The 55,023-nt window shown below is 64.6% G+C and carries 57 protein-coding genes (1 of these 57 only partly in view); 27 read left to right on the forward strand and 30 right to left on the reverse strand.

The window, feature by feature from the left end; all coding sequences use genetic code 11:
- On the forward strand, positions 1-395 hold a 395-nt coding region (locus tag KBZ22_RS11830), incomplete at its 5' end, for a sigma-70 domain-containing protein (RefSeq protein ID WP_315858614.1).
- Between the two features lie 6 nt (positions 396-401).
- Here the strand turns inward: KBZ22_RS11830 and KBZ22_RS11835 are convergent.
- The 3 genes from KBZ22_RS11835 to KBZ22_RS11845 all read right to left on the reverse strand — a co-directional run bounded on the left by KBZ22_RS11835 (position 402) and on the right by KBZ22_RS11845 (position 2,825).
- Entirely contained in the window at positions 402-968 is a 567-nt protein-coding gene (locus KBZ22_RS11835; protein ID WP_255022118.1) for a hypothetical protein, read from the reverse strand.
- Positions 969-1,230: 262 nt separating this feature from the next.
- Positions 1,231-1,698, reverse strand: coding sequence for a hypothetical protein (locus KBZ22_RS11840; RefSeq protein WP_106632733.1), 468 nt, complete (start codon positions 1,696-1,698; stop codon positions 1,231-1,233).
- 38 nt (positions 1,699-1,736) lie between these two features.
- Positions 1,737-2,825 (reverse strand): ABC transporter substrate-binding protein, encoded by a 1,089-nt coding sequence (locus KBZ22_RS11845; protein ID WP_255022119.1) that lies wholly within the window; start codon positions 2,823-2,825, stop codon positions 1,737-1,739.
- Between the two features lie 10 nt (positions 2,826-2,835).
- Here KBZ22_RS11845 and KBZ22_RS11850 point away from each other — a divergent pair, with 10 nt between their 5' ends.
- On the forward strand, positions 2,836-4,131 hold the full coding sequence (locus KBZ22_RS11850) for a hypothetical protein (protein WP_255022120.1): 1,296 nt from the start codon (positions 2,836-2,838) through the stop codon (positions 4,129-4,131).
- A 55-nt stretch (positions 4,132-4,186) separates the two neighbouring features.
- Here the strand turns inward: KBZ22_RS11850 and KBZ22_RS11855 are convergent, their stop codons facing one another.
- Positions 4,187-5,827 (reverse strand): AarF/ABC1/UbiB kinase family protein, encoded by a 1,641-nt coding sequence (locus KBZ22_RS11855; protein ID WP_255022150.1) that lies wholly within the window; start codon positions 5,825-5,827, stop codon positions 4,187-4,189.
- 78 nt (positions 5,828-5,905) lie between these two features.
- Here KBZ22_RS11855 and KBZ22_RS11860 point away from each other — a divergent pair, with 78 nt between their 5' ends.
- The 3 genes from KBZ22_RS11860 to KBZ22_RS11870 are packed head-to-tail and all read left to right on the forward strand — an operon-like array spanning position 5,906 to position 8,835.
- Positions 5,906-7,237, forward strand: coding sequence for a lysine decarboxylase (locus KBZ22_RS11860; protein ID WP_254941192.1), 1,332 nt, complete (start codon positions 5,906-5,908; stop codon positions 7,235-7,237).
- Positions 7,238-7,244: 7 nt separating this feature from the next.
- Positions 7,245-7,904 carry a precorrin-6Y C5,15-methyltransferase subunit CbiT gene (gene cbiT / locus KBZ22_RS11865; RefSeq protein ID WP_254941191.1) on the forward strand — a complete coding sequence of 220 codons (660 nt, stop codon included), beginning with the start codon at positions 7,245-7,247 and terminating at the stop codon, positions 7,902-7,904.
- Positions 7,905-7,914: 10 nt separating this feature from the next.
- Complete coding sequence (locus tag KBZ22_RS11870; protein WP_261347168.1) at positions 7,915-8,835, forward strand: phosphatidate cytidylyltransferase; 921 nt, start codon at positions 7,915-7,917, stop codon at positions 8,833-8,835.
- A 7-nt stretch (positions 8,836-8,842) separates the two neighbouring features.
- On the opposite strand, the gene KBZ22_RS11875 is transcribed toward KBZ22_RS11870, so the two are convergent.
- The 5 genes from KBZ22_RS11875 to rimI all read right to left on the reverse strand — a co-directional run bounded on the left by KBZ22_RS11875 (position 8,843) and on the right by rimI (position 14,735).
- Complete coding sequence (locus tag KBZ22_RS11875; protein ID WP_255022121.1) at positions 8,843-9,481, reverse strand: DUF2993 domain-containing protein; 639 nt, start codon at positions 9,479-9,481, stop codon at positions 8,843-8,845.
- On the reverse strand, positions 9,478-10,371 hold the full coding sequence (locus KBZ22_RS11880) for an alpha/beta fold hydrolase (protein ID WP_255022122.1): 894 nt from the start codon (positions 10,369-10,371) through the stop codon (positions 9,478-9,480). Before KBZ22_RS11880 ends, KBZ22_RS11875 begins: the two co-directional genes overlap by 4 nt.
- Positions 10,368-11,474 (reverse strand): iron-containing alcohol dehydrogenase family protein, encoded by a 1,107-nt coding sequence (locus KBZ22_RS11885; RefSeq protein ID WP_254941187.1) that lies wholly within the window; start codon positions 11,472-11,474, stop codon positions 10,368-10,370. The genes KBZ22_RS11880 and KBZ22_RS11885 overlap by 4 nt, the downstream gene beginning before the upstream one ends.
- Positions 11,475-11,526: 52 nt before the next feature.
- Positions 11,527-14,079, reverse strand: a complete 2,553-nt coding sequence (locus tag KBZ22_RS11890) for an ATP-dependent Clp protease ATP-binding subunit (protein ID WP_255022123.1) — start codon at positions 14,077-14,079, stop codon at positions 11,527-11,529.
- 179 nt (positions 14,080-14,258) lie between these two features.
- Positions 14,259-14,735, reverse strand: coding sequence for a ribosomal protein S18-alanine N-acetyltransferase (rimI, locus tag KBZ22_RS11895; RefSeq protein WP_254941185.1), 477 nt, complete (start codon positions 14,733-14,735; stop codon positions 14,259-14,261).
- A gap of 27 nt (positions 14,736-14,762) precedes the next feature.
- Here rimI and lysA point away from each other — a divergent pair, with 27 nt between their 5' ends.
- The 7 genes from lysA (at position 14,763) to KBZ22_RS11930 (ending at position 21,162) form a co-directional block, all read left to right on the forward strand.
- Positions 14,763-16,151: a diaminopimelate decarboxylase gene (lysA, locus tag KBZ22_RS11900; protein WP_255022124.1), complete on the forward strand. Its 1,389-nt coding sequence runs from the start codon at positions 14,763-14,765 to the stop codon at positions 16,149-16,151.
- A gap of 20 nt (positions 16,152-16,171) precedes the next feature.
- Positions 16,172-17,002 (forward strand): diadenylate cyclase CdaA, encoded by an 831-nt coding sequence (gene cdaA / locus KBZ22_RS11905; protein WP_106632743.1) that lies wholly within the window; start codon positions 16,172-16,174, stop codon positions 17,000-17,002.
- Positions 16,999-17,772, forward strand: a complete 774-nt coding sequence (locus KBZ22_RS11910) for an isoprenyl transferase (protein WP_254941183.1) — start codon at positions 16,999-17,001, stop codon at positions 17,770-17,772. Before cdaA ends, KBZ22_RS11910 begins: the two co-directional genes overlap by 4 nt.
- Before the next feature lie 67 nt (positions 17,773-17,839).
- Positions 17,840-18,727, forward strand: a complete 888-nt coding sequence (bioB, locus tag KBZ22_RS11915) for a biotin synthase BioB (RefSeq protein WP_396112063.1) — start codon at positions 17,840-17,842, stop codon at positions 18,725-18,727.
- Complete coding sequence (locus KBZ22_RS11920; RefSeq protein WP_255022125.1) at positions 18,724-19,659, forward strand: rhodanese-related sulfurtransferase; 936 nt, start codon at positions 18,724-18,726, stop codon at positions 19,657-19,659. Before bioB ends, KBZ22_RS11920 begins: the two co-directional genes overlap by 4 nt.
- A complete protein-coding gene (locus tag KBZ22_RS11925) occupies positions 19,625-20,650 on the forward strand; it encodes a DUF952 domain-containing protein (RefSeq protein ID WP_255022126.1) in 1,026 nt (341 codons plus the stop codon). Before KBZ22_RS11920 ends, KBZ22_RS11925 begins: the two co-directional genes overlap by 35 nt.
- Positions 20,647-21,162, forward strand: a complete 516-nt coding sequence (locus KBZ22_RS11930; protein ID WP_254941179.1) for a hypothetical protein — start codon at positions 20,647-20,649, stop codon at positions 21,160-21,162. Before KBZ22_RS11925 ends, KBZ22_RS11930 begins: the two co-directional genes overlap by 4 nt.
- A gap of 34 nt (positions 21,163-21,196) precedes the next feature.
- Here the strand turns inward: KBZ22_RS11930 and KBZ22_RS11935 are convergent, their stop codons facing one another.
- Positions 21,197-22,441 (reverse strand): carbohydrate porin, encoded by a 1,245-nt coding sequence (locus KBZ22_RS11935; RefSeq protein WP_255022127.1) that lies wholly within the window; start codon positions 22,439-22,441, stop codon positions 21,197-21,199.
- Positions 22,442-22,507: 66 nt separating this feature from the next.
- Between KBZ22_RS11935 and KBZ22_RS11940 the strand changes: the two genes are divergently transcribed.
- Entirely contained in the window at positions 22,508-23,257 is a 750-nt protein-coding gene (locus KBZ22_RS11940; RefSeq protein ID WP_255022128.1) for a J domain-containing protein, read from the forward strand.
- On the opposite strand, the gene lipA is transcribed toward KBZ22_RS11940, so the two are convergent.
- From lipA to KBZ22_RS11955, 3 genes are all read right to left on the reverse strand, one after another.
- Positions 23,236-24,162 (reverse strand): lipoyl synthase, encoded by a 927-nt coding sequence (lipA, locus tag KBZ22_RS11945; RefSeq protein ID WP_255022129.1) that lies wholly within the window; start codon positions 24,160-24,162, stop codon positions 23,236-23,238. The two genes, KBZ22_RS11940 and lipA, sit on opposite strands and share 22 nt — an antisense overlap.
- Before the next feature lie 19 nt (positions 24,163-24,181).
- Positions 24,182-24,760, reverse strand: a complete 579-nt coding sequence (recR, locus tag KBZ22_RS11950; RefSeq protein ID WP_106632752.1) for a recombination mediator RecR — start codon at positions 24,758-24,760, stop codon at positions 24,182-24,184.
- 62 nt (positions 24,761-24,822) lie between these two features.
- Positions 24,823-25,605 carry a pentapeptide repeat-containing protein gene (locus tag KBZ22_RS11955; RefSeq protein WP_255022130.1) on the reverse strand — a complete coding sequence of 261 codons (783 nt, stop codon included), beginning with the start codon at positions 25,603-25,605 and terminating at the stop codon, positions 24,823-24,825.
- A gap of 55 nt (positions 25,606-25,660) precedes the next feature.
- Here KBZ22_RS11955 and psbP point away from each other — a divergent pair, with 55 nt between their 5' ends.
- From psbP to KBZ22_RS11975, 4 genes are read left to right on the forward strand one after another with little or no spacing between them, the layout of a single operon-like run.
- Positions 25,661-26,191, forward strand: a complete 531-nt coding sequence (gene psbP, locus KBZ22_RS11960) for a photosystem II reaction center PsbP (RefSeq protein ID WP_254941218.1) — start codon at positions 25,661-25,663, stop codon at positions 26,189-26,191.
- Positions 26,188-27,273: an FAD-dependent oxidoreductase gene (locus KBZ22_RS11965; RefSeq protein WP_255022131.1), complete on the forward strand. Its 1,086-nt coding sequence runs from the start codon at positions 26,188-26,190 to the stop codon at positions 27,271-27,273. Before psbP ends, KBZ22_RS11965 begins: the two co-directional genes overlap by 4 nt.
- Positions 27,274-27,291: 18 nt before the next feature.
- Entirely contained in the window at positions 27,292-28,605 is a 1,314-nt protein-coding gene (locus KBZ22_RS11970) for an NHLP bacteriocin system secretion protein (protein ID WP_255022132.1), read from the forward strand.
- Complete coding sequence (locus KBZ22_RS11975) at positions 28,602-28,808, forward strand: hypothetical protein (RefSeq protein ID WP_254999447.1); 207 nt, start codon at positions 28,602-28,604, stop codon at positions 28,806-28,808. Before KBZ22_RS11970 ends, KBZ22_RS11975 begins: the two co-directional genes overlap by 4 nt.
- 31 nt (positions 28,809-28,839) lie before the next feature.
- Here the strand turns inward: KBZ22_RS11975 and KBZ22_RS11980 are convergent, their stop codons facing one another.
- From KBZ22_RS11980 to KBZ22_RS11990, 3 genes are all read right to left on the reverse strand, one after another.
- A complete protein-coding gene (locus KBZ22_RS11980; protein WP_255022133.1) occupies positions 28,840-30,618 on the reverse strand; it encodes a TolC family protein in 1,779 nt (592 codons plus the stop codon).
- A 106-nt stretch (positions 30,619-30,724) separates the two neighbouring features.
- Positions 30,725-31,777: an aromatic acid exporter family protein gene (locus KBZ22_RS11985; protein ID WP_255022134.1), complete on the reverse strand. Its 1,053-nt coding sequence runs from the start codon at positions 31,775-31,777 to the stop codon at positions 30,725-30,727.
- Positions 31,774-32,751: an aromatic acid exporter family protein gene (locus tag KBZ22_RS11990; protein WP_255022135.1), complete on the reverse strand. Its 978-nt coding sequence runs from the start codon at positions 32,749-32,751 to the stop codon at positions 31,774-31,776. Before KBZ22_RS11990 ends, KBZ22_RS11985 begins: the two co-directional genes overlap by 4 nt.
- A gap of 82 nt (positions 32,752-32,833) precedes the next feature.
- Here KBZ22_RS11990 and KBZ22_RS11995 point away from each other — a divergent pair, with 82 nt between their 5' ends.
- Positions 32,834-33,304 carry an MgtC/SapB family protein gene (locus KBZ22_RS11995; RefSeq protein WP_254999384.1) on the forward strand — a complete coding sequence of 157 codons (471 nt, stop codon included), beginning with the start codon at positions 32,834-32,836 and terminating at the stop codon, positions 33,302-33,304.
- On the opposite strand, the gene KBZ22_RS12000 is transcribed toward KBZ22_RS11995, so the two are convergent.
- Both KBZ22_RS12000 and KBZ22_RS14305 read right to left on the reverse strand, forming a co-directional pair.
- On the reverse strand, positions 33,286-34,209 hold the full coding sequence (locus KBZ22_RS12000) for an LCP family protein (protein WP_255022136.1): 924 nt from the start codon (positions 34,207-34,209) through the stop codon (positions 33,286-33,288). The genes KBZ22_RS11995 and KBZ22_RS12000 overlap by 19 nt on opposite strands.
- Before the next feature lie 257 nt (positions 34,210-34,466).
- Positions 34,467-34,883 carry an RNA-binding protein gene (locus KBZ22_RS14305; RefSeq protein ID WP_261354057.1) on the reverse strand — a complete coding sequence of 139 codons (417 nt, stop codon included), beginning with the start codon at positions 34,881-34,883 and terminating at the stop codon, positions 34,467-34,469.
- A 250-nt stretch (positions 34,884-35,133) separates the two neighbouring features.
- On the opposite strand from KBZ22_RS14305, the gene KBZ22_RS12010 reads away from it, so the two are divergent.
- Positions 35,134-35,337: a hypothetical protein gene (locus KBZ22_RS12010; protein WP_254941943.1), complete on the forward strand. Its 204-nt coding sequence runs from the start codon at positions 35,134-35,136 to the stop codon at positions 35,335-35,337.
- Positions 35,338-35,369: 32 nt separating this feature from the next.
- Here the strand turns inward: KBZ22_RS12010 and KBZ22_RS12015 are convergent, their stop codons facing one another.
- The 7 genes from KBZ22_RS12015 to KBZ22_RS12045 all read right to left on the reverse strand — a co-directional run bounded on the left by KBZ22_RS12015 (position 35,370) and on the right by KBZ22_RS12045 (position 47,426).
- Complete coding sequence (locus tag KBZ22_RS12015; protein WP_254960304.1) at positions 35,370-35,660, reverse strand: hypothetical protein; 291 nt, start codon at positions 35,658-35,660, stop codon at positions 35,370-35,372.
- Positions 35,661-35,688: 28 nt separating this feature from the next.
- Entirely contained in the window at positions 35,689-37,542 is a 1,854-nt protein-coding gene (locus KBZ22_RS12020) for a DEAD/DEAH box helicase (protein ID WP_255022137.1), read from the reverse strand.
- A 219-nt stretch (positions 37,543-37,761) separates the two neighbouring features.
- Entirely contained in the window at positions 37,762-38,127 is a 366-nt protein-coding gene (locus KBZ22_RS12025) for a phosphomannose isomerase type II C-terminal cupin domain (RefSeq protein ID WP_255022138.1), read from the reverse strand.
- Positions 38,124-39,701: an ATP-dependent RecD-like DNA helicase gene (locus KBZ22_RS12030; protein ID WP_255022139.1), complete on the reverse strand. Its 1,578-nt coding sequence runs from the start codon at positions 39,699-39,701 to the stop codon at positions 38,124-38,126. Before KBZ22_RS12030 ends, KBZ22_RS12025 begins: the two co-directional genes overlap by 4 nt.
- Positions 39,698-43,489: a UvrD-helicase domain-containing protein gene (locus tag KBZ22_RS12035; RefSeq protein WP_255022140.1), complete on the reverse strand. Its 3,792-nt coding sequence runs from the start codon at positions 43,487-43,489 to the stop codon at positions 39,698-39,700. The genes KBZ22_RS12030 and KBZ22_RS12035 overlap by 4 nt, the downstream gene beginning before the upstream one ends.
- Positions 43,486-46,743, reverse strand: coding sequence for an exodeoxyribonuclease V subunit gamma (locus KBZ22_RS12040; protein ID WP_255022141.1), 3,258 nt, complete (start codon positions 46,741-46,743; stop codon positions 43,486-43,488). The genes KBZ22_RS12035 and KBZ22_RS12040 overlap by 4 nt, the downstream gene beginning before the upstream one ends.
- A gap of 23 nt (positions 46,744-46,766) precedes the next feature.
- Entirely contained in the window at positions 46,767-47,426 is a 660-nt protein-coding gene (locus KBZ22_RS12045; protein ID WP_255022142.1) for a metallophosphoesterase, read from the reverse strand.
- A 113-nt stretch (positions 47,427-47,539) separates the two neighbouring features.
- Between KBZ22_RS12045 and KBZ22_RS12050 the strand changes: the two genes are divergently transcribed.
- Positions 47,540-47,863, forward strand: a complete 324-nt coding sequence (locus KBZ22_RS12050) for a hypothetical protein (protein ID WP_254960311.1) — start codon at positions 47,540-47,542, stop codon at positions 47,861-47,863.
- Here KBZ22_RS12050 and KBZ22_RS12055 read toward each other — a convergent pair.
- Entirely contained in the window at positions 47,860-48,180 is a 321-nt protein-coding gene (locus KBZ22_RS12055; RefSeq protein WP_254960312.1) for an MgPME-cyclase complex family protein, read from the reverse strand. The two genes, KBZ22_RS12050 and KBZ22_RS12055, sit on opposite strands and share 4 nt — an antisense overlap.
- Positions 48,177-48,926, reverse strand: coding sequence for a pyridoxine 5'-phosphate synthase (locus KBZ22_RS12060; RefSeq protein ID WP_106632777.1), 750 nt, complete (start codon positions 48,924-48,926; stop codon positions 48,177-48,179). Before KBZ22_RS12060 ends, KBZ22_RS12055 begins: the two co-directional genes overlap by 4 nt.
- A gap of 179 nt (positions 48,927-49,105) precedes the next feature.
- Between KBZ22_RS12060 and KBZ22_RS12065 the strand changes: the two genes are divergently transcribed.
- The 4 genes from KBZ22_RS12065 to grxD are packed head-to-tail and all read left to right on the forward strand — an operon-like array spanning position 49,106 to position 50,966.
- Positions 49,106-49,798 carry a 1-acyl-sn-glycerol-3-phosphate acyltransferase gene (locus tag KBZ22_RS12065; protein WP_255022143.1) on the forward strand — a complete coding sequence of 231 codons (693 nt, stop codon included), beginning with the start codon at positions 49,106-49,108 and terminating at the stop codon, positions 49,796-49,798.
- A 5-nt stretch (positions 49,799-49,803) separates the two neighbouring features.
- The gene (locus tag KBZ22_RS12070; protein WP_255022144.1) at positions 49,804-50,367 is read left to right on the forward strand and encodes a hypothetical protein; all 564 of its coding nucleotides are present in this window, start codon (positions 49,804-49,806) and stop codon (positions 50,365-50,367) included.
- 37 nt (positions 50,368-50,404) lie between these two features.
- Positions 50,405-50,638, forward strand: coding sequence for a BolA family protein (locus tag KBZ22_RS12075; protein WP_254999396.1), 234 nt, complete (start codon positions 50,405-50,407; stop codon positions 50,636-50,638).
- Between the two features lie 4 nt (positions 50,639-50,642).
- Complete coding sequence (gene grxD / locus KBZ22_RS12080; protein ID WP_106632779.1) at positions 50,643-50,966, forward strand: Grx4 family monothiol glutaredoxin; 324 nt, start codon at positions 50,643-50,645, stop codon at positions 50,964-50,966.
- Positions 50,967-50,991: 25 nt separating this feature from the next.
- Here the strand turns inward: grxD and KBZ22_RS12085 are convergent, their stop codons facing one another.
- Positions 50,992-51,258, reverse strand: coding sequence for a DUF6761 family protein (locus KBZ22_RS12085; RefSeq protein ID WP_254936090.1), 267 nt, complete (start codon positions 51,256-51,258; stop codon positions 50,992-50,994).
- Positions 51,259-51,435: 177 nt separating this feature from the next.
- On the opposite strand from KBZ22_RS12085, the gene KBZ22_RS12090 reads away from it, so the two are divergent.
- The gene (locus tag KBZ22_RS12090) at positions 51,436-52,197 is read left to right on the forward strand and encodes a response regulator transcription factor (protein WP_254999443.1); all 762 of its coding nucleotides are present in this window, start codon (positions 51,436-51,438) and stop codon (positions 52,195-52,197) included.
- Here the strand turns inward: KBZ22_RS12090 and KBZ22_RS12095 are convergent.
- Positions 52,186-52,716: a hypothetical protein gene (locus KBZ22_RS12095; protein ID WP_255022145.1), complete on the reverse strand. Its 531-nt coding sequence runs from the start codon at positions 52,714-52,716 to the stop codon at positions 52,186-52,188. The genes KBZ22_RS12090 and KBZ22_RS12095 overlap by 12 nt on opposite strands.
- On the reverse strand, positions 52,713-52,997 hold the full coding sequence (locus KBZ22_RS12100) for a hypothetical protein (RefSeq protein ID WP_255022146.1): 285 nt from the start codon (positions 52,995-52,997) through the stop codon (positions 52,713-52,715). The genes KBZ22_RS12095 and KBZ22_RS12100 overlap by 4 nt, the downstream gene beginning before the upstream one ends.
- Before the next feature lie 168 nt (positions 52,998-53,165).
- On the opposite strand from KBZ22_RS12100, the gene KBZ22_RS12105 reads away from it, so the two are divergent.
- Both KBZ22_RS12105 and KBZ22_RS12110 read left to right on the forward strand, forming a co-directional pair.
- Positions 53,166-54,500, forward strand: a complete 1,335-nt coding sequence (locus KBZ22_RS12105; RefSeq protein ID WP_255022147.1) for a glutamate decarboxylase — start codon at positions 53,166-53,168, stop codon at positions 54,498-54,500.
- On the forward strand, positions 54,500-55,023 hold the 5' portion of the coding sequence (locus KBZ22_RS12110; protein ID WP_255022148.1) for a MarC family protein. It continues 166 nt past the right edge of the window; only the first 524 of its 690 coding nucleotides appear in the window; it begins with the start codon at positions 54,500-54,502; the stop codon falls past the right edge of the window. Before KBZ22_RS12105 ends, KBZ22_RS12110 begins: the two co-directional genes overlap by 1 nt.

Genomic DNA, 55,023 nt, shown 5'->3' on the forward strand with positions numbered 1-55,023 from the left:
CGGTGGAACTGCCAGAAGAAGAGGTGAAGGATCTGCTGTGCCGTGCGCGCCAACCGGTGAGCTTGGAGACGAAGGTGGGCGACGGTGATGACACCGAACTGCTGGACCTGCTGGCAGGAGATGCGGAGCTGCCGGAGGAGCGGGTGGATGGCGAGTGCCTAAAGGGCGACCTGCGAGCGCTGCTGGAGCAACTGCCGGAGCTGCAGGGGCGGGTGCTGAAGATGCGTTATGGGATTGAGGCTGGGGAGCCGCAAGAGAGCTCGGAGCCGATGAGCCTCAGTGCCATTGCTAAGCAATTGGGCATGAGCCGCGACAAAACTCGCAACCTGGAGCGCAAAGCCCTCGAAGGCGTACGGGCCCAGTCACGCATGCTTGAGGGTTATTTGGTGGCTTGAGCTGACTCAGCCGGTGGAGCTGACGCTGCGAGCAATCAGTACGGTCAACATCACGATGGCAAGAAGAACCTGGAGAGCCATAACGAGCTTGGCTCTCCGTGACATAACGGCTTCAGATGTGGGTCCGTAGGTGGAATTGACGTTCATCGAGATAAACAGGTAGTCGATGATGTGGGGTTCTGGTGGTTCTTCTCCCTGTCGGCTGGGCCAAATAAATGCACCGCCTGGAGTGCTGACATCAAGAAAGATATAGACAAACATAAATACGAGTACGCTTTCCATATAGACGGCTGCCACATCCCACAATCCTGCCAGTCCACCGCCTTGATGGCTGCCAGCAGTTGCAACCATGGACAGCACGTTGGCTATCACCTGAAGCATTGAAAACAGCAGATAGGCCAGGGCCCAGCGGAACAGGTGGCGGTTTTTGCCGCGAAATAGGCTGACCGTTAGCCCGATTGTTACGGCGATGAAGGCAATTGTGGCAACGATGTCGATGCTGTGTACCAAATCGCTGAGATTTGGAGCAATCAAGCTGCGATGCCGCAGATGATTAACCAGCAGAAGATCCATTCCCCAGACGCCTGTCGTAGCAGCAATTACCGCTAGTCGCCCCCTGCCGCTAGTTAGGCGCTCGCGCAGCATGTCGGCGGGTCCAGCGCTTGTCTGGTTTGAAGGCTCACTTGCCATAATTTTGCTCCGGCTGATGGTGGGATGAAATATTTAGGTTTAATTGGGGAATTTTTGAACCAATTCAAGCGATGATATGGCGGCTATGAATATATCTTTTGCTGCTTATTTTATGGGCAAGCTGATGTCTTTTTAAGTAGTAAAATTAGAAAAACTGATCGAAGTTGTCGAAGTCGACTGCGCTGAAGGTGCCTGCTTCAACCTGAGCCATAAGCCGTTCCAGCTGCACCCACAGGGCGCCAGCTGTGGCAATCGACAACACAAAAGAAACCAGCAGGGCAACCCCCGCCGAGAAACCGAATACCTGCAGGCTGCCGCCAATAAACAGGGTGATGCCGATCACCACGCCGAAGTAAGGCAGGGTGACCGCAAAACTGCCAAGCGGAAGCAGGGGCAGGCGATCCTGTTTCCAGCCCTCCAGCTTGTTTTCTACCAATTTGGCGAAGGTGAGCCCGCAGAGCACGCCGATGGCCAGGCCCACACCAGCTACTAGGTAGGGGGGCTGGATGATCTGTGCATATTCCAGCAGGATGTCGCTTGCATCGAGGTCGGCGTACATCCAGCCGTCCGGCAGGGCGCTGCTGTCCATGGCGTCGAGGGGCAGGCTGGCCATCTGCTGAGACTGGTCTGGGTGGCCGAGACCCTAGGCCCTCAGGGTTCCCAGCGCTGGGAACCCAGGAAGGTGAGTTCGACGAAGCTGCTGCCGTTGTGGTCCTGGGGACCCAGTTGCACCCGGTAGCCGCCAAGGTCTAAATCGCGCATCGTTTCAAGCGCGGTCACAAAGCGTTGGCGGGTTGGCGCCGGCCCGGCCCGACGCAGGCCTTCCACCGTCATCTTGGCGGCAAGGAAGCCCTCGAGGCTGATGAAGCCGAATTGGGGTTTGGCCTGCTGGCGGCGCATTAATTTCTGGTATTCCTTCACCACTGGCACCCTTTCGTTCCAAGGGAAAGGCACCACCTGGGCCACGCCTATGCCACTGGCCTCATGGCTTTGCAGCGAGGCCCGCAGGGCGCTGGTACCTACAAACGACACGTTCATCAGCTGGGCTGTGTTGCCGCGCCGCCGCATCTCGCGGCTTAAGGAGGCCGAGCTCGGGTAGGCCGCTATCACCAAAACCGCGTTGGCATTGGCGTTTTGCACCATGCTGGCTGCCCCGCCGGTTTGGTTTGAGTTGCGCTCAACGCTGGCAGTGGCCACTGGCTTGAGGCCATGGCGTCTCAAGGCCTTGAGAGATCCCTTGAGGCCGTCTTTACCAAAGGCATCGTTTTGATAGACAACCGCAACGCGATGGCGGCCGCTGCGCACCAGGTAGTCGACCATCCGGTCAATTTCCATGTGGTAGCTGGTACGTAGGTTGAACACCATGGGGCGATGGGGCTGGCGTAGCAGCTGGGCGCCGGTGAGTGGAGCTATTAGTGGAATTTTCTGTGTCTCAACCAAGGGCAACACCGCCTTGACGGTGGGGGTGCCCACATAACCAAATAAAGCAAACACTTTGTCGCGTTCAACCAGCTGCTTGGTGTTGCGCAGGGTGAGAGGTGGGTCATAGCGGTCGTCGAGGCTCAGCAGCTTCAGTCGCTTGCCATGGACGCCACCTTGGCGATTCACTTCGGCGAAATAGGCCAGAGCCCCTTCCCGGTATTCGCTGCCGAGCATGCCGGAGGGGCCGCTGAGTGCCGCCGACTGCCCCAGCACCATTTCTGTTGATGCCAGGGCAGGCAGGCTCAGCGTCAAGGCCAAAGCTGCTGCGGTGCCCACTCGCCCCCAAACGGCTTTCGGACTTAACTTCAGCAAACTGCAGCGGTTGGGCATGGGTAAGCGCAGGCAAAGGCCTTGGAACGTGCTGGCGATGGTTGCCGTTGTTCTGGCGGCCATCCTGGCAATTTTGGGGATCGGGCGCATTGATGTGAGCCCAGTGCTAAGCCGCGACTCTTTGCGTCTCTCTTCCGCGTCCCGTGCTCTCACCACCTTGCCCTTCGGCGAAAAGCCTGCCCTTGGTGTGTGGAGCGCCATGCGGGGAGACCAGCTCAGCGCCGGGGAGGAACGGGTGGATCGGGCTGAGTTTGAGCGAGCCCAATACAAGGTAGAAGTAGGAGTGTATTCAACTAGCAATTATGAGCTTGATCTAACGGTGCCAACCTATTCGAGTAATGGCTATGTTTGGCTGCGCTGGGAGGAGCCTATGCAGCGCTATGTGGAGGCTCGCGGTGGAGATATTTCGAGTATGTTTATTGTTCTGAATACCCTGCTTTCCGACAAAGACTCAAGCCTTAGGCCGGTGGGCAATGTTCCCGCGCGGCTTGCAGATGGTAGTTACTATCAATTGTTTACCTATGTGGGTCGCTATTATGTAGACAAGGCTAGTTTTCGGCACTATCCTTTCATGAGCATAAGCCTGCCACTTGTGATTGAGGCTAACGATATAGACGGCCAGCTTAGCTATCAAAATCTCCGTTTAATTCCAGAGATACGCAACAGCGGCATGGGTCTCTATGCACGAATTATTGGCTGGCTAAATACCGGCTGGTCGATTGCGGAATACAGGCACCACTACGCTACGAATTTTGGGCTTGGTGGCGAAGAAAACGACTACAGCCAAATCCTCTTTGAGATCTCCTATGGCACCTCTTCGTGGTCGTCTTTCTGGAGATTGTTGTTGCCCCTCTCCGTGTTGATGGCCATGGTGTTGTTGGTATTTAAGGTGCGCCCTGATGAGCAGGATGCTCGTGCCAGTATCCCGGTCACTGTGCTCCTTACCCTGGTTTTCCTACAGCAAACCTATCGTGACAAGTTGCCTGATTTGCCCTTTCTTACCTTCCTTGATCAAGTGTACGTCGTTGCTTACGTAGTTACTCTGACGGCATTTGTGTTGGTTCTATGGATTGGACGACGCTATGCCGTGATGGAATCGATTGAAGATCCCGCCGAGAAGCAAGCGTTATTGCTGCATCTAAATCGCCTTGATGATACCTGGCCCCTAGTGGTGGTTCTGTTGGGTGGTACTGCAATTACCTTCTGCTGGATGACGATCCCCCAGGTTGGCTGAAATATCTATTGTTTAAGCCTATTATTTAAGACCATTGTTTAAGTATGTCTATAGTTTAGGCGGGTTGCAGTGTGAGTTTCGCTAGCATGCCACTCACCAACTTGCGAGGTGAAAAAGTACGTCCCATCAGGCCCATCAGGGCTCGCAAATCGTCTGTGTGCAGGCGATCGCCCTGAACCAGAGTAAGAAGGAGCCGTTGCCTCAGGCTGCCGCCTTCTGGACCCAGCAGCAGCTTCAGGCCAGCTCCCGCAACTGGAAGCAAATCGGGGCTAGTGGAATCGTTCTCCACAACCGCCAATAGATTTTCTAGTCGTTCAAGCTGCAGGCGTCCTTGTCGATCAAAGAGCACCTCAAGTAGTTTTTCGCGCATCTCACTGGTGTCGCCTGCCAGCAGGCGCCGGGCCACGTATGGATAGGCAACCCTGATGATCTTGAAGCTGGGATCAAGCCGCAGGGCCAGGCCCTCCTGGCTCACCACCGCCCTAATGATCAGGGCGAAGCGAGCCGGCACACGAAAGGGATAGGCATACATCAGCTCCGAAAAGCGATCGGTGATGGCTTTGAAGTTGAAGGAGCCCACGTTGTCGCCTAGGGCGCCACCAAGCACCTCCTCTAGGGCAGGAATGATTGGCTCGAGATCGGCCCGGGGATTGAGGAAACCCAGGCTGACGAAATCAGCCGCGAGGGCGGTGAAATCCCGATTGATCAGGTGAACAACGGCGCCGGTGAGGGTGAGGCGATCGCTGTCACTGATCGAATCCATCATGCCGAAATCCACATAGGCCACATGGCCCAGGGGGCCGGTTTTGCCGGAGAGCGCAAACAGGTTGCCCGGGTGGGGATCAGCGTGGAAATAGCCAAATTCGAGCAGTTGCTGCAGCCCGGCGATCACGCCAGTGCGGATCAGGGCCGAGGGGTCCAGGTTGCGAGCCTCCAGCGCCTGGCGTTCCTGCAACTTGGTGCCATTAATCCACTGGGTGGTGAGCACCCGCTGGCTGGATAGCAGTCGCTCCACCCGCGGCACGGTCACCTCTGGTTGGCGGGCGAACAGATCGGCAAATCGTTCAGCGTTATTGGCCTCGAGCCGGTAATCAATCTCCTCGAACAAAGTTGAGCCGAATTCATCGATGATGTCGCCGAGGCCAAAGCCCAGGTTGAGTGGCAGCAGCGGCGCACTCAGCACAGCCAACAGGCGGATGATCACTAGATCCCGCCGCAGAATGGTGGGCAGATTGGGGCGTTGCACCTTGACGGCCACCCAGTGGCCATCAGCGAGCTGCGCTTTGTAGACTTGGCCCAGGCTGGCTGCTGCTACGGGGTAGTCGGGGAATACCTCAAATAGCTGGTCGGCCGGGGCGCCCAATTCCTGCTCAATGGTTGCTAGCGCAATCCCATGGGGATAGGCGGGCAGGTTGTCCTGCAGCTGGGTGAGCTGTTCGAGCCAGTCGCGCCGCACCAGATCGGGCCGGGTGGAAAGGGCTTGGCCCACCTTGATGAAGCAGGGGCCCAGGTCCGTGAGCGTTGTGAGAATGCGCCTTCCCAGTCGTTGCTGCACTTGGGCATTGCTGCTGTTCCCCTGCACCACCAACACCAGGGCCAGGCTGGACAGCTGCCAGATCACCACGAGCAGCCGTGCTATCAGCACCCAGGGACGCAACAGCAACCAGCGCAGGTCTCTGCCTGGGTCGTAACCCAGCTCGCTGGCAGCTTCGGCGTTGGTCAAGTCACGGCAGCGGCTAGTTGAGCAGACTCTATTAACGCCATCCCTCTTTCCATGGGCCTGCCGCTGCATCTGCCGGCCCACGGCCGTGGTCGGGGTCTGTCTCCTGCCCTGCGGCGCCTGCTGCGCCAGCGGCCGGGCAGCTGGGATCTGCCGGAGCTGCCGGAGCAGGGTGGTCCCCTGATCGATACCGGCGCCGTCGCTGAGGCTCAGCGGCGTTGTGCATCCCAGCTTGGAGCGGAGGCGCTCTGGTTTGGTGTTAATGGTGCCAGTGGCCTGCTGCAGGCAGCCCTGCTAGCCCTCGCTCCCCCTGGCAGCCGGGTGCTGCTTCCCCGCAACCTGCACCGCTCCCTGCTGCACGGCTGCGTGCTGGGCCAGCTGCGGCCCGTGCTGTTTGACCTGCCCTTCGATCCGGCCAGTGGCCTGTGGCTGCCTCCGGGTCCAGCCCATCTCGAGGTGGTGCTTGCAGCAGCAGAGCAGGACGGTCCCCTGGCGGCCCTTGTGCTGGTGTCGCCGAGCTACCAGGGCCAGCGCGCCGAGCTGCCGGCCCTGGTGGCATTGGCCCACGGCCGTGGGCTACCCGTCCTGGTTGATCAAGCCCATGGCCGCGGCGAGGCCTTGGCGGCCGGGGCCGACCTGGTGGTGCTCTCGGGCCAGAAGGCTGGCGGCGGTTTGGCCCAGAGCGCCGCCCTGCTGCTGCAGGGCGGCAGGGCTGATCGCGATGCCGTGGTCCGGGCCCTGCTGTGGCTGCAGACCTCCAGCCCCAGCGCCCTGCTGCTGGCCTCCGCAGCAGCTGCCCTCGATGACCTCACCAGCTCGGCAGGCCGGCGCCGCTGGCAAGCGGCATGGCGCTGCGGCGAGCGCCTGCAGCGCCGCTGTCGTGCACTGGGCTTGCCCCTGGTTGCAAATGACGACCCGCTGCGGTTGGTGCTGCACACCGCTGCCATGGGAATCAATGGGCTGGAGGCCGATGCCTGGTTGCTGCAGCGGGGTGTGATCGCGGAGTTGCCGGAACCGGGGGCGCTCACTTTTTGCTTGGGTATGGCGCCGCCCCCTGGGCTGCTTTGGCGCCTGCCCCACCAGCTGCTGCGCCTGCGGCGTGCCCTGGGGGGACCACCCCTGCCACCCTTCAGCGCGCCACCGCTGCCGCTGGTAGCTGAGCCGGAGCTGCCCCTGGCCGAGGCCTGGCGCGCTCCGGCGGAAGTAGTGGCTTTGGCGGCGGCAGCTGGACGGATCGCCGCCGAACCCCTTTGTCCCTATCCGCCGGGTATACCCCTGCTGGTGCCCGGCGAGCGGATCGATCTGGCTAGGGCTACCTGGCTGCGGCAGCAGCAGCACCTTTGGCCAGGCCAGATCGCTGATACGGTGAGGGTTGTGGCCGGATAGGAGGCCGATGGATCCCAACGCCGCGGCCGATCTAGGCCAAGCTTCCCAGCAGCCGACCTACCAGTGGGATTTCGTCACCCCTGGGCTGCCGGATAGTGCCTTTGAAGACGCTCCGGGCTTCAGCCCCACCCCCATGGAGCTGAGGGTGATGCTGCTGGCCCATCTGCGCCCCCGCGCCGATTCCCTGGTGTGGGATGTGGGCGGCGGCACCGGTGCCCTGGCCCTGGAAATCGCCCGGCTGATGCCCAGGGGTGCGGTGCATACCCTTGAGCGCGACCCCGATGCCATCGAGTTGTTGGAGCAAAACCGACGCCGCTTTGGCATCACCAACCTGCACATTCACGCTGGCGCTGCGCCAGATGATCTGGACCAGCTGCCCGCCCACCCAGATCGGGTGCTGCTGGAGGTGGGACGGCCCTTGGGTGATGTGCTGCTGGCGGTATGGGAAGCGCTGGTGCCCCGCGGGCGCTTGGTGATTAGCACCGCCAGCCTGGAGGGCTTGGTGGATGCCACCGATACCCTGGGCCAGCTGGCGGCCCGCGATGTGCAGGTGGTGCAGGCCACCGTGCATCGCATGCAACGGCGCGGCAGCCAGGCCAAATTGGCTGCGGCCGAACCACTGTTTTTGATTGCTGCCGAGCGCCCAGCTAGCTCTGAGCCCTCCTGATCGCCGCGTGTTGATACCCCCTACCCAGCCAGCTAAACCCCGCACCGCCACCTCCCTGCCCCGGCTGCTGAGCGGCTGGCTGGCTGGGGGCTTTGGCTTCGTGGTGGTGATGCTTGGGGGCTGGTGGTTCACGGTGGCCGTAGGGGTGATCGTGCACTTGGGGCTGCTGGAGTTCTTCCGGATGGCCCAGTTCAAGGGGATCCGGCCCGCCACCAAAACCACCCTGGTGGCGGTGCAGCTGCTGCTGGTCACCACCCAGCTGGCCAGTGGCAGTGGCTTACTGGGTGGCGGTTGGTTTGCCGGCGATGTGGCCGCAGCGGTGCTGCCGGCCTCTGGGGCGGTGATCTGCGGCTGGCTGCTGTTGCAGCCGGTCACCGGCACCATCGCCGACATCGCCGCTTCAATTTTCGGGCTGTTTTACCTGGGTTTTCTGCCCAGCTACTGGATACGTCTGCGCGACCTGGCCGGCGACGCTCTGGCGCCCAACCTGGCCGGCCAGCCCTGGCCCGCCAGCGCCGGGCTCGCCCTCACCCTGCTGGCCTGCTTCCTGATCGTTGCTACCGACATCGGCTCCTACGTGATCGGCCGCCGACTGGGGCGCCATCCGCTTTCGCCAATCTCCCCTGGCAAAACGGTGGAGGGTGCCCTGGGCGGGGTGGCCTGTGCTGTGGCGGTGGGTGCTTTCGGCGGCACCTTGATCGGCTGGAGCTGGGGCTGGCTGATCGGTGCGGTGCTCGGTGCGGTGGTGGCCCTGTTTGCCCTGGTGGGTGATCTCACCGAATCGATGATGAAGCGCGATGCAGGCCTAAAGGATTCCGGTGATGCCATCCCTGGCCATGGCGGGATCCTGGATCGAATCGACAGCTATCTGTTTGTGCCGGCTGTGGTTTACTCGCTGGTAACCCTGGTATTACCGCTTTTGCAGGGCTAGTGCAGGGCTAAGGGCTCACCTGGGCTGTGCCAATCAGCTGCACCATGCCTGCTTCTATGCGGGCATCACTGATGTGGATGCTGGGATCCATCGGCAGCCTGCTGCTGACGTTGCCGACTACGGAGTTGATTTCGATGCTGCCCCTGGCTGCCACAACGGTGGTGGCCAGCTCGACCAGGTCTGGAGTGCCGAGGGCCCGGGCTGCAAACACCAGGCTGTCGCGGCACATGCGCAGTTCCACCAGGGGCACGATGCCAAGCAGGGCTTCGCCTAGGCCATCGCCTAAAGCGCGCCACTGGGGGGCGCTGAGGGAGCGGGTGAGGCCGTCGGCGGTGAGGCTTACCTGGCCGTGGATCTCGAAGGCCCGCTCCAGCTGCAGCGGTTGGCCCTTGAGCAGGTTGCCGCTGTGCACATGGATGGGGCCGCTGTTTAGCTCCACCAGCTCGAAGTGGAGGTCTTTGTAGATCACCCGGCGGGCCAGCAGTTGCACGCCGGCCAGGCGACCGCGCAGTAGTTGCAGGCCAGTTCCTTGAAGCTGGATATCGAGACTGCCGATGGACTGGCACTGCTGGCGCACCCAGAGCTGCAGGCCGCTGGCCAGCAGCTGCATCACCGGCCCGCCTGGTTTGTCGTCGCTGCTGCTCATTGCTGGGAAGGGGCGCCGAGCCAGGTGGAGGCGACGGTGGCGGTCTGGTCGAGGTGCGGTAAATGGCCGCAGGCATCCAGCTCACGCACCCGTTCTCCTAACAGGGCCAGGGCCGCCCGCTTCTGGGGTGCCCGCAGGATGCGGTCATTGGCTCCCCACAGCACCGTGATTGGTTGGTTGGGCAGGGGGGCGCCGCCGCCGGCGAAGCCACCGGAGCGGGCAAAGCGCCGCAGGGCATCAGCCCAGCCAGGGCTTTGCAGGTGCAGCGATGCGATCTCCAGTTCGGCAGCTCCCACGGCGGCGTCCGGATCGGCGAAGGCGGTGCGGCAAAGGCCCCGGCGCACCCCTGGCAGGGCCAGAAAGCGCACCCCTAGGCCATCGAGCAGGGGCGGCAGGGGCATGGGACGGCCAGTTAGGCCGGCGGGAGCCAGCAGCAGTAGCCGATTCACCTGCTCGGGCAGGCGTCGGGCCAGCTCCACCGCCACCGAGCCACCCATCGAGGCGCCGATCAGGCCGAGGGGGGCGGGATTGCGGCTGCCAATTTCCCTCGCCAAAACCTCCAGGTGGCGCAGCACGCCACTGGGGCTGTAATCGCCGCCGGTGGGCCTTGGGCAGAAGCCAAAGCCGTAAAGGTCGGGAATGAATAGCTGCACGCCGCTGGCCAGCAGGGGGGCCACACGCCGGAATTCCAGGAAGGAACTATCAAAGCCATGCAGCAGCAACACCGGTGGCCCTTCGCCCAGCACGGCCACAGGCCAGGGCCCCTCCTCGCCGAGTTCAGGCAGGGGCCACCACTGCACCTGCGCTGCCAGGGCCCTGCCCTGGGGATCCAGCAGGCTGCTGGCCGCTGCCGCCACCAGGGCTTGCTGGGCTGTGGGCTCCCTGTTCACGCGGGCTGGCGCTCGCTGCTGCAGGTGCTCACCAGGGCGGCCAGTAGGTCGTTGGGCCCTACGGGAAAGGGCAGGTGGTGCAGATCGGAATCATCGCGGCAGGCAAAGGCGCAGGCCTGCTGCAGCTGGTGCAGGCCTGCCTCAGCCAGACCAAGTTCCTCCAGGCTCACCGGCAGGCCGAGCTTGCGGAACAGGGGCAGCAGCTGGCGCCGGGATTGGCCGGCGAGCTGGTTGCCGCCGAGCACCTCCTCCAGCCGCAGCTGCACCAGGATCCCGAAGCCCACCTTCTCGCCATGTAGGCGGCCATGGCTTGCCTCCAGTTGGGTGAGGCCGTTGTGAACGGCATGGGCAGCCACGGTGCGGCAGCGGGCTCCCCCAATACCGCCGATCAAGCCAGCGCTGAGCCCGCAGGCTTCAGCCACCCGCTCCCAGGCGGCGCCGTGGGGATCCTGGAGGGCAAATTCAGCTTCCAGCATGAGTTGGTCACGCAGCACCCGGGCCATCTGAACCGCTTGCTGCACCAGGCCATCGCCGCTGGCGCCACTACTCACGGACGACTCGTACCACTTGGCCATGGCGTCGGCGATGCCGCTTGCCAAGGTGCGGGCTGGGGCTTGGCGGACCAGGTCGTGGTCAAAGATCAACAGATCTGGGCAGCGGGCCAGGGCCACATCGCCCAGAAAGGCACCTTCAACTGAATAGATGTTTGCCAGGGCAGTCCAGCCCGCGCAGGTGGCCGCACTGGTGGGCACGGTGATGCAGGCCAGACTCAGCCGGTGGGCCAGCAACTTGCCGGCATCGAGCACCTTGCCGCCACCAATGGCAACAACTGCATCGCAGCTTTGCTTTTGACAAATCGCAGAGACCTTTTTCAGGTCTTCTTCGCAGCAGTCGAACTGCAACTCGGCGCAGTGGGGCTGGAGCCCAGCCTTGTGTAGGTCGGCAACCAGTTGCTGCCTCAGCTGGGCTGTTACGGCGCTGCGACCAAGCACCAGTGGGCGCTGGCCCAGGGCTGCAAGCCGCGAGATGCCCTGGAGCCACGCTCCAGGGCCCCGCAACACCTCTGCAGGTGCGATGGCGTGTTGGCTCAGGGAGTTGCTCATCCCGCTGCTGCTTTCATCCCCAAGTGATGGTACGGGCTAGACCCGAATCTCCTCAAACTGCAGCCGCTGCCAATTCCGGCTCGGCCGGCAGGGCTGCCTGCTTGCGGATAAATACCTGCTTGTCCTCATTGACATCCACCAGGGCGGAGTCACCATCGCCAATCCGTCCGGTGAGGAATTCCTCAGCCAGCGAATCTTCAAGCAGCCGCATCACTGCTCGACGTAGGGGACGGGCGCCGTAGGAGGGGTTGTAGCCCTCCTCGACCAGCCGTTCCTTAAAGGCTTCAGTAACGGATAGGGCAATACCCTTCTCCAACATCCGGCCGAACACTTCTTTGAGCATGATCTCGGCAATGTCTTTAACTTCCTCGCGGTTGAGCTGACGGAAGACAATGATTTCGTCGAGGCGGTTGAGGAATTCGGGGCGGAAGTATTGCTTCAGCTCCTCATTGACTAGCGAGCGAATGCGGTTGTAGTTGGTTTCATCCGCGTCACCACCGCCGAACTCAAAGCCAAGGCCACCGCCGCCCTTTTCAATCACCTTCGAACCAATGTTCGAGGTCATGATTATGAGGGTGTTCTTAAAGTCCACCGTGCGGCCCTTGGAATCGGTCAGGCGACCGTCTTCGAGCAACTGCAGCAGCAGGTTGAACACATCGGGGTGAGCTTTTTCGATCTCGTCGAATAGCACCACGGTGTAGGGACGGCGGCGCACAGCCTCGGTGAGCTGGCCACCTTCATTGAAGCCCACATATCCGGGAGGGGAGCCGATCAGCTTGCTGACCGTGTGGCGCTCCATGAATTCCGACATGTCAAGCCGGATCATGGCTTCTTCGCTGCCGAAGAAGTAAGCCGCCAACGACTTGGTGAGCTCGGTTTTGCCAACGCCGGTGGGGCCGGAGAAGATGAAGCTGGCAATCGGGCGGTTGGGATTTTTCAGCCCCACCCGGGCCCGGCGGATGGCACGGGACACGGCCTTAACGGCTTCGTCTTGGCCAATCAAACGCTGGTGGAGGGTCTCCTCCATGTTCAGCAGCTTGGCTGTCTCGCTTTCAGTGAGCTTCTGAACAGGCACCCCAGTCCAAGAGGCAACGATGTGGGCGATGTCCTCCTCCGTAACCATGGGCGTGCGATCGCCTTCGGCGGCGCCTTCAAAAACCGCTACGGGTGCACTACTACCGACCTCAGCGGCCACGGGCTCGGATGCGGGCTCTTCATCTTTGCGGGTCTGCAGGATCGAGCGAATCTGCTCGCGCAGCTCTACTTCCTTGTCGCGCAACTCACCAGCCTTGGTGAAGTCTTGCTCGCGCACGGCCTGTTCCTTGTCTTTCTGGACAGCGCGCAGCTGCTTGTCGACTTCCTTGGCTGCCGGCGGCAACTTGGAATTCATCAGCCGCACTCGGCTGCCGGCTTCATCTACCAGGTCGATTGCCTTGTCTGGGAGGAAGCGATCAGAGATGTAGCGGTCGCCCAGGGTGGCTGCCGCAATCAGGGCCTCATCGGCGATTTTGAGGCGGTGGTGAGCTTCGTAGCGATCCTTGAGACCGCGCAGAATTTCAATCGTGTCGATAACGGAAGGCTCGCCCACCATGACCGGTTGGAAGCGACGCTCCAAGGCCGCATCGCGCTCGATGTGTTTCCGGTATTCATCAAGGGTGGTGGCACCGATGCACTGAAGTTCGCCCCGGGCTAGGGCAGGCTTGAGGATGTTTGCGGCATCGATTGCACCTTCTGCTGCACCTGCGCCAATCAAGGTATGCACCTCATCGATCACGAGGATCACGTTGCCGGCGCTGCGAATTTCCTCCATGATTTTTTTGAGGCGTTCCTCAAATTCACCCCGATATTTGGTGCCTGCCACCAGCAGGCCGATGTCCAGGGTGAGGACTCGCTTGTCTTCGAGGATGTCTGGAATATCACCAGAATTGATCCGCTGAGCCAAGCCCTCGGCGATGGCTGTTTTGCCAACGCCAGGCTCGCCAATTAGGACCGGATTATTCTTAGTGCGACGACCCAATATTTGTATTACCCGCTCGATTTCGTTCTGACGACCCACCACCGGATCGAGCTTGCCATCAGCGGCCTGCTGGGTGAGGTTGCTGCCGAACTCGTCGAGGGTTGGTGTTTTTGTGGAGCCCTTGCCGCTGCCGCCACCGGCGGCGACTTCGGCTGTTTCTCCCAGCATGCGGATCACCTGGGTGCGCACCTTGGCTAGGTCAACGCCAAGGTTTTCCAGGACCCGAGCAGCTACACCCTCACCCTCACGGATCAAGCCAAGCAGTAGGTGCTCCGTGCCGATGTAGTTGTGACCAAGCTGGCGAGCTTCTTCAAGGGAGAGTTCCAGAACTCGCTTGGCGCGAGGAGTGAAAGGGATCTCCACGGCGACGAAGCCGGAGCCTCTGCCGATGATTTTTTCAACCTCAACGCGGGCATCCTTGAGGTTCACCCCCATCGACTTCAGCACCTTGGCGGCAACGCCAGTGCCTTCACCGATCAGGCCAAGCAAAATCTGTTCGGTGCCCACAAAGTTGTGGCCAAGGCGGCGGGCCTCCTCTTGGGCCAGCATGATCACCTTGATGGCTTTCTCGGTAAACCGCTCGAACATGGGCCTAGGCCTGGTGCAAGTCCTTCCAAGCTACCAGGGTTAACAGGTGAGGTGTGGTTTACGCCGCATCAAAGGCAGATCCCCTGCGGTGGCTGGCTCTAAGGCGTTCGAAGGCAACAATGCAAATTGCTGAATTGCCGGTCATTAGCAATAAGAAAAGCCGGTTATCCACACCATGGCTACGCATCATTCATGTCAGATAACCGCAGCCATTGGATCAGGGCGTCTTCGCCATTGCGGTAGTAACCGCGACGCACTCCTGCATCACGGAAGCCCAGTCGTCGGTATAGGGCTACTGCCGCAGTGTTTGCCGGGCTTACTTCCAGGGTGGCGTGCAGGGCTCCCTGCTGCCCGGCCTCCAGCAGCAGGGCCTTCAGCACCTGCTGGCCTAAGCCCCGGCGCCGCTGCTCGGGATCCACCGCCACCACGGTGATGTGCAGTTCATCAACCACCAGCCAACCGCTAGCCAAGGCCAGTAGCTGCTGCCCTTGCCAAAGACCCACCCCGGGGCGTCGCTGCTCCGCCAGCTCGCTCTGCCACTGGGCGCGGTTCCACAGGCCGCCGAGGCTGGCTTGGTCGAGGATTAAGCAGGCCTCCAGGTGCTCAGGACACAGGGCTGTCAGGTGCAGCGCCGCCAAGTAGTTCCTTACATTCATGCTCACTTGACCCGCGCGGCCACAGTCATGCTGACCTCCCATGAGCCCGTTGCGCTGCTGAATCCCTTTGAACGCGATAGGGATCCCCATAGTCCTAATCGCAATCTCACCCCACTCACCACTGCCCTCGACAGTGAGGGGCGCCTAGTGGTGGGTGGCTGCCTGCTGAGCGACCTGGCCCGCGATTACGGCACTCCTTTATATGTGCTCGATGAAGCCACCCTGCGGGGCACCTGCCGGGCCTACCGGGAAGCCCTCGCCGAGCACTACCCAGGGCATGCCCTAGCTATCTACGCCTCCAAAGCTAATAGCTCCTTGGCCATAACTGCCCTAGTGGCATCCGAAGGCCTGGGGCTTGATGCGGTTTCTGCTGGCGAGTTGCTCACCGCCCTGCAGGGGGGCATGCCGGCGGAGCGCATCGTGCTGCACGGCAACAACAAGAGCCGCGAAGAGCTGGCCCTCGCCGCTGAGCAGGGCGTCACGGTGGTGGCTGACAACTGGCGCGATCTTGAGCTGCTGGCTGCTCTGGCCCCTGACTTGCAGCGAACCGTGCAGCTGATGCTGCGTTTTACGCCGGGTATTGAGTGCCACACCCATGAGTACATCCGCACCGGCCACCTCGATAGCAAGTTTGGTTTCGATCCCGACCAGCTCGAAGCGGTGCTGCAGCACCTGGCGACCTGTTCCTGGGCCCAGCTCACCGGGCTGCACGCCCATATTGGCTCCCAGATTTTCGAGCTCCAGCCCCATCGCGACCTAGCTGGCGTGATGGCCGATGCCCTGGCCTTGGCCCGCTCCCTGGGTCACCCGGTGGTTGATCTCAACGTGGGCGGTGGCCTGGGTATTCGCTACACCACCAGCGACGATCCGCCGAGCATCAGTGAGTGGGTGCGCACCGTGGCCGAGGCGGTGGCGGCGGCCTGTCAGGAGCGGGGGCTGGAGTTGCCCCGCCTGCTCTGTGAACCGGGGCGTTCCCTGGTGGCCAGCGGTGGGGTCACCCTCTACGAGGTGGGCAGCCGCAAGGACATCCCTGGCATCCGCACCTACCTCTCGGTGGACGGCGGCATGAGCGACAACCCTCGGCCGATCACCTACCAGTCTCAATACACGGCGTTGTTGGCCGATCGCCCCACGGCCGAGGCCACCGAAACCGTCACCGTTGCTGGTAAGCACTGCGAATCCGGCGACGTGCTGCTCAAGGATCTGGCCCTGCCGCCAGCTGGCAGTGGCGATGTGTTGGCTGTGTTTGCCACCGGCGCATACAACGCCTCGATGAGCTCCAACTACAACCGCATCCCTCGGCCAGCGGCGGTGCTGGTCCACGACGGGGTCGCTGATTTGGTGCAGCGCCGCGAGCAGCCGGAAGACCTACTGCGCTACGACGTTTTGCCAACTCGGTTGCGATCGGTAAGGTGAATTAATCGACTGGAGTGCGCGTGATCGGGCCGCAACTGGGTGAGTTGCTAAGGCTGATTGATTTGCGCTTGCTCCTTGATCTGCTATTTGCCTTCGGCCTGGGCGTGCTTGTGCTCGGCCGGGTCACCGAAGCCCGCACCCTCTGGCTGCTACGGGGTTATTTGTTGCTGGTGGCCCTGGCCTGGGTGGTTCAGCGCTACGCCAACCTGCCGCTCACCAGCAAGCTTGTTGATGCCCTGGTGCTGGCCTGCAGCCTCGCCCTGGCGATTCTCTGGCAGGGGGAGCTGCGCAGGCTGATGGAGCTGCTTGGCACCGGCCGCATCGGAGTTTTGTTTGGCAGCCGCAGCCAAGATCAACTGGGGTCGGGATCGGTGGCGGTTCTGAGTGAGGCTGCCGGCCGTCTTTCCCAGGCCCGCCGGGGCGGCTTGATCGTTGTGGATCTGGGCAGCGACCTGCGCCCCGAAGACTTCTTGAATCCAGGCATTGGCCTCGACGCCAAGCTGTCGGTGGATTTGCTGCTCAACCTGTTCGCCGCTGACACGCCACTACACGACGGTGCCGTGCTGGTGAAGGCCAACCGCATCGTCGCTGCAGGTGTGATCCTGCCCCTATCCCGTCAGGGCATAAACCGCTATGGCACCCGCCATCTGGCGGCTCTAGGGCTGACCGAGCGCTTCGATCAGTGCCTCGCGATCGTTGTGTCGGAGGAAACCGGCACCCTGTCGCTGGCGAGTCAGGGCCGCCTGGAGCGGCCAATTACCAGTAGCCGTCTGCACGACCTGCTCAGCCAGGCCCTGGCCTTGCCTGTTGGGCGTAGCGTGGCGAAGGACACGCCGGAATCACGCGGATGAGTCGCGCCCTGGCGACCACCACTGCGAAAGCCTCCCAGCCCGTTCCGGTTGGCCTCGATCCCGCGCGCCTGCCGGTCCATGTGGCCGTGATCATGGACGGCAATGGCCGCTGGGCAAAGCAGCGCAACCTGCCCCGGGTGATGGGCCACCGGGAGGGGGTTGAGGCCCTTAAGCGCACCTTGCGGCTCTGCAGCGACTGGGGCATCGGCGCCCTCACCGCCTACGCCTTTTCCACCGAAAACTGGAGCCGCCCTGGCGAGGAGGTGAGCTTTCTGATGGCCCTGTTTGAGCGGGTGCTGGCCCGCGAGCTTCAGTCCCTGGAGCAGGAGCAGGTGCGGATTCGCTTTCTTGGCGATCTTGAGCCACTGCCAGAGGGTCTGCGGCGCCTGATTGCCGATGCCACCGAGCGCACGGCAGCTAATACGGGAATTCACTTCAACGTTTGCACCAACTACGGCGGCCGAGCCGAGCTGGTGCGGGCTGCCCAGCGACTGGCCCAGCGCTGCGTGGCTGGGGAACTAGATCCTGCCGCAATAGATGAGCAGCAGCTTGCCGCCGAGCTGCACACCGCTGGTGAGTGCGATCCGGATCTGTTGATCCGCACCAGTGGCGAGAGGCGCATCAGCAATTTCCTGCTTTGGCAGCTCGCCTACGCCGAAATCCACATCACCGATGTGCTCTGGCCCGATTTCAATCAGGCGGCCCTGCTGGATGCCCTGCTCGACTACCAGGGCCGCCAGCGCCGCTTTGGTGGTGTCGAACCCTGCTGAACTCGCCTTGATCACGCGTCACGACTGGTCCCGTTCTGAAATCCAGGCGCTGTTGGAGCAGCCGCTGATGGAGTTGCTTTGGCAGGCCCAGCAGGTGCACCGCGCCGCCAACCCCGGCTACCACGTGCAGCTGGCCTCCCTACTCAGCGTCAAGACCGGCGGCTGCGAAGAGGACTGCGCCTACTGCCCCCAGTCGCTGCACAACAGCAGCGATGTGGCGGGCCGGCCGGAGCTGGAGGTGGAGCCGGTGCTGGAGCGGGCCCGGGCCGCCAAGCAAGCCGGGGCCCATCGCTTCTGCATGGGCTGGGCCTGGCGTGAAATCCGCGACGGCGCTCCCTTTGAGGCAATGCTGCAGATGGTGCGCGGCGTGCGCGAGCTGGGCCTGGAGGCCTGTGTGACCGCCGGCATGCTGAGCGATTCCCAGGCCGAGCGCCTAGCTGAGGCCGGTCTCACCGCCTACAACCACAACCTCGACACCAGCCCCGAGCACTACGACCGGATCATCACCACCCGCACTTACCAGGAGCGGCTGGAGACCCTGGCCCGGGTGCGGCGCTCCGGCATCACCCTCTGTTGTGGCGGCATCATCGGCATGGGCGAAACCGACGCCGACCGGGCCGGGCTGCTGCAGGTGCTTGCCAACCTGGATCCCCACCCGGAGAGTGTGCCGATCAATGCCCTGGTGGCGGTGGAGGGCACCCCCTTAGAAGATCTGCCGCCGGTCGACCCCCTAGAGCTGGTGCGGATGGTGGCCACGGCCAGGATCTTGATGCCCCAGGCGCGGGTGCGGCTCAGTGCAGGCCGCGAGCAGCTGGGTCGGGAAGCCCAGATTCTTTGCCTGCTCGCTGGGGCCGATTCAATTTTTTATGGCGACACCCTGCTCACCACCTCCAATCCAGCCGTCGATGCCGATCGGGAGCTCCTGGCCGCCGCCGGCGTGCAGGTGGGCGGATGAGTGTGCTGGTGGCGGCGTTTTATCGCTTCGCCGCCCTTGAGGGCCTGCCAGACCTGCAGCGTGAGCTGGGCGACCTGGCGGCAGCCGAGGGGGTACGCGGCACGATCCTGCTGGCGGCTGAGGGGGTAAACGGCACGATTGCCGGAGCAGATGCTGGCGTGCAGGCGCTGCTGGCTCGGCTGCGGCAGGTGGCTGGCCTGGAGCGGTTGGAAGCCAAGTTCAGCCGCTCGGAAATTCAGGCTTTCCACCGGCTCAAAGTGCGGCTCAAGCGCGAGATCGTGACCATGGGTGAGCCCCAGGTGAGTCCCTATCTGGCCTCGGAGGTGGGCACCCACGTGCCCCCTGGGCAGTGGGATGCCTTGATCGCCGACCCCGACACCCTGGTGATTGACACCCGCAACGCCTACGAGGTGGCGATCGGCAGCTTTGAGGGTGCGATTGATCCAGGCACCGCAACTTTTCGCGATTTTCCCCAGTGGGTGGAGCGGGAGCTCAGGCCGCTGGTTGAGCAGCGCCAGCCTCGGGCGATTGCGATGTTCTGCACCGGTGGCATCCGCTGTGAGAAGGCCACGGCCTACCTGCAGCAGCAGGGTTTTGCCGGGGTGCACCACCTTGAGGGGGGCATCCTGCGCTACCTCGAGGAGATCCCAGAGCCGCTAAGTAGCTGGCGTGGCGAGTGCTTTGTGTTTGATAAGCGAGTAGCCGTCAACCACCAGCTCGAGCCCGGTGAGCACAGCGTTTGCCATGCCTGCGGCCTGCCGCTTTCACCTGCCGATCGTGCGCTGGCCAGCTACGTGGCCGGGGTGAGCTGCCGCCACTGCATCGAGCGCTTCAGCGACGCTGATCGGCAGCGCTTCGCCGAGCGTCAGCGCCAGATGGAGCGAGCCCGCCAGCGGGGTGAGTACCACCTTGGTGGGCGCCCCGTTGGCTGACTACCAGCCAATTTTGTACAGCTTTCGCCGCTGTCCCTACGCGATCCGGGCGCGGCTGGCTTTAGCTGCCGCGGGCCTGCAGCCTGGCCAGGACTTGGAGTTGCGCGAGGTGAGCCTCAAGGCCAAGCCCCCCGAGCTGCTGGAGGCCTCCGCCAAGGGCACGGTGCCAGTGCTGGTGCTGGGGGCTCAGGTGCTGGATGAAAGCCTGGCAATCATCCGCTGGGCCCTGGAGCGCCGCGACCCCCTCGGCTGGTTGGCGGGCTGGAGCCCTGCCCAGCTGGCCGATATGGATTCACTGATCGCCGCCAACGACGGCCCCTTCAAGCAGTATCTCGATCGCTTCAAATACCCAGATCGCTATCCAGGGGAGCCAGCCAGCACCAACCGGCTTGCTGGCCTCACGATCCTGCGCCGCTGGAACGAGCAACTGGGGGCAGGAGGCTGGTTGCTCGGCGATCGCCCTTCCCTGGCCGACTGGGCCCTGCTGCCCTTCGTGCGCCAGTTCCGCCTGGTGGATCCGGCGGGTTTTGATGCCGAGCCGCAGTTGGCGGCGCTCCAGGCCTGGCTGGGTCGGTTTTTGGCTTCTCCGGAGCTGGCGGCCGTGCAGGAGTTTCCCTGGGCGGCGCGGACCCCTTGGCGCTCACCTGGCTTGCTTTATCACCTGGCGCTGCGGCAGGAGTGGCAGACGGCCCGGGCCGATGGCGTGTATCGCCGCTCTACTCGTGGCTTGGCTTTGGAATCGGTGGGCTTCATCCACCTCAGCTCAGCGCACCAGGTGCCGGCCACCGCTAGCCGCTTCTACGCCGATCTGCCCGCCGCTGAGGTGTTGTTGCTCACGATTGATCCCCAGCGCCTTGCCGCTGCCGGTTTGGAGGTGCGCTTTGAGCCGGCTGCCCCGAACGCCGGCAGTACGGGCGGGGAGCTGTTCCCCCATCTCTACGGCGCCCTGCCCCCAGAGGCGGTGCGGCTGGCTGAGCCGTGGCGGCCATGATCAGCCCTCTGCCAGCACCGAGTCTGGTCGAGCTGGAGGCCGAGGCCAGTCGGCGCGGTCTGTTGCTGCGCCTGCAGGTGGGCCGGCCAGCTGGGGTGGCCTGGAGCCTGCGGCTGGGGGTGGCGCGCAGGGATGGGGAGAGGTTGGTGCTGCTGGGTGAGATGAAGGGCTGGGCCCTGCCTGCGGCCGCTGGCCTGCGGCTCGACACGATGCGGGTGCAGGGGGAGGACACGGCCGCCGTAGGACCCTTGATCTGGGCGGCCACCTTTGCCTGGGCCCTGGAGGCAACCCCCTGCCGCCAGGCCACGATCCTGGCCATCCGCGACAGCGAGGCCCAGCACCGCCGCCTGGTGCGCTACTTCCGCCAGCTGGGCTTCAGCCCCCTGCGCGAGCTCGGTGCCGGCGTTGCCGATTTGGCCCCCCGGCTGATCTGGGGAGGCGCTGGCCTGTTGATGCGGGCCGATTGCACAGAGGTGTTGCGCCGCAGTGGACGGCGGCTGGGGCTGGGTTGATCAACTTAGAAGCCGGCATCAGCTTGCAGCTGCTTCAAAACTGCAGCTGCAAGCCGATGCCGGCCGCCAGGATCGGTTCGACGTTGCTGCCATCGGGGTTGAGGATCAGCTGCAGCACCGGCTGAAGGCTGAGGTTGGCGTTCACCAGCCAGCTGTAGTTGAGCTCGAGCACGGTTTCACTGCTTTGGCCAGGCGAGAGGCTGGGGCTGAAGCGGCTGCTGCCGATCCCTAGGGCCAGCACGTCGAGGGGGCGGCCTGGCACTAGCCCCTGACTGAGCCAGCCCCCACCGATAAACAGGGGTATGGGGTTGGTGTCCCACTCAAAGCCGGCGTTTACGCCCAGCCAGAAGCGGTTGTCGAGCCCCAGCGGTAGCGGCGCCGCCATGGTGAGGGTGGCCATGGCGGCGCCATCCAGGTTGCCTGTGCTGCGGTTGTCCACGTAGCCGCTGGCGATCTGTAGCAGGGGTGGTGGCAGCTGGCGAGTGATTTGCTGGTCGCCGGCGCGGATTGGCTTTTGCATCGCCGCCGCTCCTGGTAAACGCTCATAACGCCATTGCACTATCTGCAGGTGGCCGTTTAGGCGCTGCTGGTCGGGGTTGACGCCGAATAGGGAAGCCAGGCTGTATTCGGGATCCAGCAGAAAGGCGCCGTAGTGCCATTCGCCCCAGCGGCCGGCGGGCTCCGGTCGCCAACTCAGCTGCAGGCCAGGGGCGGTGTAGGGGTTGATTGGCAGCCCGTCAACACTGAGGTTGAGGGTGTCGTTGAGGGCTGAGTGCACGTAGGCATCAAGCACCGGTGCACTGACGAAACCCGGATTGAGCGAGAACACCCCGGCCTTGATGCCGATACCGCCTTGGCCTGGCTGGCGCTCCACGCTGGCTTCGGTGAGCCAGAGGCCGGTGGGGTGGGCTGTGCTCTGCAGGGGGAAAGCGGCGCCGATGCTCTCTGCGTAGTTGGCATCACCGCTGAACAGCATCAGCTGCAGGTTGGTGCGCCAGTGGTCGGCCTCCTGCCACTGCTGCGGCTCCTTGGCCAGCCCGCTGCTGAATGTTGCACCAAAGGTGAGTTGCTGCATCCAACTGGCGCCTTGACGCTCGCCACCGCTGGGGTTGGCCAGGGGCTGGGCCTGCAGGTTGAAGTCGAGGTCGAGCCAGCTGGCTGTTGGCGCCGGCTCGGCCAAAACTGAATGCGGCAGCAGCCCATGACTTGCCAGCAGCAGTAGGGGTGCCAGCAGGCGTTTGGGGGATCTTGCCACTGGCTTGGAGCGGCGTTGGGGCAAGTATGCCGCTGCTGGCATCTCCGCGCTCCGCAACAATGGCGGCCTGGGTTGAGGTAGGGGGGTTGGATGGGTTTTGATCCCCGCCACTGGCGTCCCTCTGCCACCTCACCTCCGGTTACGGCCAATCTGGAGGAGCTGCTGGCCGAAAACGAGAGCCTGCGCCGGGAGGTGCGGGCTCTGAGGCAGCAGTTGGACCAGCACGCCTGGTCGCACCAGCACTCCTGGTCACCCCAGCAAGCCTGGTCACCCAATCGGGCCCGCAGCCGCGTCACCTCCGCCGCTTCCCACGGGATCACCGCGGCGCGGTTGGAGCGCTGGGGAGCTGCCATGGCATCCCATCCCCGCTGGCAGGAGCTGCGCCTGGGGCCGCCCGCTGGCTTGCGGGGTTTGGTGGAGGAGTTGCGCAGCCAGTGGTGGGATCCGCGACTCGAGCTGGAACAGGAGCTAAACCGCCGCTGCCCCGGCCTGGGCTCCGAGCTGGTCGAGGCTTTGCGGGGACCCCACTGCCGCTGGCGCTGGGCTGTGCGGGCAGCCTTTGCGCTCTATGGTCCGCGCGCTCCGGAGTGGCTGGAGGAGGCCCCAATGCGGGTCGTGGAGGAGTTGCTGCGGCGCAGCCCAGGCAGCTCTGGCACAACCTCCAGCGCAGCTGATCCTCGCCAGCAAGCCCTAGCGCTGTTGGGCTTGGCGCCCGGTGCCAGCCCTGCCGAGATCCGGCGGGCCTACCGGCGACTGGCTAAAAATCACCACCCCGATCTAGGTGGAGAGGTGACGGCCTTCCATCGCCTTGATGCGGCCTATCGATTGCTGGTCGGTTGAGGGGCTGCGTGATAGCTGCTACGCACCAGCGGCCCGCTGCGCACCTGCTCAAACCCCAGCTGCCTGGCGATGACGCCCAGCTGCTCGAATTCCGCCGGAGTCCAATAGCGAGCCACCGGAATGTGGGCAAGGGATGGGCGCAGGTATTGGCCCAGGGTTAGGCGCTGGCAATCGACTGATCGCAGGTCGCCCATCGTCTGCAGCACCTCGGCTTCGGTTTCGCCCAGCCCCAGCATCAGCCCACTCTTGGTGGGGATGGCGGGCGCCAGTTCGCGGGCAGCGGCCAACAAGGCCAGGGAGCGGCGGTAGGTGGCGCCCCGTCGTACCTCCCCCTGAAGGCGCTCCACGGTTTCGAGGTTGTGGTTAAAGCAGGCGGGCTGCGCCGCTAGCACTGCGGCCAGCCGTTGCCGTTGGGCCGCCAAACCCTCCTGTTCGTCGCGATGGCCGCCCCAGAAGTCGGGGGTGAGCACTTCAATGCCCACTCCGGGTGTTCGCTGGCGGATCGCAGCCATGGCGGTGGTGAATAGGTGGGCGCCGTGGTCGGCCAGGTCGTCGCGGGCCACGGCCGTGAGCACCACATAGGAGAGCTGGAGTGCGGCAATTGCCTCGGCCACCCGCTCGGCCTCGCCTGCATCTAGGGGCTGGGGTGCCTGGCCCTTCTCCACCTGGCAGAAGGCGCAGCTGCGGGTGCAGATCGGGCCTCCCAGCAAAAAGGTGGCGGTGCCAGCGGCATAGCACTCGGCTCGGTTGGGGCAGCGGCCCTCCTCGCAGATGGTGTGAAGCCGTTGCTGCTTCACCAATCCCTGCACGTTTTCCAGGGCTGAGGCATTGCCCACCGGACGTCGCAGCCACTCGGGCAGCCGTTCGGCTGGGGCGATGCTGCTGTAGCGGGTCGTGCTGGTCATGGCAGGGCCACCCTTGTGCTTACTCCACCTGGCGCCGACCTTCAAAGGCCCGGGCCAGGGTGACTTCGTCGGCGTATTCCAGCTCGCTGCCGACGGGCAAGCCGTAGGCAATGCGACTCACGGTGGTGAAGGGTTTGAGCAGCCGGGCTAAATAGAGGCTGGTGGTATCTCCTTCGACGCTTGGTGTCAGGGCAAGGATCACCTCAGTGATGGATTCCTTATCGACCCGGTTCACCAGGGGCTGGATCTGCAGCAGCTCGGGACCGATGCCATCCATTGGTGAGATCAGTCCACAGAGCACGTGGTAATGCCCCTTGAACTCCCTGGTGCGCTCCATCGCCAGCAGGTCGCGGGAATCGGCCACAACACAAAGCTGGCCGTTGCCGCGCTCTTCGTTGCGGCAGATCTCACAGATCGGCTCGGCCGAGAGGTGGAAGCAGCACTTGCACTGGCCCACCTGGCTGCGGGCCGCCAGCAGGGCGTCGGCGAAGTTGCGAACCTGCTCCTCAGGCTGGCGCAAAAGGTGCAGAGCCAGCCGCTGGGCCGTGCGCGGGCCAATGCCAGGTAAGCGCTCGAACTGGTCGATCAGCCTGGCCAGGGGGCGGGTAAAGCCGCTCAGCAGTCCGCCGCAATTGCTCAGAACTTAGGCAGCCAGCTCGATCAGCTGGGATTGGGGGCACCGCTATCGAGGCTGGCCCTATCAAGTTGTGCTCCATCAAGTTCTGCTCCATCAAGTTGAGCCCCTTCCAGCAGGGCACCCTCAAGATCCGCCCCAACTAAAATGGCTCTGCGCAGGTCGGCATCGCGCAGATCAGCGCCGCGCAGGTTGGATCCGCTCAGATCGGTGCCGGCCAGGTTGGCTCGGCGCAGCACGCTCCCTTCCAGGTTGACGTTGTGCCAGTGGCCGTTGGCAGCCTGCAGATTGCGTAGGTCAAAGCCCGCTAGCTCCTGGCCGTCGATTGGTAGCCCGGCGCTGTTAAGGATTTCCAGAGCAGAAATACGCCCCACCAGCCATTTGACGCCTGAGGCATTGCAGTTCATCAGCAGCTCGTAGGCCTCGATGTTGTCGCGCTGGCGCCGTTTTTGAGCCTCCAGCACGTAGAGGAAGGCGGCCGTCACGATGCTCAGCGATTCCACATTGCCGACGCTGATCAGGGCCTCCGCATCCCGCCAAAGGCACCCCGGGGCCCAGCGGTTGTTGCGGCAGGTGGCGTAGCTGTTCACCACCAGCAGCAGCGCCATGGCCGCTGCACCAGATAGGGCCAGGCGGAACAGAAAGGAGCCGTCCAGCAGGCGGAAGAAGCGGGAGTCGTGACGACGCTGCTGCCGGTCCACCCAGGTGGATTGGCGTGGCATGGGGAGACTGGAGATCAGGAACCCATGCTGACCCCTGGGGGCTCGGCTGCCCAGCAGAATGGCGCCACGCAACGCGCCTTGAGCCATGGCTGTTTTTTGCAATCAGGCTGGTTTTTGCAATCGGGCTGGCCTACGCGCCTTTATGCCGCGTCTGGTTGCCTTGGTGCTGGCGGGGCTGCTGGTTGCTTGCAGTGCTGCGGCAGCCGGGCTCAATGGTTTCCAGAGCCCCGATGGCCGCTATGCGTTCCTTTATCCCACCGGTTGGACGCGGGTGCAGGTGAGTGGCGGCCCCCAGGTGGTGTTCCACGACCTGATCAACAGCGATGAAACCCTCAGCCTGGTGATCTCGGAGGTGAACCCCACTAACGACTTGGAAAAGCTCGGCAGCGCCGTGGCGGTCGGCGAGCAGCTGCGCCGCACGGTGATTGCCCCTGAGGGCAGTGGCCGCCAGGCTGAGCTGGTGGAAGCGTCGGAGCGGCAGGAAGGTCCCCGCACCTTCTACGACCTTGAATATGCCGTGCACCTCGAAGACCGCGACCGCCACGAGTTGGCCACCGTGGTGCTCGATCGCGGCCGGCTATACACATTTGCGGCCAGCACCAACGAGATTCGTTGGGCCAAGGTGAAGGACATGTTCCATCAGGTCGTCACCTCCTTCACCCTGCTGGTGTGACGGTTTCGGCCCCCGCCGATGTGGTGATCGTTGGCGCTGGGTTGGCTGGTGGTCTGTTGGCCTTGGCGTTGCGGGAGCTGGGGGCGTCGGTGACGGTCGTTGATGCCCCGGCCAGCAATGGGCTTTGCTCCGCTACCGAGCTCAGCTATGGCGCTCTGCCGGGATGGCCCCTGGCTCCAACCCCCTTAGCTCGCTTGGCGGCCGGAGCCTCTAAGCGTTGGCGGTTTCTGCAAGAACGCCATGGTGATTTGGGCTGGCGGCCCTGCCGCTTGCGTTTGCACGGGGCTGCCGCCGGTTGGCGTCCCCTTAGTGCCTGGTGGCCGCTGCCCTTCTCCCAGGTGGATTCCGCAGTGTTGGCAGCGCGCCTGCCGCTGGCGCTGGCGGCGGCGGGGGTGACGTGCAAAAGGGGCCGGGTGGAGCGCTTGGAGCCGCAGGCTGGGGCAGGCTGGGAATTGGCCCTCAGTGATGGCTCCAGCCTGCCGGCTGCCCAGCTGGTGCTGGCGGCAGGCGCTCATTGCCGCCAGCTCTGGCCGGCCCTGCCCCAGCGCTTGCGCAGCAGCTGGGCGGCGGCGCTGCAGCTGGCCTCCTTCCCGGCGCCGCTGGGCCGGGCGGCGGCCTGGCTGCCGCTCAGCTTTGGGCGGGTCGCCCTGGAGCGGCGCGCCGCTGGCCTGAGCCAGCCGGAGTGGCTGGTGGATGGCGGGTTGGTGCCCCGGGGAGAAGGGGCCCTGCTGGGCCAGCACACCCTGGTGCGACCAGGCCTGGAGCTGGGCCCAGCGCCGCCGCCTTTGGAGGTGGAAGGGCAACTGCGCCAAGAGCTGGCGGTGCAAGCCTGGGGGGAGCCGCTGGCGGCGCTGCCTGGTTGCCTGCGCCAGGCGGCCGTGGCCTTTTGTAGTGAGGGCTTGCCTTTGGTGGGTCAGCTGGCAGGGGCGCCTGGGTTGTGGCTGTTTACGGGCTTTAGTGCGGGCTTTAGCCAGGTGCCGGTGTTGGCGCCCCTGCTGGCCCAGGTCCTGGTGTCAGGGGGAGCGCAGGCGGAAGCGGCAACGCGGCGCCTGCAGCAGCTGGGCCTGACAGGTGCCTTTTAATCCTGCAAGCTGGGCGCTATGACTCAGGCCAGCCCCCCCGCAGCAGCGCCCAAGCCCCGCGGGCAAGGGCTGAGCGATCACAACCAGGTGGGCGTGAGCCTGGCGGGGGTGGGCGGTGTGCTGGTGCTGTGGGCCCTGTTCTGGCCAGTGCCCACCGAGGTGGAAGGCATGGGCGTGTTGATCTACCCCGACAACGCCGGCATCCTCAACGCCCGTGCCGGCGGCCAGGTGCGGGAGTTGTTCGTCAAGGAGGGGCAGCCGGTGGCGCGCGGCCAGGTGCTGATGCAGCTGTATCTGCCGGTGCTGGAGCGCCAGCTCGACCAGCAGCGCGGCAACCTGCGTCAGTTGGAGCGCCATAACGCCCAGCTCGACGAGCGCGATGCCCTGCGTCTGCTCACCGAAAAGCGGGCCCTGGATACGTCTATGGCCAAGTTTTCCGACGATCGCCGTCGCTACGGCGAATTGCAGTCGACCTACTCCAGCAAACTGCGCAACCTTGATTGGCTGGCCCAGCGCGAGGTGGTGGCTCCGCTGTCTTCTGAGGTGGTGTCGGCGGAGCAGGGGCTCACCAGCACCAGCGTGAATCTCGATGACGTGAAGATCAACGAGAAGAACGTGGTGACCAACTACCAGCAGGTGAAGCTCAGCATCGAAACCCAGGCCCTGCAGCGCCGTTATCAGATCGACGATCTCAAGCGCCAGATCCAGGTGACCGAGGCCAAGATCAGCTTCGACGGCAAGGTGCATGCCGACCGGGACGGCACGGTGCTGGATCTGCAGGTGATCGCCGGCCAGACCGTGGGCACTGGCCAGCGGCTTGGGACGATCGGTCGGCCTGAGCAACCCAGCGCCAAAGACCGCCCGCTGCGGGTGGTGTCCTACTTCGCGCCCGCCGATGCCCGTCGCCTGCCGCTGGGGCTGCCCGTGGAGGTGGTGCCGCAGTGGAACCAGCGCGGCCGCTTTGGCGGCATCGTGGGCAAGGTGACGCAGGTGCTCACCCTGCCCGCCACCGAGGACGACATCGCCACGACCACCGGCAACGCCCAGCTGGCCCAGGCGCTGACGAAGAACGGGCCGGTGATGCGCAGTGAAATCGAGCTGGAGCGGGATCCCTCCAGCGTGGACGGCTACCGCTGGACCCTCTCGGGGGGGAGCGGCGTCTTCCCAATCCGCGAGGGCCTCACGGTGTCGACCCATGCCTACGTGGAGTGGCGCTCGCCGATCAGCTACGTGATCCCCGGCCTGCGTTCGCTCACCGGTGGCTACCGCACTCCCTGGATCGATCAACGCTGGAACCTGCCCTTCTTGCGCCAGCCCAATACTGATTCGTGACTCGCCCCGTGGACGCCAAGCCCCGTTTCCAGATCCGCAACCCCCTGCTGCGGCAGGAGTTCCCCTGGCTGGTCAGCGAGGTGGTGCTGCTGCTGATCCTGTTCAACGCCAACCCGCCGGAGCTGTGGTTCTGGCTGGTGGTGCTGCTGGTGGTGCTGCTTTATCGCGTCGAGCGCTGGTGGTCGTCGCGGCCAAGCGCCTGAGTCCACCAGGGCCATTATTATTTCTTCTTGCTCAGGGTTGGCTGCTGATCTGCAGCTGCGGCTGGATCGGCGCGTTGGGATCCCGGGGCATCGGCAGCAGCTCCTTCAGCAACTTCGCGTAGGTGATGTTCACGTTGACCGTGGCGTTGATCCGCCGCACCAGGCTGTTGATCAGGCGGTCTTGGGTATTGGAGAGATTGAGCTCGCTGTCGAGGCCGGTTAAGTAGCGCAGCCGCACATCACGGAAGGCCTCCAGGGCGGCCGCCACGCCTCGGCGAGCTGAACTCAGCTTGGCCAGGCTGGCTTCGTGGTTGAAGAAGGCCTGTTCGAGCCGCAGGCGGATGTCATTGCGCGTGGCGGCGTACTGCTGGGCGGTGGCCGCGGCCTGTTTGGTCAGGGCACGGGCCTGGCCTGCGGTGGTGCCGGCATCAAACAGCAGCCAGGTGAAGGTCAAACCCACCGACCAGTCCCAACCGTTGGTGGTGCTCAGGGGCAGGGCGGTGGAGCCGCAGCAGCCCCCTCCACCTAGCTCGAAGTCGCCCAGGCTGGTTTGGGAGCCGCTGCCGCCGGCGTTGGCAAACAGCGACAACCGTGGCAGCAGGCCCGCAGCGGTGGCCTGGCTCTGCTGGACCAGAGTCGTTCGAGTGGCCAGGATCGCCTCCAGCTCCGGATTGCCCCGGTAGGCCGCCAGCAGGCTGGCCTCCAGATCGAGGGGCCAGCGGGGCTGCACCACGATCGGGTCGCTGGGGCTGGGAGTCACGCTGGCGGGCAGGTTGAGCAGCACCGCCAGTTGGCGGCGCGCCACCGCCCGGTCGGCTAGGGCCTGGATCAGGGTCTCTTCATCGGCGGCCTGGATGGCCCGGCGCCGCAGCACATCGAGCCTGGGCACCAGACCCGCCTGCTTGAGGTCGAGCGTGTCCTGCAGGACTACCAAGTCGTTGCGCAGGTTGGCGTCGTAGACGCGCACCAGCTGCTCCTCTTGCTGCAGGGAGTAGTAGGCCTCACTCACCTGCAGTTGCAGGGAGCGGAGCTGGTTGGCGTAGGTGTTGCGCTGCCGTTCAAGGACTGCGCGTGCCGCCCGAACCGTGGGCGTGCGCGCAAAGTCGAGCAGGGCGTAGTTGAGCTGCAGGCCTCCCTCAACGCCCCATTCCCCGGAGGTGGCCGCCACGGAACCGCCGTTGGGCACATAGAAGGGGCCGGCGGTGGGGTTTCCAGTTGAGTCGAGCAGCCCTGTGGGTGAGAACTGGGGGCCAAAGCCCAGGTTGTCGTTCGGCTTTTTCGCGGTGGTGGTGCTGCGGCTGCCCTCGTAGCCACCGTTGGCAAAGGCGCTGATGGTGGGCCAGTAGGTCCCCATGGCGGCCTGGACGCTGGCCAAGGCGGCGGCCACTTGCTCGCGTTGGGCCTGCAGGGTTGCGCTGTTGGCGAAGGCGATGGCCAGGGCTTGCTCCAGGCTGAGGCTGGCGACGCTGCCGGCCTGGAGCTGTTGGGGGTTGGGCAGATCCAGCGGCGGACCGGCCACCGTGTCGGCGGGTTGGATCGGACCGGCGGCGGGTTGGTTAGCCCGGATCAGGTTGGCGGGCAGCTCCGGGGTGCTGAGCACGTCGCCCACCGGGGGCTCGGGCTCGGTGGGGAGCAGCTGGTCGAGTGCCCGCAGCTCCGCATCCAGGCGCTGCCAGCTGCGCTCAATCAGCGCGGTGGACTGGGGTGGGGACTTGCGGGCTGGGAGCGACGCTGCCAGGCCAGCCGGGGCCCCATGGGCCGGAAGGATGCCGAGCAGCACCAGGGTCAGGGCGCGGTTGCGGATTGCCACGGTGGTTCCGTTTAGCCCCCTCAAGTAGGTCAGTCTGCTGAATGGAACGTCCTCTTGCCTAGGTGGGGTGTGCACTTTCCCGCACAGCAGCTCGGGGCACGGCAGCTCAGGGCACCGCAGCCCAAGCGGCCTCGAAGCCTCGGGTCGCTTCGACCAGTTGGTGGCATGTGATCGCCCGGCGTCCACCGCTGCTGCCCAGCAAAACCGCTGTGGCAAGCGGATCCTGGAAGGCTGACGTTTCAGCCTGCTCCAGCCGCTCCAGGTCCGGACCGGCGGCGGCATTGGCCCCCAGAGGTGGGGCGCTGGGCCAGTGCTGGGCCCAGCCATCGAGCTGGTCAGCTAGGTCTTGGAGGAGAGAGTGTTCCGCTTCCATCAGGGCTTTCAGGCCGGGACTGGTCAACGGCACCACCGGCAGGCGCAGCATGGTTCGGTAATGGCTGATCACGGCGCTGAGCCATTGCTCCTGTAGGTCCCAGAGGCGCTGCATCCTTTCTCCCATGCGGTCAGGTCCCAGCTCCTGGCTGGCCTCCTGGCGCTGGTTCTGGAGTTGGATGGTGGCATTAACCAGCTGGTTGCGCCGCTGCAGACGGGCGCTGGCCGTCAGTTCCCGCTCCTCCAGCAACAGGCTGGCTCGTTCTCGCAGCAGGGTGGCGATCTCGCCGAACAGTCGCTGGGAGTGTTCCTGGTGCTGCTCCAGGGCCCTGCTGGGCCAGATCTGGCTCACCGCCAGCCACGCGGCCAACACCCCGATCAGGGTCACCACCAGGCGGGTGGGAATCCAGCTGGCCAGATTGGTGTGGTGAACTGTCCAGCCCATGGATACGACTAGCCCGGCCACTTTGTAACCGGAACGCAGGCCGAGGGATCCTCCGAAGATCCGTGTCAGGGCAAGGGCTACCGCCACCCCAAGGGGCAGGGGCAGGGCTTGGCCCATGGTGTTGAACCCGATCGCCACGATCACTCCCCCAAGAAGGGTGCCCAGCACCCGTTGGGTGCCAAGCAAGCGGGTAGCGCCCACGGTGCCTCCCAGGGCCGCCCCCACAGCCAACGGGGCGTAGAACGCATCGGGGAGGCCCAGCACGATCACGAATCCAGCTGAGAGCCCGGCGGTGAGGGCTAGCCGCAGGTCGGTTCGCGTGATCAGGGGAGGAGCTTTCATGGCCGGACCCCATCTCCTCGGCTGGCCAGGGCCAGGCTCTGGGCACTGCGGGTGAGCCGTTGCAACTCATCGTCGAGGGCCAGCAAGAGCAAGGGAGGCAGACCCTGCGCCTGGGCTAGGTCCTGCAGGCGTTTCCGTTCCGGCAGACCCAGCACCTCTGGTGCCGGGCTTGGGCCGAGCAGTGCCGGCAGCCGCTCCAGCCACGGTGTCGCGGACGAGGCAAGGGCCCCCGGTGGTAACAGCTGCCCAAGACGCTGCAGCTGCAGGCTGTGGTGGTTGATGCGCTCCCAGAGCAGGCTGCGCTGGCGCCAGTGCTGCCGCTGGGCTGCGCCGGTTGGGTTGCTGCGCAACTCATCGTTCACCAGCTGGTTGAGTTGCTGGCAGAGGCGACTGCCCACGATCGGCTGGCTGGCTCGCCCGTCGCCGGCTGTTGGATCTTTGAGCTGGCGGCGGATCGCCTCCAGGCGTTGGCCCAGCACGCTCCGCAGCTGCTGGTCCAGTTGGCCCATCTCCGCGAGTCTGTTGATGGGCCAGAACAGGGCATTCACCAGCAGGGTGGCCGCCACTCCCACCAGGGTGTCGGCCGTGCGGTTGAGCACATAGATCCAGTTGAGCTCGGCGTAATCGGCCACCAGAAACAGCATCGAGCACATCACGATTCCGGTGGCCAGGCCGGCCTGCCAGCGCATAAGCCGCAGCAGGGGCACCACCACCAGCAACGACACCGTCAGCCCCACCCAGCCACTTAGGAGGGTGTGCACCAGAAAACTGACGATGCCGGCGCCGATCGTGCCCAGCACCCTGCCCCGGGCCGCGGCCATGACTCGGGTGTCGGTCTCGTCCATGCACATCACCACCGCCAACAGCGGATACCAGACGAAGCGCACGTCGCGGAAGCTGATTGCCCAGGCGCCGGCTAGGGCGGCGGCCAGACCGATCTTGAGGGCGGCGCGCAGGGCGGGGTGGCTCAGCACGCGGGACAGGGATCACAGCCTTGCGGTGATTCTGGCGTTCTCGTCCAGTGCGATCGATGATGGGTTGATTGGATCCGGATCATTGCCTTTCACCCTTGATTTGCAGATCCTGCTGCGCCTAGGCCTGGCGGTGCTGTGTGGTTTGGCTGTGGGCATCAATCGAGCCCACCATGGCAATACCAGCCATCCCAATCGCCTGCGGGTGCATGTGCTCGTGGGGCTCAGTGCCTGTCTGATGGTCCTGGCGGCAGGTGACGACCCCCAGGCCCGCAGCCGGGTGATTCAGGGGGTCGCCACCGGAATTGGCTTCCTGGGGGCGGGCGAGATCCTGGTGCCCCCTGCTGCTGACAAGAGGGGCCTGCCTGAGGTGCGCGGACTGACCAGTGCGGCTTCGATCTGGTTTACGGCTGCCCTCGGGGTGACCGTGGCGGCCTCCACCCCCTTGCTTGCAGGGGTGGCCCTGGTTCTGGCCCTGATCACCCTGTCTCAGCGGAGCAACGGCGAGTCGCGACCAGACATTGATCCTGCAGCAGATCAGAAGAGGAAGCGATAGCGGCCATCGCCGCTGCCTTCAGCTTCGTTGGAGCCATCCAGGACCGGCTGGGGCCACTCCGCCTCCCAATAGCTGATGTCATCGCGATAGAAGGGCCGTCCGCCCAGTCGCTTGGTTTCAAGCTGGGTCGTGCCCATGGCGGTGATAAGGCCACCCAGCTCCATGGGGCCCAGATCGGTTTTCAGATCCTTACCGGCTGCAGCCAGCAGGATTGGCAGGCGCACCAGATGCTCTGGCCTGGTGAGCTTGCGAAACAGGGCCTGTAGGGCTATTTGCTGGCGCTCCAGTCGGCCGATGTCGCCCATCTCATCGTGGCGAAAGCGCAGGAAGCCTTCTAGGTCTTGGCCTTTGAGATTTTGCAGGCCGGGTTGCAAGTCGATGTACAGGCCCTGACTGTTGTCGGTGTAGGCCATGCGTTTCGGCACGTCCACCTCGATGCCGCCGAGGGCGTCGGCCATGCGCCGGATCGCAGACAAGTTCACCACTAGGTGGTGCGTGATCGGTCGACCCAACTTGCGGGCCAATTCCCGTTTGAGCAGATCGGTGCCCCCGAGGCTGTAGAGGGCGTTGATTTTGTGGGGTCCGTAGCCTTCTGCCTCGATGTAGGTGTCCCGAGGTACCTGGGTGATCCGGGTGATGCCCCCATCCACCCGCAGGCTGGCGATCACATCGGTGTTGCCACCACCCACATCGGTGCCGAGCAGCAGGATGTCTTGGGTGGTGATGCCGCTCCAGGCCGCGAACGGATTGGTGATGGCGTTATTTGCTCCTGAGGCGGTGTCGCTGAGCAGTTCGGAAAGGGGCCCCGCCAGCAACAGGCCTCCGCCAAGGCCGACCCCGATCGCCAAGAGCACGGCACCGCGTTTGCTCCGCTTGCGGGGCCGCTTGGCCGGAGGGGTTCTCATCCCCTGAAAGCTATTGCACCAAGCGAACCTTTCACAAATGGGGGCTTGCCGCTGCCCAGAGTGGCCAGGCTAGAACGAGTTTATGAAGCTGTTGACGCAGGCCTGCAGGAAACACCGTGGATAACAGCAGAGCCTTCAACCGCTTTCAGCGCTAGAGGCTCTGCAAAAAATAACCCTGCCGTGGAGCTTCCGCGGCAGGGTTGGTGTCGCTCAGTGCGGAGCTAGAGGGCTTGCAGTACGGGCTGATGGGCTTGGCTTTACCAGCGGTTGCCGCCGCCACCGCCACCGTCATAGCCGCCACCGCCATAACCGCCACCACCACCATCGCCGCCATATCCACCGCCACCACGATTGCCACCGCCACCGCCGTAGCCCCCACGGCCGCCGCCACCACGACCACCACCACCACCACCACCACCACCGCCACCACCTTCACGGGGAGTGGCTTTGTTGACACGAATCATGCGCCCCATCCATTCGACGTCCTGAAGGTCGTCAATAGCCTTTTGTTCGGCCGCATCGTCGGCTAATTCGACAAAAGCGAAACCGCGTTTGCGACCGGTTTCTCGGTCTAGGGGCAGGCTGCACTGGCGCACCTCTCCGTATTGGCCGAAGAGATCAAGCAAGTCCTCGCGTTCAGCTTGGAACGAAAGATTGCCAACGTAGATAGTCATTAATGGAGCAAATCCTGGAACTGATTCGGTCGAAGCTGCGGTTCTTAGTGGTCCTAGTGGGAACTAGGGTGCCAAAAGAGGGGCCGTACCCTTTGAATCACGGCAAATGATACCGGGTGGCCTGGCCCCCAGCTAGCACTGGCGGAGCTTTTCATGGAGAACCGTAAAGCGGTTCTGAAGAGACTCTGAGGTTCAACCGGTGATCCCGGATGTCGTCCCAATGTCAGCAAACTCTGATCAACGCGGACCCATGATCACAGCACCTGTGCCTTGGAGCCTCGCCTGGCGTGAGGATGGCGAACTTGCCACCCAGGATCGTTTTGACCTGCTGCAGAGCCTGGTTGCTTGCGAAAGTGCAGAGGTTCAATCGACGTTGATCGCAGCCGTGGAGCGGTTGTCGATTACTGATTTGACCAGCCTGAGTGTGGGAGGCGTGACCAGTCTTTGCGCCTGAGGCGCTTTGGCCTAGCGGATCATCGCCCGGAGCTAGGTGCTGGGCTTGCTCACGGAGCGCTGGTCCAGGGTCCGCCCGCAGGCGTCATGGGCTTCCTCCACGTCGCTGCCCTTTGCAACTCGCTCACCAACGCAGGCGCAGGTGCGGTCGAGTTGGGCAGCGGGTGCAACTTTGCCCTCCCTTTGCAGGTCCGCCTGGTAAGCCGACAGGCAGAAGGCTTTCACTACCTCGGCAACGCTGATAGAGCGGCTGGCGGGAACCAGGGACACCAGCCCCAGGCAAAGCAGTCCGATTAGGACCGGGCGCGGGGGGCTGGGGTTCATGGAGCAAAAGGGCGGAAGCCCGAGGAGTTCACCCCTGGAACCTGGAAAGCTGCAGGGGTTTGTTCATCACCCGAAGTTGGCGCAGACCCTGGAAGACATCCTCGGGCATGCCCTTGGGTAGGTCCACGGTGCTGTGGGTGTCGAAAATCTGGATACGGCCGATGGCTCGCCCGTTCAGACCGGCCTCATTGGCAATGGCTCCCACGATGTTGCCGGGCTTGATGCGGTCGCGCCAGCCCAGTTCCACCCGGAAGCGCTCCATGTTGTCCTCTGGCGGACCCACGGGGCGTTCACCCCTGGGAGCTCCCCTGCCTACATCACGGCCAATCTCCCGACCCATTTCCCGGCCCCTTCCCCGGTCCCGGCCGAAGTCGCGACCGCCATCCCTACCGCCATCGCGGCCAGGACCGTTCTGACGCACTTGTTGGAAGTTCTCTTCGCCCTGCAAAAGCAGGGGTTTGCCCACCAGGCTCAGCTCTAGGGCCGCCAGGGCTAGCTGCTCAGGACTGGAGCCCTGCTCCTGGCCTACCCGTTGCAGGATTTCGCTGAGTAGCGCCCGTTCCTGCTCGCTGCTGGCTGGGGTTTGTAAGCAGTTGGTGAGCTTGGTGCGCATCCGGTCGAGCCGGTTTTGATTGATGGTGGCGTTGCTTGGCACCTCCATCTCTTCGATCGGCTTGCCCACGGCCCGCTCCATGCCGCCTAGGAAACGGCGCTCCCTCGGGGTCAGGAACAGGATGGCGTCGCCGCTGCGGCCAGCTCGACCGGTGCGGCCAATGCGGTGGACATAGGCCTCCGAATCGAAGGGGATGTCGTAGTTGATCACCAGGCTGATTCGATCTACATCGAGCCCGCGGGCAGCCACATCGGTGGCCACCAGTACGTCCACCTGGCCGCTCTTAAGCCGCTCGATGGTGCGCTCTCGCTGGGCTTGGGGCACGTCGCCGTTGAGCACGGCAACGTCGTAACCGTGCTGTTCAAGCGATTCGGCCACGGTGAGCGTGATCGCCTTGGTACGGGCAAAAATGATCACACCCTCACTGGTCTCTGCCTCCAGTACCCGCTCCAGGGCGGCTTGCTTGTGGGGCGCATGCACCATCAAGAAACGCTGACGAATGCGGGTGGCATCGGCGGCCTTTTGCTTGATGGTGATCTCAGCTGGAGCGTTGAGATATTTCTGCGATATGCGCCGGATTTCCGCCGGCATGGTGGCAGAGAACAGCACAACTTGACGCTGCTCAGGTAGTTGTTCGAGCACCCATTCGACGTCGTCGATGAAGCCCATGCGCAGCATTTCATCGGCTTCGTCCAGCACCAGGGCGCGAAGACTGGAGAGATCGAGGGTGCCTTGACGCATGTGGTCCATCACCCGGCCGGGGGTGCCCACCACGATCTGTACGCCGCGCTTGAGCTGATGGATCTGGTCGCGGAAATCAGCGCCGCCGTAGATCGCCAGGGTGCGTACACCGGGAAGGTGGCTGGCATAGCTGTTAAAGGCATCTGCTACCTGCAGCGCTAACTCCCTGGTAGGAGCGAGCACCAGCACCTGGGGCTTGCGCTGCTCGGGATCGAGGGCCGCCAGCATTGGCAGGGCGAAGGCAGCGGTTTTGCCGGTGCCTGTCTGGGCCTGTCCCACCAGGTCGCGGCCGAGCATCAGCTCGGGAATGGCGGCCTTCTGAATTGGTGAGGGCTCCTGATAGCCGATGGCTTCAAGGGCCTTCAGCAGTTCTGGGGCAAAGCCGAAGCGGGCAAAGCCCGAGGCAGTGGTTGCTTCTGTCTTGATCTCAGCTGCGTTGCTTTCGGATGTGTTGTTTTCAGTTGTTTGGGCGGGCGCGTCAATGTCGACGGAGCAAGCAAAGCTGCCGCCGTTGGCGTGTTCGGTCACGGGATGCAAATGGCCTGGTTGATCAGGGCTTGGTGAAGTCCTTGAACGCAGGCCGGCAGAAACCCAATTGAGCCAAGAAATACTGAACGGATGGGCCGTTGCGGGGCAACTGAAGCTGCACTGCTTTACCCGATGTTCAGTTGTTCAGACCCGCAATTAACAAAACTGCCCTGCCCTTGAAAAAGGCTGAAATCAAATTTTATCACCTCTCGGTCCGCTTCACTCCCTGCCGAAGTCATCCGCCAGGCGCTCGATGTCGGCTTCGCTCAGCCAGTCACCACGCTGCACCTCCACGATCTCCAGATCCGCCAGACCTCCTTGGGCCCGGTGAATTGCCCCCTGGGGGATGAAGACGCTGGTCCCTGCCGTTGCGGTGATGGCCTCCTCCCCTACCTGCAGTTCACCGTCGCCGCCCACCACCACCCAGTGCTCACAGCGGTGTTGGTGGCGCTGCAGGCTCAGCCGCTGGCCGCGGCGGATCAGTAGGCGTTTGACCAGGTATTGATCTCCGCTGGCCAGCTTTTCAAACCAGCCCCAAGGGCGTTGCACCCGGCCGGCGGGACTTTGGGGCTCAGGGATGTTCACGATTTCAGGCTGACAGCCGCCGCCGCGCCGCGCAACGGGGTGATCAGGCAGGCCCGTCGTCTGGCCCTGGTCAGGGCTGTGTAGAGCAGGCGATGTTGGGGTCTGCCGGTGTCGGGCATCAGCACCCATACCTCTTGGGCCTCACTGCCCTGGGCCTTGTGCACTGTGAGGGCCAAGGCTGGCTCGGCCTCGGGTAGCTGGGCCGGGTGAATCCAGAGCGGCTCGCTACCGCCCTGGTTTGCAAACAGCAGGCGGCGTTCCCGCCCCCGCTTGACTTCCCTTTCCACCACCAGCCCCACGTCGCCATTGGCGAGCCCCAGTTCGCTGAGGTTGTGGCGGCACAGCACGGGCGTGCCCACTGGCCAAAACTGGGGCGATCGGGCGGCCGCCTCCCCCAGCAGGGCCTGGTGGATTGCCTCCACCCCCCAGCGGCCCCGGCGCACTGGTGTCAGCACTAGGTAGTTATCCAGGCCCGCCAACAGGCTCGCGGTGAAAGTGGGATCGTCCAGATCGCCCGCCAGGCAGCTCTCCTGTAGCTGGTGTTGGTGCTGCCGCAGTCGCTGCAGCAGCTCTGCTGGCAGCTGGCGTGGGTTGGCCGGCAGCCAGCGCAGATTGGCATCGGCGGCCAGTGGTGTGAGCAGGGCCTCGAGGGGCTGCTCAGCCTCCCGTAGGGCCGCTGCTACCGCAGCGATGGCCCCGTTGTTGCGGTAGGTGGTGCGCAGCTCTATGGCGGCTCCGCCCAGGGCCTGGCGGCGTTCGGGTGTCTGCAGTTCAAGCAGCACTGGTCCGGGGCCTACCGGTGGCAGCTGGGCCGCGTCCCCCACCAGCACCAGCCGGCAGCTGGGGGGCAGGGCCTCCAGTAGGGCCTGCATCAGGGGGAGATCCACCATCGATACCTCATCCACCACCAGCAGGTCGAGGGCAAGGGGGTGCTGGCGGTTGCGGCCGAAGCGCTCGCCGCGGCTCTCCAGCAGCCGGTGCAGGGTGCTGCAGGGAAGTTGCAGGCTGCTGCTAGCTAGGGCTGCCCGCAGCCGACTCGCCGCTTTGCCCGTGGGGGCTGCTAGCTGAATGCGGCTGCCTGGTTGCTGGACTAGCACCGCAGCCAACATGCGAGCCACGGTGCTGGTTTTGCCGGTGCCCGGACCGCCTTCAAGCAGCACCAGGCCGTATTGCAGCACCGCCGTGACGGCCCGCTGCTGGTCCGGATCCAGCCCGTCGCTGCAGCTTGCGTCGGGACTCGCATCTGGGAGCTGAAACTGGGCTCGCTCGATCAGTGCCTGCAACACCTGCTGGCGTTGGCGTTGCCAGCGGCGCCACATCAGCCGGTCGCCCTCCAGCACCAGGGGACCATCCGGCTCGGCGCCCAGGGGTGAAGCCTCCAGGGCGCGACGATGTTCGGCGCTGGGCAGGCTGATTTCCAGGCGACCCTCCGCCAGGGCGGCAGCCAGGTTGGTGATCAGTTCCGCCAGCAATGGATCGGGGCTGCTGCCATGCAGCCGCGGCAGAGCTTCAGCCAGGGCCGCTGCCAGGGTCTGGAGCCAGCGAGGTTGCTCTAGGGGTGTGGGGCTGCTCATGGTGTGCCCCCCAGGGCCTGGTCCAGTTGGAGCAGGCGGGCCAGGGGCGGCTGCTCCACAAACATGCCGGGCACAGCGCTGGCCGTGGTGGGTCCGGGCACCCCTCGCAGGAACACGTATACGTAGCCGCCCAGGTGCTGCTCGGGTCGGTAGCCGGGCAGGCGCCAGCGCAGGTAGCGGTGCAGGGCTACCAGGTACAGGTGGGCCTGCAGGGGGTAGTGGTTGGCGGCCATCAGCTCTGCCATGGCTGCTGCTCCGTAGTGGCGTGGACCGCAGTGCAGCGGCTGCCCCTGGTCGTCGCGTTCGCCCAGCCAGTTGCTCTTCCAGTCGGCCACCCACCAGCGCTCGCCCTGTCGAAATACCAGGTCGATCGAGCCGGTGAGAAAGCCCCGGCTTTCCACTTTCAGCTGGGCAAGCTGCTTGGCGTAGGCGCTGCCAAACCACCCTTCAGCATGGTCGGCAAAGGGGCGTGCCAGGTCTGGGGTGCGCACCAGGCCGAGGGGCAGATCGAAGTTCATCTCATTGAGGCGGGCACCGCGCTCAAGCTGGGCCAAGCTGAAGTCGTTGCAGGGGCCGCCCAGGGGCGTGTGCCGCAGCTGCTCCAGCCCAACTAGCACCGCTTCGCCGTGCTGCTCAGCGATACCGGCCCGCTGCAGCTCGCGGCCCACCAGCTCGGCCTGGGCTGCCAAGGGTTGGCAGTAGTCGAGCTGCTCAAGGATGCGGTGCAGGCAGTCGCCGGCCTGGGCGCCCCGGGGGAAGGGGGCCAGAGGGCTGTCCTGGGAATCGGCGCCCATGGCGTTGGCCGCGGTTGCTGCCTCGAGTTCGGTCACCAGGGCATCGGTTTCGCGGCCCTCCTCCACGGCTGCGGGGGCGGCGCTGTGGCTGCCTTGGGTCCAGCTGGTGTAGCTGCTGCGGCCCCAGCTGCTGTCGAAGCCATGGCTGGGTACGGGGCCTCGCTGCAGGGATAGGCCAGCAGCTGCCGGGCCTGGTTTCAGCTGGCTGTGCTGGCCGCTGGCGGGGGGCTGCACCAGGCTGAGGGGCAGCTGGCGGCGGGCGATTGCCTGCTCCAGCCGCTCGCGCCACTCCGCATCACTGCGGCCGATGTAGGGGTCGTGGTCGCTTGCGGGGGGCTGCTCCTGGTCGTATAGCCAGGGGTGCAGCGGATTGCCCTGCTGGCCCAAGGCCGGGCCCCAGGCCAGCACCAGCAGCAGCTTGGCCCTGGTGGCAGCTACATAGGCAAGTCGCTCCCGCTCCTGCAGCTCGGCCCCAAGCTGCTGCTGGCTGGCGCCCTGGCCCGGGCCCCAGTTGTTGTTCAGGTGCAGGTCGAGCACGGCTTCGGGCTGCCCGCCTTCAGGGCCGCCCGGGTGCCAGCGCACGCCGATGGACTGGCCGCTGCGGCTCTCAGCGCCGGCCTGCCAAAGGTAGGGACAGATCACCACTGGATATTCCAGGCCCTTGCTGCGGTGCACCGTCAGCACCGATACGGCCTCATCCACCACGTCGCTGTGGGGCTGGTGGGCGTCGGGGATGTCCCGGTCGGGATCGAGACGCAGACGCCGCAGCCAGTCGGCTGCCGCTGCGGGACCCAGTTGGTCGGCATGGAGCCGCACGGCCACCAATTCACCGCACTGCTGTAAATCCGCCAGTAGCCGGCCGCTAAGGGATAGCTGGGCCAGCCCCTTTTGCTCCAGCAGGCTCGCCAGCACCCCAAGCAGGCCGCGGCGGGGTAGTTCAACGGCCAGCTGGGCTAGGCGCGCAGCCAGGTTGCTCCAGGCTTCGGGGCTGGCGGAGACGATTTGTTCCGCGCTCCAGCCCAGCAGGGGAGAGGCGGCCAGCAGCCGCAGGCGCTGGGTCCGGCCGGGTTCGGCCAGGGCATCGAGCAGCCGTTGCAATGCAGAGGCGCCGGCGCTTTCAAACACATCCCCCTGGCTCACCAGCTTGCTGGCTATGCCGCAGCGATCGAGGGCGGCGCGCAGCGCTTCAGCCTGACGGTGGGTGCCCACCAGCACGCATAGGTCGTTGGGGCCCAGGGGTTGGCGCTGCTCGCCCCGCTGTTGCATCAGCCCCTGGTTGAGCAATTGGGCGCTGAAGCAGGCGATCTGGTCGGGAAGTTGCCGTTCAAGGGCGCTGCGGCTGGGTGGTTTCTCACCAGCCAGGCGGCTGCCGCCGAGCCAGAGCAGCTGCAGGGGGCTCTGGCCGGCGGGTAGGAGCAGTTTGGTGTCGGTCGCCTGGGGCCGCACCGCTGGTACGGCCAGGTCGCTGCGGCGCAGCCCCGGCCCCATCAGGCCGTTGAGGCCGGCGACCAGGGCCTCGCTGGAGCGGAAGTTGTCGCGGAGGCTGCTGATGCCGCCGAAGCTGGCGGCGGCCTGACGGGCCAGCAGATAAGTGCGCAGGTCGCCGCCGCGGAAGCGATAGATCGCCTGCTTGGGATCACCCACCATCACCAGTCGGTGCCGCTCAGGCTGGAAGGCCCGCGACAGGATGCGCCACTGGATCGGATCGGTGTCCTGGAATTCATCGATCAGGGCAACGGCATAGCGGGCTCCCACCGCCTCTAGCAGGGGGGTACTGGCCTGCTCGCCCGGATCAAGACCCTCCAGCAGTTGGGCGAAACCCAGCCTTCCGCTCTGGCGCCGCCGCCGGCCCAGTTCGGCCCGGCCCCAGTGGCAGGCGTGCAGCACTAGGGCTTCGGCCGGTCCATCCAAAACCTGGGCGATCGCCTCCTGCAGGGGGCGTTCAGGCAGGGAGGGGCCGGGGCCTTCCCCAGCGCCCGGCTCGAGGCTGCGGGCAACTTTGAGAAAGGCGCCGGGGTGGAAGTAATCACGCAGCAAGCCTTGGGCTCCGCCCTGGCTGCCTGCCGTGGCGCCGTAGTCGCCGCCGATGGGCTGGGCAGCGATCCAGCCCCGCACTAGAGCGCAGCGGTCCTTGGTGGGTTTGGGAACGTAGGGGCTGGTGGTTTTGAAGCCCTGGCCGCGCCATTGGCTGGCGGCGGCGCAAAAGCCGGCCTCCAGGGCTTGGCCGTGGCTGGCCCAGAGCTGCTGGAAGTTGTGCCACGCCTCGCTCCACAGGGCCTCGAGCTGGGGTGCCAAGGGGGCGTCGGCCCGCAGCGTTGCCGGCAGGGAATCCAGGCCTAGGGCTGGATCGCCATCTAGCTGGCGCAGCAGGCCCTCGAGGGTTTCGGGGCCGCGAACCTGTTGCTGCAGCCCGGCCAGCAGGTGGCTTGGCAGGGGCAGCACCTGCTGTTGCCAGTAGTCGTGTGCCACCTGGCGCACCAGGGTGCCCTTGTCGGTTTCGAGCTGCAGCTCCGGTGGCAGGCCCGCTTCCAGGGCGTGGCGCTGCAGGGTGCGGCGGCAGAAACCGTGGATGGTGGTGATGTCAGCGGCATCCAGTTCTTCTAGGGCCAGCAGCAGTCGGGCCCGCAACTTTTCGGCCCGCGGTCGTTGCTGCTCCAGCCAGGCGGCCAGGGTGGGATCGGGCGGCTCCATATCTGGATTTTCCAGGCCTGCCAGAGCCCGCTGCAGGCGTTGGCCGATGCGATCGCGCAGTTCGGCGGCGGCGGCCTCGGTGAAAGTCACCACCAGTAGCTGGCGCAGCCCTAGCTCGGCCTCGGCCACATAGCGCAGCACCAACTGGGCCAGGGCGAAGGTTTTGCCGGTGCCGGCGCTGGCCTCCAGCAGCCGCAGCCCGGGATCCAGGGGAAAGGCATTGGCCTCAAATGGTTGTGGCAGTGGCAGTGGCAGTGCTTGTTCAGATGTCAAAGCCTGACCGCTGCCGGCAGACAGGTTCATATCAACCGCTCCCGCAGGGGACCAAGCAGCTCCTCAGCCCGGGCGGCTAGCTCACCGCTGGCCAACAGGGCGGCGCCGCTGAGTTCAGATCCGAAGCAGAGGGCCTGCTCCGGATCAAGCCGCTCGCCGCGCAGCTGAAAACCGCCTTCCCAGGTTTCGATCGCCCGTGCTTCACCCTTATCGAGCAGGGCCCAGCCGGTTTCCGGTGGCACCGGCCAGCAGCTCTGGCGCCATTGCTGGCGCAACTCCAGCAGCCGCAGTAGTTCTGCCCGGGCGCTATCTACCTGCGGCGCCTGCAGCCGCAACTGCACGCCGAAGTCCTTTGCACCCCGGGCCACCAGCACCCCATCCAGCGGCCCTTGGTCGGCGGCGGCGGCCAGCAGCAGCGCCAGCCACAGCTCCATTCGGTGGCGATTGCGCGGCCGGGCGGTGTGCAGCACCAGCACCGAGCTCCCCCGCCACTGCAGCTCCTGCTGGCAGTTTTGCCAGAGGGCCAGCTGGCGGCGCTCTGGGCCCAGGGCCTCGAGGCTGGCGTGCAGGCTGCGCCAGCGCTGGCTGAGCCCGCCGGCCTCCAGTTCGCCTGCTGCCAGTGGAGGCAGCAAGCCCTGGCCGCGGTGGCGAGCCAGCCAGCCGGCGGGCTCATCGAGGCCTGTGTCGCTGGGGCTTTCGATTGCCTGGCGCAGCAGCAGCGCCCGCCCGCGCTCATCGAGGCTGAGGGGCTCGAGGTCGTCGAGGCTGTCGGCCCATTCCCGCGGCCTTAGCCCCAATTCAGCCAGCCAGCTGGCCTGGGGGGCAAGCAGCCAGTCGCGCAGATCCCCAGAGGAATCGCTGGCCTGGGCCGGAGGAGCGCTAGGGGGTTCGCTGGCCGCCAGGGGCCGGGGCGGTTGCGGTGCTCCGCTCTGCTGGCGTGGTTGATCGAGCAGCTCACGGGCCTTCAGCAGACGCTCGTCGCAGCTGCCGGGCGGCCGCTCGCCGCTGGCTTGGAAATTGGCCCGGTCGAGGGGGTTGGCGGGGTGACTAATCACCAGTTCGCTACCGCCACAAGGCAGCTGCCCCTGCAGCCACTCGAGCCACTGGCGTACCGGTGTGGCCGGTGGCAGCTCTTCGCCGCTGCGGGGGTCGCGGCTGCTCCAGGTCACCAGCAGATGGTCGCGGGCTGAGAGCAGGGCCTCCAGCAGCACGTAGCGGTCCTGGTCGGCCGGGTTGGGATCGCCGAGGCGTCGCTGCTGCTCCAGTAGGTGGAAGCCGGGCCGCTTGCTCTGACGGGGATAGGCGTTTGTATCGAGCCCCATCAGCACGATCACTCGGTGGGGAATCGCCCGCATCGGCTCGAGGGCGCTGATGGTGAGGGCCCCGCTGCGGTGGCCAAACCGGCCCGAATCCGCAGCCAGGCGCTCATCGAGCACGGCAGCCACCACGGGTGCGGCCAGCTCCAGGTTGCAGCCGGCAGCGGCCTGCTGCCAGTCGTCAATGGCGGTTAGCACCAGGGGCAGCTCCCAGTCCGGGCCACTCCCGCCAGCCTGGTCGCCGTCGCCGAATAGGTCGCTCAGCATGGCCCGCAGGCAGGTGTTCCAGGCCAGGCAACAGCGGGGTCGCCGCAGCTCCACCAGCCAGTGGCGCAGCCGGGTGAGTAGGTGCAGCCAGCGGCCCAACAGTTCGATGCTCTCGCCACTGGCCAGGGGGGCGGTGGCGGCCGGGGCCAGGCCGGGGTCGCAGGGCAGCACCAGGCCTAGTAGCAGTCGATCGATCACCCAGCTGAGGCTGCCGCTGCCCAGGCCGCCGCGCTCCTCTGCATCGAGGCCCCAGTGGAAGCCCCCCTGCTGCAGCAGGGGATGCAGGGCCGCCATCTCTGCACCACTGAGCTGGAAATGCCCCTGCAGCGCCGGACTCTCCAGCAGGGTTTCCAGGGCGGAGGCGGTGAGCCGCTCCCCCGCCAGCCGCAGCAGCTCCAGCAAGCTGCGGCTGAGGCTGGCTTCGCTCTGCTGGCTGCGGTCGGTAAGGCGCCAATTGAGGGCCACCCCAGTGGCCTCTTGATCGCCAAATACGGCCGCCACCAAAGGCGCTAGGCCATCCACCTGAGGCGTCATCACCAGCACATCGCGGGGCTGGAGCGTGGGATCGGCGGCCAGCAGCTGCAGGATGCGGTCCCGCACGACCTGCACCTGGCGCAGGGGGCCGGGACAGCGGTGGAACTCCAGGGAGCTGTCTGTCGGTGCCCGCTGCAGCAGGGGTTGGGCAGCCGGATCCGCCAGTTGTTGCTGCAGCTGATGCAGCAGGGGCGCTGGCCCCTGGCCCCGATGGCTGCTGGCCGGGGCCACAAACAAATCCTTTTCCTGCCACTGGCCCTGGAGGCTCTCGCCGCTGCCTTCGAGCAACTGCTGAAACTCGCCGCCGAGTCGGCCGAAGCGGGCCTCCAGGCCAGGGGCCTGCAGTAGCCAGTCACCATCAAGGGGCTGCTGCAGCGCGATCGCATCGCTGAGTAGTTGGCGGCGGCTGGTGCAGCGCTGCCACAGGTCGCGGCAGGGGGTGAGCAGATATAGGTCCACATTTGTGTGCACGCTCAGGGCCTGCAGCAGCTGCACCTGGATCGGCGCCAGGCTGCTGAGCCCAAACAGGCGCAGGGGATCGGGCAGGCTGCCGGCCGGCGGTGCCTTGATCTGCAACTGGTCTATGGCCTCCAGCACCTGCAGGCCGAAGGGCTTCACCCCCAGGCGCTCCCGTAGCCGCCCCACCAGCAGCCGCTGCCACTCCTGCTCCGGCGGCAGGGGTGGGCCGTCCTCCCCACACCACCAGGCTGCCAGCAGCTCAGGGCGATACAGGGCTAGGTCGTCGAGGGCGTCTGCGATGCTGCGGCCCAGCTGCCATTGGGCCAGCTCAAGGTTGCTGCCGTGCTGCGGGTAGCGGCCTAGCCAGTGCTTAAGCGAGGCCGCTTCTGGCTGCTCCACCAGCTGGGGGAGCAGTTCCAGCACGGGCCACACCAGCTGGCTGGCACGCCAGGGATCCTGGTCTGCGCCGTTTTCGCCCAGCACCCCATTCACGATTTGGCGCAGCTGGCTGCCAGGAAATGGGTAGCGGATGTTGGCGGCGATGCCGCCGAGTCCCACGGCCAGCTGTTCACCAAGCCAGCGGCTGGTGGGCCAGGTATTCACCACCACCTGCACCGTCTCGAGCGGCCCGGGAGGCGTGAGCAGCAACTGGGCGGCCAGGAGTTCGGCTAGGTGTTCGGCCCGGTTGCCCCGGAAAACTGTGAGCACAAAAGATGCTCAGCTGTGGGTCGTCATGGCAGGCAGCCTGCCAGCTCCTGGCTGAAGGAGGAGAGCCGGCGCTCTTGCAAGCCGTAAACGGCGTGAATAGCTCCGGTTTCGGGGCAGTAGGCCGAAAGCTCGCCGCCGTAGCAGGCGCCCGTATCCACCATCACGATCTGGCCGAGGCGACGCACTTGGGGCCCGGGGGTGTGGCCTATCACTACCTCACCGAAGCGACCGTCGTAGGCCTGCCAGAAGGGCATGCGGATGCTGAGGTCGGGTTCCCAGGTGTCGGGATTGAAGCCAGCGTGGGTGGCGATCCAGCCTTTGCCGGCGTAGGTGAGGGGCAGCTGCTCCAGCCGCTCCTGCCAGATGCGGCAGTGGCTATCGCCGAGCTGGCGATAGGTGTCGCAGCCGGCCAAGGCCCTTTGAGCGGTCCAGTCGCCTTGCCGCAGGGCGGCCACTAGGTCGGCTTCGTGATTTCCCATCAGCCAGATGGCCCGGCCGGAGCTCACCAAGCCCCAGGCCAGCTCCATGGTGCGGCGGATCTCGGGGCCGCGGTTGATCACATCACCGCAAAGCACGAGCTTGTCGCCTGCAGGTAGGCGAGCTACCAGCAGCTCAAGCGCGTCGGCACAGCCGTGGACGTCCCCGATCACCCAGTGGTGGCAGGAACGTGAAAGGGACGTCATCAGTCCATCGCGTTATTTCCAGTCTTGCCTGCCTGACGGCCACTTGTCAGCCCCCCAGCCATTCATGTCGACCGGCCAGCGCTGGTACGGTCGCCCCACCCAGTGACAGTCAGATGAATCCAGCGTCGTTGTCGGTGGTCCAGCGGGTAAACGCCCTGGTAAAAGCCCTAAATGGCGCTAAACGCACCAATGAGGCCTTGGCCCGCTGCGGCAACGGTGAGGAGATGCTCGACGTTCTGCTCGATGCCTCCGCCAAGCTCGGCCTAGGGCTCAGCCGCCAGCAACTGGCGAACACCCCACCAATCCGCGACTGGGTGTGGTGGAAAAACAAGGAGGCCCTACTCACGATTGGCGATAACAAGCCTCGCTACCAGCAGGATGGCGGTCAGGGAGCCTCCGATGACGGGCCGCGCAAACGCTTCTTGGGGCTGTTTTAGGACGCGCTGGCGAGGGCGTCGGGGATTGAGGTGCTGGGAGCCTCAAAGCGGCCCGTGGCCACGAATTCCAGGCGAAGCTTCAGAAAGGTGATGAATTTCTCATCGGTGGACACCACCGCCGCCGCCGGCCTCGGCACGGCGCTGCCGATTGGTTCGAGTTGGGGTGCATCGAGAAAGGCCGGCCGTTTCACCAGCCAGAAGTCGATTTCCTTGCCCTGTTCTCCGTAGTGGCGCACCCTTTCGCGCAGCACCTCCTCAAGGGGCTCCTCGACGGTGAGGAACGCTTCGCTGGCGGCGATGAAGTGATAGGTGCTCATAGCTGGCGGCTGCCGAACAGGGGGTCGCGGCGCGGATTCTGTATCAGCGCCTTCATCTGCCGAACAGCTTCTTCCAGTCCCACCGCCAGGGCCCGGGCCACGATTGTGTGGCCGATGTTGAGCTCCTCCATGCCTTCGATGGCGGCGATGGGCTCCACGTTTTGGTAGGTGAGGCCATGGCCGGCATTTACCCGCAGCCCGAGGCTGCGGGCGATGAAGCTCCCCTCCGTGAGCCGGGCCAGCTCGGCTGGCTGCAAACTCCAGCTGGCTTCGGCGTAGGCGCCGGTGTGCAGCTCCACCCAGCGGGCGCCGGTGGCGCGGCAGGCCTCCAGCTGGCTCGCCTCGGCGTCCACAAACAGGCTCACGCCAATGCCGGCATCTTGCAGCGCACCCACCAGAGCGCTGAGAGCTGGCTGCTGGCCCGCCACATCGAGGCCGCCCTCGGTGGTTACCTCCTGACGCTTTTCCGGCACCAGGGTCACCATGTCTGGCCGGATGTGCAGTGCGATCGCCTCCATCTCAGCTGTGGCGGCCATCTCCAGATTGAGCCGGCTGCGCACGGTTTGACGCAGCAGCTCCACATCGCGGTCCTGAATGTGGCGCCGGTCTTCCCGTAGGTGCACGGTGATGCCGTCAGCCCCCCCCAGCTCGGCCAGCAGGGCATAGCTCACTGGATCGGGCTCCACCGCGCGGCGGGCCTGGCGCACATTGGCGATGTGGTCGATGTTGACGCCGAGGCTGGCCATGGCTGGGGAGTGGTTGGCAGGCGGTGATTCCGCCCAAATCCTATGGATACCGCAACCTGCGCCGGCTCAGGACGCCAGTTCAACTGCCCGCGCTCGAGCCGAGCTCCTTTGCCTAGCCCCTAGCTTTGAGCTTGGTCGCACTTAACGGGTTGTTGGCGGTTCAATCCGGCCCATCGGCGTTGTCCACCCAGGCCCCCTCCTCCCGGGAAAAGGGGCTCTGCAATGGCATCAGCCCCTGGCTGGCACCGCTCGCCATGGTGGCTAGCCAGGACATTGGCCTCCGCTTTTTTTTCCGTAGCGTCCAGGTGCTTGGCAGCGAAAATCTGCCTCTCAGTGGGCCGCTGCTGCTAGCTCCGACCCACCGGGCCCGCTGGGATGCCCTGCTGTTGACCCACGCCGCAGGCCGCCGCATTACGGGGCGGGATTGCCGCTTCATGGTCACGGTTGATGAGATGCGTGGGCTGCAGGGCTGGTTTTTGCACCGCTTGGGCTGCTTTCCTGTGAGTCAGGGGCGCCCCTCCCTGGCCAGCCTGCGCTACACCGTGGACCTACTTGCTGCCGGTGAGCAGCTAGTGGTTTTTCCAGAGGGACGCATCGTGCGGGAAGAGATTCCCCTGCGGCTGCACCAGGGCCTCGCCCGCCTGGCCATGCTGGCCGCCGGCCAGGGCGTGGCGGTACCAGTGGTGCCCGTCGGCATCGCCTATGGCCATCGCCCCCCCCGCCGCGGGGATGGGGCCGTGCTCTGTTTCGGCCCACCTCTCAGCTTGGAGGGCCAGGGAAGGCAGGCTGCGAGTGCTTTCACCGCCAACCTCGCCACCGCCATGGCGGTGGTTGAAGGCCAGGCCCAGGGAGCACTGGGTCTGGCCCCCTAAAGTTGATGCATATTTGTTTGCTGGTTGTGCGTAGGCCATCCCGCTTGATTTGTGGCTCCGCTTTGGCCTTGATTGCCCTCGCTGCGCCCCTAGCTCCGGCCAAGGTGCAAGCTCAGCAGGAGCCCCAAAAGGCCCTGGAGTCCACCGGCAGCCCGTTCAATCTTGAGGGTGTGCGCGCCCTGTTGGTGCGCGGTGACGCCGCCGTTGCTAAGGGCAATCTGGCCGAAGCCCGCAAGCTCTACGACCAGGCCCGCGATGCCTGTCGCCGCCTGCTCGGCTTTTATCGCGACCTGAGCGGCTCCTTCCGCGGACTCGATGCCCGCATCCCCCGCGAAATGGACCAAAAGGGGCGGGAAGCTTTGGAAACCATGGCTCAGGCGAACCTGCGCTTGGCGGCCTTGTTCCGTCGCCAGAACCAGCCTGAGGTGGCGGTGCCCCTGCTGGTCGAGGTGGTCAAGGTGATGACCCCGGCCAGCCCAGAGGGTCGCAAGGCTTTCCAGAGCCTGGTCGAGATTGGCTTCGCCGCCACTCCCTACACATCAGGGGCCGCGGCAACCCCTGGCAGCTGACCACTAGATTTCCCCTGTTCGCTGCCTCTTCGCTTCGATGGTGCATCCAGACCAGGTGAAGGCCGCAATCACCTTGGCCATGCCCGATGCCCATGTTGAGGTTGAAGACCTCACCGGTGGCGGCGACCATCTGCAGGTCACGGTGATCTCCGCAGCGTTCGACGGCCTGACCAAGGTCAGGCAGCACCAACTCGTGTATGGCGCCCTACGCCAGGAATTGGCCAGTGAGGCAATCCACGCCCTAGCCCTGCAAACATCCACTCCCGCCTGAGTCCATGGACGCCACTACCCGCCAACGCATCGAAGAACTCCTGGCTACCAGCCCGGTATTCGTTTTTATGAAGGGCAACAAGCTGATGCCCCAGTGCGGTTTCTCCAACAACGTGGTGCAGATACTGCACTCAGTTGGGGTTCCATTTGAAACCTTCGACGTGCTTTCGGATGCTGAGATCCGTAATGGCATCAAGTCATTTTCCGACTGGCCCACGATTCCCCAGGTGTATGTGAAAGGGGAATTCATCGGTGGCTCCGACATCCTGATCGAGATGTACAACTCCGGTGAGTTGCGCGAGAAGCTGGAAGTGGCTCTGGCTAGCTGAAAGGGGCAGCTAGCCATTCAGCGAGTCAGTAGCGCTCGCTTTCGTAAAGGCTGCGCGGGTCACCATCGGGACCCACAAAGCTGGAAGGATCTCGAATCCAGCGGTCAGTGAGCTCCTCAAGTCGCCGCTGGGAGATCGGATCAAGCACCGCAGTGCGGCGCAGGGCGTGGATGTAGCCATCGGCGTAGAGCCGCAATTCAGCAGGGCTGTGGAAGCGATGGGCCAGTTCCTGGCAGGCATCGCACAGCGACTGGAAGTGGCGGATGGCGTCTGGGTGTTGAAGCGAAGTCATGGGGTCGTAGGACCTTCATTTATTTTGCCCCTTGGAGGCAGCAGCCGCGATTGGGTGGTCTCCGCATAGTTGGTGGTGTCCACACAAACGCATCGACTGATACGCGGATCCCCTGGCGGCTGCCGTTAAGGTGAATTCAACACAGTTGTGGACTCCATCAACTCCTCTAACCCGCCACTGCCGGCCTCTGGGGCCGCCAATCAGGCCGGAAGCCAGCCCCAGCGGGTTTTGGTGGTTGATCCCCACGCGACCCTGCGCACGGTGCTGGCCCAGCGCCTGCGGCAGGACGGCCATCTTGCGGCGGCGGTTGCTACGGCTCGTGAAGCTCTCGACGTGTGCCAGGACCAATCTCCCGATCTGCTGATCAGCGCAGAACTACTTGATGAGAGTTCCGCCCTGCGCCTGGCGGCCCAGCTGCGCTGCTCCGTGATGGTGCTCACGGCCCGCACCGGTTCGGAGCCCGTGGTGAGCCTGCTTGATGCGGGCGCAGATGATGTGCTGCGCAAACCTTTTGGCCTGGAAGAACTCGCCGCCCGCTGCCGCACCCTGCTGCGCCGTGGCGGCACCGGTCTGCAGGAACGGGTCTGTGTTGGACCGCTTGAAGTTCACGTATTGCTCCGCCAGGTAACCCTGCGCGACCAGCCAGTCGAGCTGAGTCCACGGGAATTTGCCCTGCTTTGTGCCCTGCTAATGCCCCCTGGGGTTGTGCGCAGTCGGCAGGAGCTACTGCGTATGGCCTGGCCACCCTTCAGCGGCGGTCCCCGCTCGGTTGACACCCAGGTGCTCACCCTGCGTCGCAAGTTAGAGCAGGCTGGCTTGGGTGAAGGAGGCGGCATCGAAACGATGCGCCAGCAGGGTTATCGCTTCAGCCTGGAAACCCTGCCCGAAGCTGCTCCCGAGGAAGAGCCGGTGCGTCAGCAGATCAACTCATTGGTTTAGAGCCCAAACCAACTCCCCAAGCAACATGGCGGCACTTAGGCCGGCTAGGAGTTGGTAGGTCCAGGGTGGGCTGATCCGGCCGATTGAGCTGGTGTTGATGCCCGTTTCCTGGCTGAAGCGGCCCAGAAACTGCTCGAAGGCTGCAACCCGTTGCGGCAGCAGGTAAGCCGATCCGTCGTCTCCCCTCACGTAAAAGACCCGGCCCCCCTGGCTTGTGGCTACTGGTGTGAGCCCGCTGATGGATTGCCAAGGCAGGCTCCAGCCGCGGCGCAGCAGCCAGGCACACCAGCTGGGATGGCCAACCCGAATGCCATCTGCATCTAGCTCAACGGCTTCACTGGTGGCTGCCACTACCAAGCCCAGCCCCAGGGGTAGAGCCAGCCACAGCAGCAATTTGAGCTCTGCTGGTGCCAGTAGGGGCAGGGGCGCCACCATTGCCAAGTAGAGAGCGATCAGGGTGAAGCGGATCAGCGGCGCCATTGGGTAGCGGTCGCTGCTGACGGCCAAGGCGCCGGTCATCGATCTTCGGGGGAGCCGGGTAGGGGTTCGATCAGGGTCTCTGGCTGGTAGCGACCGTTGAAAACCTCCTGCTCGCGGCCTTTCCAGAATTCGCCAAGTCGCATCAAATCGGCGTGGGCCTCCTGCAGGCTGGCCATGTAGGCATCCGGGTCCATGGTGTCCTTGGCCTCCTTGAGCTTGGTGAGCCGTAGTAACTGCAGCATCCAGGGCTTGCTGAGCTCGCCGCGTTGCTCGAGGTAAGTGGCCAGCTCGGCGGAGCTGGGGGTAGGGGAGCCGGGCATGGAGATGCTGAATCGCCGACGTTCTAGGCCCAGCCTATGGAGGAAGGGTGTGTCGTCGTTGGGCGCCAGACCTAGGTTTAGGCGCATTGGCTTTGATTTGATTTGGCGAACCGACGCAATCGTTCCCCTCAGTTGAACCTGGAGTCGCGGCTTGGCCATCGTCTGCAGTTGCGCAATCTGCCGGCCGAGATTCCCCGCGACCGCCTTGGTGAGGAAGGGCTGGAAGCGGATCTGGCTTATCAGTTGGTGCACGATCATCTGATGCTGGATGGCAATGCCCGCCTAAATATGGCGACCTTTGTGGGCACCTGGATGGAGCCAGAGGCGCTGCAGCTTATGCAGGAGTGCGCCGAAAAAAATATGATCGATAAGGATGAATATCCTCAAACGGCAGAGCTTGAGGAGCGCTGTCTGCATATTCTGGCTGATCTCTGGAATGCCGAATCTCCCGATCAGGCGATCGGCACCTCCACCACTGGATCAAGCGAAGCCTGCATGCTGGGGGGCATGGTGCTCAAGTGGCACTGGCGACAAAAGCGGCGTGCCGCTGGCCTCGATGATCGGCGCCCCAATTTGGTGATGGGCACCAACACCCAGATCTGCTGGGACAAGTTTTGTGCCTACTTCGATGTGGAACCCCGGCTGGTGCCGATCACCCCCGAGCGGCTCCATCTCACTGGCGAGGAGGCAGTTGCCTATTGCGATGAGAACACCATCGGTGTGGTGGGGATTCTGGGCAGCACCTTCGATGGCAGTTACGAGCCCATCGCCGAGATTCACCGCTGCCTTGATGGGCTGCAGGAACGCACTGGCCTCGATATCCCAATGCACGTGGATGCGGCTTCGGGAGGTTTTGTGGCGCCGTTTAATTCACCTGATCTGGTTTGGGATTTCCGGTTGCCCCGGGTGCAGTCGATCAATGCCAGTGGCCATAAGTATGGGGGGGTGTTGCCAGGGGTGGGCTGGGTGTTGTGGCGCGAGCAGGGGGCCTTGCCTGAGGAGTTGCGCTTCAACGTCAACTACTTGGGTGGCCAGATGCCCACGATCGGTATGAATTTCTCCCGTCCCGGGGCCCAGGTGGTGGCCCAGTATTTCAATTTTCTGCATCTGGGTCGGGCCGGATATGCCCTGCGCATGAGCAGGCTTGAAGCGATCGCCTGCGAGTTAGCTGATGGCCTAGCTGAACTGGCTCCCCTGCAGCTGGTGAGCCATCCCCGCGGCCAGCTGCCTGTTTTTGCCTTGAAGTTGGATCCAGCGGTAACCAATTGGACGGTGTTCCAGCTATCTGACAAGTTGCGCGAGCGGGGCTGGCTTGTGCCCGCTTACACCATGCCCGCCGATTGTGCCTCGCTTGCGGTTTTGCGCTTTGTGGTGCGGGCAGGTTTCAGTCGCGATATGGCCGATCAACTGCTGGAGGACATCCGCCGGGCCGTCGATTGGTTCGAGCGGCTGCCGGGGCCCCTGTTGGCACCGGATGTCGCCGAGCAGGCCTTTCACCATTGATGGAGCCGGGTTTGGTTATTGCACAAGGCACGGTTCAGCACTACTTGCTTGGTTTGCTGGCTATTGGCAACAACGTGTCGGCTTTGGGCGCCTTTCTGGCCCATAGCCGTGGCCTACCCAGGGCAAAGGTGCGGCGCATCATCTTGATCAGCAGTGGTGCCTGCTTGGCGATGTTGCTGCTGTTTCTGCTGCTGGGGCCGGCTATTCTTGGCTTCTTTGGTATCTCGATCAGCTCCTTCCAGATTGCCGGCGGGCTGCTGCTTGGTGGTTTGGGGTTGGACATGATGAAATCTCGCCAGCCCGATGACGTCGAAATCAAAGCGGTTGCTGCCGGCACCGAGCCAGCGGATCTAGGCAACGATGCCCATATTTACGGGTTCGCCGTGGTGCCGATTGCCCTGCCGCTCACGGTGGGTGCAGGCACCTTTTCCGCTGTGATTTTGTTTTCCTATCAGGCGCAGAGTTCGGGAACGGTGCCGGCCTTGGTCGCGGCGATTGGGGCTCTGGTGGTGGTGAACTTTGT

This window comes from Cyanobium sp. L1E-Cus, assembly GCF_024345755.1.
Taxonomy (GTDB): domain Bacteria; phylum Cyanobacteriota; class Cyanobacteriia; order PCC-6307; family Cyanobiaceae; genus Cyanobium_A; species Cyanobium_A usitatum.

Excerpts from the sequence above, each read along its gene's own strand:
- bioB (WP_396112063.1), top strand. The coding sequence starts at position 17,840 with ATGGAGTTGCTTTGGCAGGCCCAGCAGGTGCACCGCGCCGCCAACCCC.
- KBZ22_RS12045 (WP_255022142.1), bottom strand. The coding sequence starts at position 47,426 with ATGACGTCCCTTTCACGTTCCTGCCACCACTGGGTGATCGGGGACGTC.
- KBZ22_RS12055 (WP_254960312.1), bottom strand. The coding sequence starts at position 48,180 with ATGAGCACCTATCACTTCATCGCCGCCAGCGAAGCGTTCCTCACCGTC.
- grxD (WP_106632779.1), top strand. The coding sequence starts at position 50,643 with ATGGACGCCACTACCCGCCAACGCATCGAAGAACTCCTGGCTACCAGC.
- cbiT (WP_254941191.1), top strand. The coding sequence starts at position 7,245 with ATGGATCCCAACGCCGCGGCCGATCTAGGCCAAGCTTCCCAGCAGCCG.
- KBZ22_RS11875 (WP_255022121.1), bottom strand. The coding sequence starts at position 9,481 with ATGAGCAGCAGCGACGACAAACCAGGCGGGCCGGTGATGCAGCTGCTG.
- KBZ22_RS11860 (WP_254941192.1), top strand. The coding sequence starts at position 5,906 with ATGGGCCTGCCGCTGCATCTGCCGGCCCACGGCCGTGGTCGGGGTCTG.
- KBZ22_RS11920 (WP_255022125.1), top strand. The coding sequence starts at position 18,724 with ATGAGTGTGCTGGTGGCGGCGTTTTATCGCTTCGCCGCCCTTGAGGGC.
- KBZ22_RS12000 (WP_255022136.1), bottom strand. The coding sequence starts at position 34,209 with ATGAGAACCCCTCCGGCCAAGCGGCCCCGCAAGCGGAGCAAACGCGGT.
- KBZ22_RS11930 (WP_254941179.1), top strand. The coding sequence starts at position 20,647 with ATGATCAGCCCTCTGCCAGCACCGAGTCTGGTCGAGCTGGAGGCCGAG.
- KBZ22_RS12010 (WP_254941943.1), top strand. The coding sequence starts at position 35,134 with ATGATCACAGCACCTGTGCCTTGGAGCCTCGCCTGGCGTGAGGATGGC.
- KBZ22_RS12060 (WP_106632777.1), bottom strand. The coding sequence starts at position 48,926 with ATGGCCAGCCTCGGCGTCAACATCGACCACATCGCCAATGTGCGCCAG.
- KBZ22_RS12050 (WP_254960311.1), top strand. The coding sequence starts at position 47,540 with ATGAATCCAGCGTCGTTGTCGGTGGTCCAGCGGGTAAACGCCCTGGTA.
- KBZ22_RS11985 (WP_255022134.1), bottom strand. The coding sequence starts at position 31,777 with ATGAAAGCTCCTCCCCTGATCACGCGAACCGACCTGCGGCTAGCCCTC.
- KBZ22_RS11970 (WP_255022132.1), top strand. The coding sequence starts at position 27,292 with ATGACTCAGGCCAGCCCCCCCGCAGCAGCGCCCAAGCCCCGCGGGCAA.
- KBZ22_RS12095 (WP_255022145.1), bottom strand. The coding sequence starts at position 52,716 with ATGACCGGCGCCTTGGCCGTCAGCAGCGACCGCTACCCAATGGCGCCG.
- KBZ22_RS11885 (WP_254941187.1), bottom strand. The coding sequence starts at position 11,474 with ATGAGCAACTCCCTGAGCCAACACGCCATCGCACCTGCAGAGGTGTTG.
- KBZ22_RS12015 (WP_254960304.1), bottom strand. The coding sequence starts at position 35,660 with ATGAACCCCAGCCCCCCGCGCCCGGTCCTAATCGGACTGCTTTGCCTG.
- KBZ22_RS11840 (WP_106632733.1), bottom strand. The coding sequence starts at position 1,698 with ATGGCCAGCCTGCCCCTCGACGCCATGGACAGCAGCGCCCTGCCGGAC.
- lysA (WP_255022124.1), top strand. The coding sequence starts at position 14,763 with ATGCTGACCTCCCATGAGCCCGTTGCGCTGCTGAATCCCTTTGAACGC.
- KBZ22_RS12035 (WP_255022140.1), bottom strand. The coding sequence starts at position 43,489 with ATGAACCTGTCTGCCGGCAGCGGTCAGGCTTTGACATCTGAACAAGCA.
- KBZ22_RS12075 (WP_254999396.1), top strand. The coding sequence starts at position 50,405 with ATGGTGCATCCAGACCAGGTGAAGGCCGCAATCACCTTGGCCATGCCC.
- KBZ22_RS11910 (WP_254941183.1), top strand. The coding sequence starts at position 16,999 with ATGAGTCGCGCCCTGGCGACCACCACTGCGAAAGCCTCCCAGCCCGTT.
- KBZ22_RS11890 (WP_255022123.1), bottom strand. The coding sequence starts at position 14,079 with ATGTTCGAGCGGTTTACCGAGAAAGCCATCAAGGTGATCATGCTGGCC.
- KBZ22_RS12070 (WP_255022144.1), top strand. The coding sequence starts at position 49,804 with ATGCATATTTGTTTGCTGGTTGTGCGTAGGCCATCCCGCTTGATTTGT.
- KBZ22_RS12030 (WP_255022139.1), bottom strand. The coding sequence starts at position 39,701 with ATGAGCAGCCCCACACCCCTAGAGCAACCTCGCTGGCTCCAGACCCTG.
- lipA (WP_255022129.1), bottom strand. The coding sequence starts at position 24,162 with ATGACCAGCACGACCCGCTACAGCAGCATCGCCCCAGCCGAACGGCTG.
- psbP (WP_254941218.1), top strand. The coding sequence starts at position 25,661 with ATGCCGCGTCTGGTTGCCTTGGTGCTGGCGGGGCTGCTGGTTGCTTGC.
- KBZ22_RS11835 (WP_255022118.1), bottom strand. The coding sequence starts at position 968 with ATGGATCTTCTGCTGGTTAATCATCTGCGGCATCGCAGCTTGATTGCT.
- KBZ22_RS11955 (WP_255022130.1), bottom strand. The coding sequence starts at position 25,605 with ATGGCTCAAGGCGCGTTGCGTGGCGCCATTCTGCTGGGCAGCCGAGCC.
- KBZ22_RS14305 (WP_261354057.1), bottom strand. The coding sequence starts at position 34,883 with ATGACTATCTACGTTGGCAATCTTTCGTTCCAAGCTGAACGCGAGGAC.
- KBZ22_RS12085 (WP_254936090.1), bottom strand. The coding sequence starts at position 51,258 with ATGACTTCGCTTCAACACCCAGACGCCATCCGCCACTTCCAGTCGCTG.
- KBZ22_RS12100 (WP_255022146.1), bottom strand. The coding sequence starts at position 52,997 with ATGCCCGGCTCCCCTACCCCCAGCTCCGCCGAGCTGGCCACTTACCTC.
- rimI (WP_254941185.1), bottom strand. The coding sequence starts at position 14,735 with ATGAATGTAAGGAACTACTTGGCGGCGCTGCACCTGACAGCCCTGTGT.
- KBZ22_RS11940 (WP_255022128.1), top strand. The coding sequence starts at position 22,508 with ATGGGTTTTGATCCCCGCCACTGGCGTCCCTCTGCCACCTCACCTCCG.